This window comes from Streptomyces californicus, from assembly GCF_000717645.1.
Classification (GTDB): domain Bacteria; phylum Actinomycetota; class Actinomycetes; order Streptomycetales; family Streptomycetaceae; genus Streptomyces; species Streptomyces californicus.
The window spans coordinates 1-57,671 of the sequence record NZ_JNZZ01000017.1; the positions used below are offsets into that span (position 1 = coordinate 1).

Below are 57,671 nucleotides of genomic sequence, written 5' to 3' on the forward strand. Positions count from 1 at the left end.
GCCCCGCCGCCCGCGCCCGAGGCCGGACCCGCCGTCACCGTGCGGGCCCAGCCCAGCCCCGGCTACGTCGGCGGCAAGGTCGTGGTGACGTACACCGTGCGCAACGGCAGGAACGCCCTGGCCACCGGCCTCCGGCTGGGCCTCGGCCTGCCTCGCGCCATCCCCGCCGGACCGCTCCCGGCCGGCTGCACCGCGGCAGGCTCCTGCACGCTCCCCGACCTCGCGCCCCGCGCGTCCGCGGTCATCAGCGTCGTCCTGTCACCCGACCGGGCCCTGCGTACGACGATCACCGCGTCACTCACCACCACCGGCACCGACGCCGACCTCCGCGACAACGTCTCCCGCATCCCGCTGCGCATCCTCCAGCCCCGCATCGTCGCGGTGCCCAAGGTCGGCAAGCCCGGCTTCGTCACCTCCGTACGCGGTAAGGACTTCCCGCCCGGCACGCCCGTCACCCTGAGCTGGAAGCCCGGCATCACCGCCGCCGCGGTCCCGACCCGGCCGCTCGGCGACGGCACGTTCATCGCCCAACTGCTCATCCTGGCCAAGGACCGGACCGGGCCGCGCACCATCACCGCCAAGGGCCCCGGGTTCAGCCCCGTGAAGACGGACTTCCTCGTGGTGCTCGGCACCATCACCCCGCCCGACGAGGTGGTCCGCCGATGATCCACGAGGTCGACGAGGGGCTGCGGCTGCTGCTGGCCGAGTCCGGTCTGGAGGACAGCGGCGTCGAGCTGGTCTTCGACGCCCCCACCAAGGACTGGTCCGCCCGCCGCAACGCCCCCACCATCAGCGTCTTCCTGCACGGCATCCGCGAGGACGCGGGCCGGCGGCGCACCGGCACGGCGGAGACCCATGACGAGGAGGGCGTGGTCACCGGGTGGCGCACCCCGCCGCGCTGGTTCGAGCTGACCTACCTCGTCACCGCCTGGACCAACCGCCCTCAGGACGAACACCGCCTGCTCTCCGAGGTGTTGCGCACCCTCGTCCGGGCGGACACCCTGCCCGCCCGGCTGTACACCGGCAGCCTCGCCGAACTCGGCCTGACCGTCGGGCTGGAGGCCGCCGGACCCGGCTCCGGCGGGCCCGCCGCGTCGGACGTCTGGTCCGCGCTCGGCGGTGAGCTGAAGGCCGGGATCGACCTCCGCGTCCTCGCCCCGCTGGCCGGGGAACGGCTCCCGGCCGGCCCGCCCGTCACCGAGGGCCTCGTGATGAAGGCCGCGCCCCACCTGAACGGCGGCGGCGACGACCCCGGCCGCCGACTGCGCTACGACGGGGCCACCGACCCGGGAGGACAGGGCTTCGCCGCGCCCCGGGAACGACGACTGCCACCCGGACGACGCAGGCGGGGGAACACGGCCCGATGACCCTCGCACCACAACAGCTCACCGGACAGCACGACTCGGGAGCGGTCGGGGAGCTCTGGGAACGGCTCGGCCGCGTCGAGCAGCGGATCCGCGAGGCCGTCGCCGCCCGCCGGGCCGTCGACCCGGACCCCGACGACCCCTACCGGGGCCAGTACCTCACCCCCGAGGCCGCCGCCCGCGTCCTGGAGACCCGCAACGCGTTCAGCCCCGTACCGGCGTACGGGGACGGGTCGGCGGCTCACGTGGGGACGCCGCCCTTCTCGGAGGGCGGCCGGCTCTCCGGACTGGCCGAGCGCTTCGGCCTCGCGCCGCTGGACGCCGAACTCCTGCTGGTCGCGCTGGCCCCCGACATCGACACCCGGTTCGAGCGGCTGTACGGCTACCTCAACGACGACCTGACCCGCCGCCGCCCCACCATCGGCCTCGCCCTGGAGCTGTGCGGGCTGCCCGCCGCCGGTTCCGGCCGCTTCCGCTTCGCCCCGTCCGCCCCGCTCGTCGCGGGCGGCCTGTTGGAGATCGCCGACGCCGAACGCCCTCTGCTCTCGCGCATGTTGCGCGTACCCGACCGGGTCGCGGCCCACCTCCTCGGCGACGACGAGACCGACGGGCGGCTGCGCGGAACCGTCCGGGAAGCCGTACCCGCCCCGGACTCCGACGGGCGTCCCGAGGTCTCCCGGATCGCGGCCGTCCTCGGCACCGGCAGCGGGCTGGTGCACCTGCTCGACCGGGGCGGCGATCCGCACGGCCTCGCGGTCGCGGCCCTGGCCGCGTCCGGCCACCGGCCGCTGGCCATCGACATCGCCGCCCTCGCCGCGCACCCCGAACCCGGCCCACTCGTGCGGGCGTTGGCGACAGAGGTGCGCCTCAGCCGGGCCGGAGCGGTCCTCGGCCCGCTCGAAGCGCTCGCCCCGGAACGCCCCGAGGGCGCCCGACTGCTCGGCGACCTCGCCGAGGCGCTCGGCGGCACACCCCTGATCGCGTACGGGAAGAAGAACTGGGACCCCCTGTGGACCGCCGACAGCCCGGTGACCGTCACCGTCCGGCCGCCGGGACCCGAGGCGGCGGCCCGGCAGTGGCGGAACGCGCTCGCCGAAGCGGGCCGCGCGGTCGGCCTGCCCGCCGAACACGCCACCGCCGACGACGCCCTCGTCGCGTCGGCCGCCGCCTACCGGCTCGACGCGGGGCAGCTGCGGCGGGCCGCGACCGTCGCGTCCCGGCTGGCCGCCCTCGGGCCCCGGCCGGTCGCGCCGGACGATCTCCGGGCCGCCGTCCGTGCGCAGAACGGCGCGGGCCTGGAACGGCTCGCCCGCCGCATCGAACCCGGTGTCGGCTGGGACGACCTGGTCCTGCCCCCGGGAACCCGTACCCAGCTCACCGAACTCGCCCTGCGCGCCCGGCACCGCGAGACGGTGCTCGGCCAGTGGCGGATGCGGCCGGGCGGCGGCCGGGGGAGGGGCGTCATCGCCCTGTTCGCCGGCGAGTCCGGCACCGGGAAGACCATGTCCGCCGAGGTGGTCGCCGCCGACCTGGGCATGGAGCTGTACGTGGTGGACCTGTCCACCGTGGTCGACAAGTACATCGGGGAGACCGAGAAGAACCTGGAGCGCGTCTTCGCCGAGGCGTCCGACGTCAACGGCATCCTGCTGTTCGACGAGGCCGACGCGATCTTCGGCAAGCGGTCCCAGGTCAACGACTCCCGCGACAAGCACGCCAACATGGAGTCGGCCTACCTGCTCCAGCGCATGGAGTCCTTCGACGGCATCGCCGTGCTCACCACGAACCTGCGGGCCAATCTCGACGAGGCGTTCACCCGCCGCCTCGACGTGATCGCCGAGTTCCCCATGCCCGACGCCCGCCAGCGCCTGGCGCTGTGGGACCGCTGCCTGGGCCCGGCGATCCCGCGCGACGCCGCGCTCGACCTGGAGTTCTGCGCGGACCGCTTCGAACTGGCCGGGGGGTCGATCCGGGCCTGCGCGGTGACCGCCGCCTACCTCGCGGCCGAGGCGAAGGCCCCGCTGCACATGGACCAGCTCGTCACGGCGGTGCTCCAGGAGTACCGCAAGCTGGGACGGCTGGTGCTGGAGAGCGAGTTCGGCCCGTGGCTGCGCAAGGAGCGCGCCCCGGCCCGTCGCGGCTGACGCGGCGACGGGCCGGGGGCGTGCTCGGGGTGTGCGGTGCGTGACCGGGTACGGCCGAGGTGGTGCACGGTGCATGACCGGGTACGGCCGAGGTGGTGCGCGGTGCGCGACCGGGTATGCCCGAGGCGGTGCGGCGACGGCCGGGGTGCGGGCCGCCGCCGCGTTCCTGACCGGTCACCGCTGGTCCAGCGGCGACCGGGGGGATCGAGGCGTCCGGGGCGGCCGGGAGCCCTCGCGCACGGTGCGAGCGCCCCCCGCCTTCGTTCCGGGCCTGGTCCCGACCCTGGCCCCTGCCCCTGCTACCGCTCGGCTCAGTTGGTGTTGAGCGTCAGCCCGTAGTAGCGCAGGGCGTCGTCGAGCGGCTGGAAGTAGGACGAGCCGCGCGAGTTGACGCCGCCCGTGCACTTCTGGTTGGTCGGACCGCCCGAGGTCATGCCCTGGGCCTGGTTCCCGGAGATGTACGCGCCACCGCTGTCGCCGCCCTCGACGCACACGCTGGAGGTGGCCAGACCGCTGACGACCGTGTCCGGGCCGCCGTTGAGGTCGACGTAGGTGACGGTGTTGTTGTACGAGCCGATCGTGCCGCAGGTCCAGCCCGTGGTGGCGCCGGACTTGCAGATCGCGGCGCCGGACGAGGCGCGGCTGCCGCCCCGGACGGCGACCGGGTTGCTGTTGCCCCAGGTGCCGACGCTGGTGGTGATGGAGTGGCCCGAGTTGATGGTGAGGATGCCCATGTCGACGCTGCGGGTGCCGAGCGCGTAGCGGGTCTTGTAGCCCTGGGCGAAGGCGGCCCCGTCGTAGCGCAAGGTGTTGGTGACGCAGTGCCCGGCGGTCACCAGGTACTGGCGGCCCGCGCTGTCACGGGCGCCGTAGCCCACGGAGCACCACTGGCTGGTGTTGTTGAACGTCATCTTGCTGCCGGGGTAGATGGCGGCCTTGGCCTCCAGCTTCTCCTGGCCGCGCTCGATCCTGACGGCGGCCCCGTGCCGGGCCGCCTTCGCGATGAACGCCTTGGCCGCCGCGCCGCGCTCGTTGTTGACCTTCACCGTCACCGTGTCGGAGGGCAGGTCCACGGCCCAGGCGACCACGCCGGAGGGCGTCTTGTCGGCGGCGGCCCGGTCCAGCTCCGCCTTGATCCTGTCGAGCTCGGCCTGGCCCCGGGCGGGCACCCGCGCTTCGAGACCGGCCTTCTCGATCGCCGCGGCCTCCGCCGTGTCACCGGCGTTGACGGTCAGGTCGCCCGAGGCGTCGAAGAACGCCCCGTCGCCGGCTATGCCGCGCTTCTGCAGGCCGGCGAGGGTGGCCTGCTGGGCGTCCTGCCGGTCCAGCCGCTCCACGGCCGCTTTCTCGCTCACACCGAGCGAGGAGGCCAACGCCTGGACCATCTCGGGCTGGTAGCGCGGGGTCGACGCCGCGTCCTGGGCCTGCGCCATGGTCTGGGTGCTCAGGACTGCGGAGGCCGAGAGCACGACGCCAGCCGCGGCCAGACAGAACTTACGAGAGTTGCGCACGCTGATTCCTTCCGGATGACAGGCGGAAACCGGGAAATGGGGGGTACACCGCCGGAAGGCGCCAACAGCGCCCCGACAGCGTGGGGTTCCCGCCTGACGGAGAGTTCCGAACTCGCCGTGGGCCGAACTATTACGCAGCGGCTGAAGGAACTTCAAGATGCGTGCGGAAGAATGTTTTCCGGGAGTGGCGGAGGCATGGAAAGCGCCTCGCAGTTCCCTGACGAGACGTCAATGAGAGGCACGCGGGCGGGTGTCGGCCCCCGCCGGGCGGCAGGGTGCACGATGACGACTGAACAGCCTCCCACCTGCGTGAACGACGCGTGCTCCACCCCTGCGCGACGCCCCTGAGTACACGCCGCGACGAAGCCGCGGAATTACGGGGAGCGTGTTTTCTCCTGCGTAGGTGGGCGCCCGCATCTCGTTTACTGCGGGGCGCCGAGCACCGGAATACGTATACGTAATCCGGGTCCACCGGATATTGCGGTCCCGGGCCGATTCGTACGGTGGGAGGACCTGTCAGCGGTGGATCGACACGCGGGGGAGAACGGCTCTGTCGGCGCACGTACGCCGCAGCCGCCCCGATAGGGCAGGTAACCGCGACACCGAGGAGATGGCGTCATGGCCGAGCTCTATTTCCAGGTCAATGTCCCCACCCGGAACTCCGTGCAGCCGGAGCGGTGCGGCCTGCACGTCTTCACCGGGGCCGCCGAGACCGGGGCCGATGCCCTGCGCATCGCGCGCGAGGAGTGCGACGCGGCGGTCGCCGCCCAGCGGGCTGGCTTCGACCTCCCGCGCCGCCGTCCGGACGGCTGGGGTGCGCGCGGGGTCCGATCCGGATGGGTGTTCGACTGGAAGGCCGCGACGGTGGCCGTCTGGGAGCACGACCGGGGCTTCCGCACCTGCCGGTCCCCGCTGCCGCTACGGGACGGATGGCGCTGACAGCGCACGGTGCCGACGGCGGCCGAAGGCGGGTGGACCCGGGCGGTACGGCGCGCGGGGCGGCCGGCTCTGTACGGCCGCCCGCACAGGGGCCCGGCCCCCACCCGGCGCGGCTGCCCTCACGACGGCCCGTCCGGCTCCAGCCGGTGCGCGAGATCGCGACGGGAGAGCGCGCCCGTCTTCCGCATGGCGCCGGCGATGTGCTGCTCCACCGTCCGGGGGGAGAGATGCAGGGTCGCGGCGATCTCCCGGTTGGTCAGCCCGGAGGACGCGAGCTGGGCGACCTCCGCCTCCCGGGGCGAGAGCTGGTCGGTGTGCGAGGGCCGTCCCGGCGGCCGGCCCCTCCGGGCGGGCTGCCGGGTGCGGAGCAGGGCCCTGGCCCGGGTCGCGTCCCAGACGGCTCCCAGGTCGGCGAAGACCTGCGCACAGGACTCCAGCTCGGCGACGGCCGAGGCGACGGGTTCCGCCGCCCGATCGCCACCACCGGCCCCGTCCTCCGCCCCCTTCGCCGTCAACGTGTCCGCCGCCAGGACGCAGCGCGCCGCGCCCTCGGCGGCCAGCGCGCGGCTGTACGGCCGGGGCAGCTCCGCGAACGCCGCCGCAGCCTCGCGGTAGGCGTCCGCAGCGGCCGACAGCGCGCCCGGCCGCTCCTCGGCAGGCGCCTCCGCCTCCGCCAGCACCGCCCGGCTCCAGGTCAGCGCGGCCCGGGCGGCGGGCGCGCAGCCGTCCCCCAAGCCCCGGGCGAACTCCCGGACCATGGTGTGCGCCCCCGCCGTGTCACCCGCGCGCGCCAGCGCCTCCACGGCCCACGGCGCGAGCTCGGCGGCCCACGGCCACACACCCTTGTCGGCCACCACCGCCCAGGCGGCCCGCGCCCGGTCCGCCGCGGCCGCCACCTCCTGGCGGGCCAGCAGCAGGCGGACCACCGCGCCGGCCGCCGTCGCCCCCAGGGGGACCGGCAGGTTCTCCGTGCCGAACGTGCCCCGCTGGGACAGCCACGACCTGGCCTCGCCCCAGTCGCCCTGGGCGAGGGCGAGCAGCCCGCGGACGATGTAGGCGTCGGAGGCGATGAACGGCATGTCCGCCGTGGCGGCGACGAACTCCTCGCACCTGCGGGCCAGCCCCGCCCACCGGCCGGTCCACCACGCGTGGAGGAGCCGCGTCCCCGAGGCGCTGTGCTCGGTGTACGGCGCCCCGCTGCGCGCCGCCAGCTCGCGCCCCTCGGCCAGGAGTCCGTCCACCCGCCCGTAGAAGCCGAGCCAGACGGCGGAGTCGGCGGCGTTGCACAGCCCCCGGGCCGCCTGCCGGGCCGAGGCCGGGTCCGTGCTCTGCACGGGCAGCCGCGCCACCAGCTCCCAGGCGTCGGGGTCGGCCCCACTCATCGCGAGGCCGACGTGGTTGGCCAGCACCGCCGTACGCATCGCCTCGTCGCCGCTGTCGTCGGCCGCCGCCACGGCCTTGGCCAGCCACCGCCGGTGCACGTCGAGGGAGGCGCCCGGCCAGTACGGCATGACCAGGGCGGCCATGGCGCGGGCGGCCAGCGGGGAGCGGACCTCGCGCAGTTCGTCGGCGGCGACCTCCAGGACCTGCCAGCCGTCGGTGAACCGGCCCATCTGGTTGCAGAGCATCAGCCCCAGGTCGAGCCGCAGCTCCCCGCGCACGGCGGGCGGAAGGTCCGCGTCCCGCACGATCTGCGCGAGCACCTCCACCGTCTGGTCCGAACGCAGCCCGGTCACGGCGTTGCGGGCCAGCAGTGGGGCCAGCCGGGCGCGGGCCCACGGGGGCAGGCCGGGGGTGGCGAGCGTCCCCTCCAGGAGGGTGATCGCCTGCTGGTACCGGCCGGAGGCGGCCGCCGACTCGGCCGCCTTCTCCACCGCCCTGAGCCACTTCCGGTCCTCGCCGGCCGCCCGGTGGTGCCCGGCCACGGCGGCCCAGGCCACCGGCTGCGACCGGCTGAGCGCGGCGGCGGCCCGGCGGTGCAGGTCCTGGCGTACGGGGCCGGGCACGGTCTCCCGTACGGCCTCGGCCACCACCGGGACGGCGAAGCCGTAACGTCCCTCGGCCGCCTCCGTCAGGGCCGCGCACTCCAGGGCCCGCAGCAGCGCCTCGTTCCCCGGTACGGTGCCGAGCCCCGCCACCGCGATCAGGTCGTCGCGGGCGGCGGGCGCGTCGAGGACGGCGGCGGCCCAGACCAGCGGCCGGTGGGCGGGGGCCAGCGCACAGGTACGGCTCAGCACCAGCTCCGCCGACCGGGCCGGGACCCCGGCGGCGGCCACCTCGGCGGCCGCTCCGGCGAAGGCGGGGCGCCGCTCGCGCAGCAGTGCCAGCAGATCGACGACGGCCCGGGGCACCCCGCCCGTCCGCTCGTACAACGCCCGTGCCGCCTCGTCCGTGGAGGCGCCGTCGCCCAGCACCTCCCCGGCGGCCCGGCGGACGCGCTCCTCGTCCCAGGGGGCGAGCCGCTCGGTGAGGACCGTCAGCCGGTACGGGTGGGCCATCGCCGGAGCGCCCAGCGGCAGACCGGGCAGGCGCAGTTCCTCGGGCCGGTGGGCCACCGCCGCCGCGCAGCCCGGCCCCAACGCCTCCAGCACCCGCCGCAGCCGCCGCAGCTCGTCCTCGTCCGCGCGGTGGACGTCGTCCACCAGCAGCAGGGCCGGCTCCCGCCAGGGCTCTTCCCGCGCCCACGGCCCGCCGTCGCCCCCGCACCGCCACCACACACGGGCCGCCTCCGCCGCCTCGGGCAGTGCGGCCAGGCCGTGCAGCAGGTGGCTCTTGCCCAGCCCCGCCGTGCCCTCGACGAACAGCAGCACCGGATCGGCGTCCCGGTCGGCGAGAGCGCGGGCGAGCGACCGCACGGCGGCACCACCCGACTCGATCACGCCGCCGCCTCGCTCTCCGTCGTCCCGCGGCCCCCGGACACCCACAGTGCCCGCTCGCCGGGCCACCCGCCACCGCCGGACCACGATCGCTCGCACGACGTGGGCGCCGGGCCCGCGGGAGCCCCGCCGGCCTGCGGCGCGCAGCGGAAGCACGCCCGGCCGACCGCCGGAACGACGGGGCGCGGTGCCCCCCGGGCTGGGACCCCGGAGAACGGTGCGCTCGGAACGTCTCCCGCAGACCCGGTCACCGCCGCCCGAAGCTACGCCACCGGGCGCCCCGCAACATCCGAGGGGACGGATTCACGGATACGCAATCAATCCGCGGCCACCCCGGCGCACGGCCGGAGCCGGCCAAGGGCACGGCTCCGAGCGCACCGTGCGAACAGTTCTCAGACCTTGATGACGCGGACACCGGGCCCGCAGAGCATCAGGAGGTCCTCCGGGTCCGACGTCAGGACGGTCACGGGGGCCGGTGAGGTGAGCGCGGTGGCGGCCACGATGGCGTCGAGGGCGTACTTGTGGCCGTGCAGTCCGGCCGCGGCCAGCAGCTTGCTCGCATGGCGGGCGACGGCCTCGGTGGGCGGGACGATGTTCACCCGGGAGACGGCGTAGTCGAATCGGGCCTGGCTGATCCTGGGGTCGCGTGCTTCAACGAGAGTGACAGAGCTGGCGACGACGCGGATGTCTTCGGCCTCGGCTGCCGTCAACCACTCGGTGATCTCGGGTGCGCGACGCACCAGTTGTGACAGGCCCTCGCAGTCCAGGACGAGTGTGCCGCTCACGCGGCGTCCGCAGAGCCGGCCGTCTCACCACGCAGGAGCGCGCGTTTGGCTGCCACTGCCGACTGATCGACCGGGCCGTGCTCGGCTTCCGCGTCCTCGATGAGTTCGCGCAGGCGATCGCGTTCCAGTTGGCGCTGGATCAAGGACTCGACGTAGGCGGACATGCCCCGCTTGCCCGTACGCGCCTTGAGGGCGGCGATGGTGCCTTCGTGGAGCGATACCGATACGGGCCGGACAGGTCCTTCGCCGGGCGCTGGAGAGATGGCCATGGGCCAGAGTTTAACAAGACTCTTGTTATTGGGGGGAGTGTGCGGCTCTCCCCGCTGCCTCACCGGTGGGAACCGCCAGGAACCCCGCGTGTACGAGGGGCTCCCGGCATCTCCCGTGGGAGAAGGACCCCGGTCGGCGCGACAGGACGCGCACACCGGCCGGGGCCCATCCGCCTAGCACTCGATGATGTTCACCGCGAGCCCGCCCCGCGCCGTCTCCTTGTACTTCACGCTCATGTCCGCCCCGGTCTCCTTCATGGTCTTGATGACCTTGTCCAGGGAGACCTTGTGGCTGCCGTCGCCCCGCAGCGCCATCCGCGCCGCCGTGACCGCCTTGACCGCCGCCATGCCGTTGCGCTCGATGCAGGGGATCTGGACGAGGCCGCCGACCGGGTCGCAGGTCAGGCCCAGGTTGTGCTCCATGCCGATCTCGGCGGCGTTCTCCACCTGCTCGGGGGAGCCGCCCAGGACCTCGGCCAGGGCGCCGGCCGCCATCGAGCAGGCCGAGCCGACCTCGCCCTGGCAGCCGACCTCGGCGCCGGAGATCGAGGCGTTCTCCTTGAAGAGGAGGCCGATCGCGCCCGCCGCGAGGAGGAAGCGGACGACGCTGTCCTCCTTCTCCGTCTCGGTGCAGCCGTGGGAGGCGAAGTTCATGTAGTAGTGCAGGACGGCCGGGATGATGCCCGCCGCGCCGTTCGTGGGGGCGGTGACGACGCGGCCGCCCGCCGCGTTCTCCTCGTTGACGGCCATCGCGTAGAGGGTGATCCACTCCATCGCGTGGGCCTGCGGGTCGCCCTCGGCGCGCAGTTGGCGGGCCGAGTTCGCGGCGCGGCGGCGGACCTTGAGACCGCCGGGGAGGATGCCCTCGCGCGACATGCCGCGCGCGACGCACGCCTGCATGACGCGCCAGATGTCCAGCAGCCCGGAGCGGATCTCCGCCTCGGTGCGCCAGGCCAGCTCGTTCTCCAGCATCATCGAGGAGATGGACAGGCCGGTCTCGCGGGAGAGCCGCAGCAGCTCGTCGCCGGTGCGGAAGGGGTGCTTGAGGACCGTGTCGTCCGGGACGATCGGGTTCTCCCCGGCCACCGCGTCCTCGTCGACGACGAAGCCGCCGCCGACCGAGTAGTACGTCTTCTCCAGGAGCGGCGTGCCCTCGGTGTCATACGCGAGGATCGTCATGCCGTTGGCGTGGTACGGGAGCGCCTTGCGGCGGTGCAGGACCAGGTCGTCGTCGAAGGCGAACGGGATCTCGTGCATCCCCAGCAGGTTGATCCGCCCGGTGGAGCGGATCTCCTCGACCCGGCCGTCGGCGGACTCCACGTCCACGGTCCGGGGCGACTCGCCCTCCAGGCCGAGGAGGACCGCCTTGGGCGTGCCGTGCCCGTGGCCGGTCGCGCCGAGGGAACCGTACAGCTCGGCCCGTATCGAGGCGGTGTGGGCGAGCAGCCCCTCGTTCTTCAGGCGGCGCGCGAACATGGCGGCGGCGCGCATCGGCCCCACCGTGTGGGAGCTGGACGGGCCGATGCCGACCGAGAACAGGTCGAAGACCGAGATGGCCACGGGAGGACTCCTTGGGGGGTGGGAAGACGCCGTTGTCTGCCGGGGTGGTGCGGGGACAAGCGGGGGCAAGAGGGATGGCGGGGGACAAGCTTCGGGGCACCGCGCTCACTCGTCCAGTGTGCGCGGCGCCCCGTCGAGATGCGCGGAACCGCAGGCCAGGTGCTACTTCAGGCCGGGGTACAGCGGGAACTTCTCGGCCAGCGCGGCCACGCGGGCCTTGAGGTCGTCCGCGTCGTACGACGGCTTGAGGGCGGACGCGATGATCTCCGCGACCTCCGTGAACTCCTCGGCGCCGAAGCCGCGGGTGGCCAGCGCCGGGGTGCCGATCCGCAGGCCCGAGGTGACCATCGGGGGACGCGGGTCGTTCGGGATGGCGTTCCGGTTGACCGTGATGCCCAGCTCGTGGAGCCGGTCCTCGGCCTGCTGGCCGTCCAGCTCGGAGTTGCGCAGGTCGACCAGGACCAGGTGCACGTCGGTGCCGCCGGAGAGGACGGAGACGCCCACCTCGGTGACGTCCGGCTGGACCAGGCGCTCGGCCAGGATGCGCGCGCCGTCCAGGGTGCGCTGCTGGCGCTCCTTGAACTCCTCGCCCGCCGCGACCTTGAACGAGACCGCCTTCGCCGCGATCACGTGCTCCAGCGGGCCGCCCTGCTGGCCCGGGAAGACCGCCGAGTTGATCTTCTTGGCCAGCTCCTGGGTGGAGAGGATCACGCCACCGCGCGGACCGCCGAGGGTCTTGTGCGTGGTGGTGGTGACGACGTGGGCGTGCGGCACCGGGTTGGGGTGCAGCCCGGCCGCGACCAGGCCCGCGAAGTGCGCCATGTCGACCATCAGGTACGCGCCGACCTCGTCCGCGATACGGCGGAAGGCGGCGAAGTCGAGCTGGCGCGGGTAGGCGGACCAGCCGGCCACGATCAGCTTCGGCTGGGACTCCTTGGCGAGGCGCTCGACCTCCTCCATGTCCACGACACCGGTCTCGTCGACGTGGTACGGGACCACGTTGTAGAGCTTGCCGGAGAAGTTGATCTTCATGCCGTGGGTCAGGTGACCGCCGTGGGCCAGGTTCAGGCCCATGATCGTGTCGCCCGGCTTCAGCAGCGCGAACATCGCGGCGGCGTTCGCCTGGGCGCCCGAGTGCGGCTGCACGTTCGCGGCCTCGGCGCCGAACAGCGCCTTGATCCGGTCGATCGCGATCTGCTCGACGACGTCGACGTGCTCACAACCGCCGTAGTACCGGCGACCCGGGTAGCCCTCGGCGTACTTGTTGGTGAGGACGGAGCCCTGCGCCTCCATGACGGCGACCGGAGCGAAGTTCTCCGAGGCGATCATCTCGAGGGTGGACTGCTGACGGTGGAGCTCGGCGTCGACGGCGGCGGCGACGTCCGGGTCCAGCTCGTGGAGGGAGGAGTTCAGAAGCGACATCAGGGGGTCCCTTAAAGGTCTCAGTTGCCGGAGAACGCGGTGTACTCGTCGGCGGAGAGCAGATCGGCCGGCTCCTCCGCGACGCGCACCTTGAACAGCCAGCCGCCCTCGAAGGGAGCGGAGTTCACCAGCGAGGGGTCGTCCACGACGTCCTGGTTGGCCGCCGTCACCTCACCGGTCACCGGCGAGTACAGGTCGCTGACGGACTTGGTCGACTCCAGCTCCCCGCAGGTCTCACCCGCGGTCACCGTGTCACCGACCTCCGGGAGCTGGGCGTAGACGACGTCACCGAGCGCGTTGGCCGCGTACTCCGTGATGCCGATGGTGGCCACGCCGTCCTCGAGGGCCGACAGCCACTCGTGCTCCTTGCTGTACCGCAGCTGCTGGGGGTTGCTCATGTCCTGAATTCTCCTGTACGCGGGGGAGTGCTGATGAACGGTGGTCTTACGGTGTGAGACGGAGGTACGTCACTTCCGTGACGCCGGGGCGCGGCGCGGCCGGCCCGGGAGCCTCCGGGATATCACTTCTGGCGCTTGTAGAACGGCAGCGCGACGACCTCGTACGGCTCGTGCGTGCCGCGGACGTCCACGCCCACGCCCTCGGTGCCGGGGGCGGCGAAGGCCGCGTCCACGTACGCCATGGCGATCGGCTTGCCCAGGGTCGGGGAGGGGGCGCCGGAGGTGACCTCGCCGATCACCTTGCCGTCCGCGACCACGGAGAAACCGGCGCGCGGGACGCGGCGGCCCTCGGCGACCAGGCCGACCAGCTTGCGCGGCGGGGCGGTCTCGGCGCGCTCGGCGGCGGCCAGCAGCGCCTCACGGCCGACGAAGTCGCCCTCCTTCTCGAACTTGACGACCCGGCCCAGGCCCGCGTCGAACGGGGTGAGCGCCGTCGTCAGCTCGTGCCCGTACAGCGGCATGCCCGCCTCCAGGCGCAGCGTGTCCCGGCAGGACAGGCCGCAGGGGATCAGCCCGTGCGGGGCTCCGGCGTCGGTCAGCGCCCGCCACAGCTGCTCGGCGTGCTCGGGGGCGACGAAGAGCTCGAAGCCGTCCTCGCCGGTGTAGCCGGTACGGGCGATGAGCGCCGGGACCCCGGCGACCGTGCCGGGCAGGCCCGCGTAGTACTTCAGCCCGTCCAGGTCGGCGTCGGTGACGGCCTTCATGATGGCGGGCGACTCGGGGCCCTGGACCGCGAGCAGCGCGTAGGCGTCCCGGTCGTCGCGCACCTCGGCGTCGAAGCCGCCGACGCGGGCGGTCAGCGCGTCCAGCACGATCTGGGCGTTGCCCGCGTTGGCGACCACCATGTACTCGGTCTCGCCCAGGCGGTAGACGATCAGGTCGTCCACGATCCCGCCGTCCTCCTGGACGATCATCGTGTAGCGGGCCCGGCCGTTGCCGACGGTGGCGATGTTGCCCACCAGCGCGTAGCTCAGGAACGCGGCGGCCTCGGGGCCGGTCACGGTGATCTCGCCCATGTGGGAGAGGTCGAAGAGGCCGGCCCGGGTGCGGACGGCGTTGTGCTCGTCGCGCTCGCTCGCGTACCGCAGGGGCATGTCCCAGCCCGCGAAGTCGGTCATGGTGGCGCCGAGCGAGCGGTGCAGCGCGTCGAGGGCGGTGAGACGGGGGGCGGTGCTCATGGGCGATGGCTCCAGGGCATGACGACGTCAGGACGGAAAATCCTCCCCATCTGTCATCGGAACCTGAGAGGTTCGCCGACAGCCCCCGGGCGGGGCGTGCCCCGGAGGGCGCCCTTGTTCAGGGGGCTCGGCTTGCACCTTGGGTGGGGCCGCCGGAACGGCCCGCTTTTCAGATCTGCCTCATCCGCGCGGTACGGGGCCTGAGAGATTCAAGGGAGGGTCTTGCTCCTTCGGCGCCCGGCTCACAGTGTGGCCGGAACTCTCCCGCGCGGATTCGAACGGCCGGTATGCAGTTGGCGCGGCCATCATCGCACGCATTCCGGCGGAGCGGGAGGGCGGACCTCGACAGCCGCCCGGGCGGCGAGGACGGTTGTGCGACCTTGCCCATTCTTTACACTTCAGGAACAGGTGTGGACGGCCCGACGGCAGGGGGATGGGCGATGACGTTGCAGCGGTCGGCACCGGTCACGGGAGCGCCGCACGAAGCGGTGCCCGCACAGCCCGGCGCACCGGCCCGGGAGGTGCTGACCGAGCGCGCCCCGGTGGTACGCGATCTGCGCGGGCGCGCCGATACGGGCCCCGGCACGCTCCACTTCGCCGCCGGGGACCTCGTGGTGGTCTCCGGGCTCCCCGGGGGCGGCAAGTCCACCCTGATCCGGCGCACGGTGACCGGCCACGCCGTCGACTCCCAGGACACTCGCGACCGCTGGACGGCGGCCCTGCCCCCCTTACTCCCGTACGCCGTCTACCGCCCCCTGGTCCGGGCCGCCCACTACCTCGGGCTCCGGACCCTCCTGCGCTCCGGCGCCTCCGTCGTCGTCCACGACTGCGGTACGCAGAGCTGGGTACGCCGGTGGCTCGCCCGGCACGCCGCGCGCCGGGGCCGCGCGCTGCACCTGGTCCTCCTCGACGTGGCCCCCCGGACCGCCCGCCAGGGGCAGCGCGAACGCGGCCGGGGCGTCTCCGGCTACGCCTTCGCCCGCCACCGCCGCGCGGTCGCCCGGCTGCTCCGCGACACCGAGCGGGGCCGCCCGCCCGCCGGCTGCGCCACGGCGGTGCTGCTGGACCGCGAAGCCGCGGACGCGCTGCACCGGATCTCCTTCGGCGAGGCAACCGACCACTCCGGCTCCACCGACACCACCGGCTCCACCGACCTCCCCGGTCTCCTCGGCCCCGCCGGCCCCGCCAGCCTCACCGGCCTCACCGGGCCGACCAGCCCTGCTGGCCCCATCGGCACCACCAGCCCCACCGGCTCCACCGGGGAAGGACCCCCTCCCGCCCGCGCCGGATAGGGTTCTGGCCGAGCGAACAGCGAGAGAGGCCGCCGCGCGCGGCCGACGCGGTGGAGAGAGGGCACAGAGGCAGTGGACATTCCGGCACCCGCACCGGCGCACCCCCCGCAGGGGTGGCCCGCCAACGAGTTCGAAGAGGTGCTCTCCGCCTCGCTCGGCGTCCCGGACGCGGGCGGCCGCCTCGTCGAAGTGCTCGGCCGCAGCTCCGTCTGGGTGCCGCTGCCCAACGGCGGCAGCCCCGCCAGCGCCGACCTCGACCTGCCGATGATGGAGATCGACGGCGCGGCGTTCGTCCCCGTCTTCAGCTCCGAGGCGCAGTTCCTCAGCTGCGTCGGGGGCCACATGTCGTACACCGTCGCGCCCGCCCGCGACTTCGCCCGGGGCCTGCCCCCGCAGGTCGGCATCGCCGTGAACCCCGGCGGCGCCGTCGGCATACCGCTGCCGCCCCCCGCCGTCGCCGAACTGTGCCGGGCCGGCCGTACCGCCCTGGACGGGCCCGCCACCGGCGGCCGGGTCCGGCTGTTCGAGCCGGACTGGCAGCACGACCCGCTCGACTTCCTCACCGCCGTGTCGGAGGAGTTCGACGCCACCGGGGCGGTCGCCACCGCCCGCCGGACCCTGGCCAGCATCGAGGGCGGCGAACCGGTCCTCTTCGTCGGCGTCGAGTTCGCCGCCCGGGACGACGTGGCCCAAGGCGTCCCCATGGACGCCATCGGCCGGGCGCTCGGCCGGGTCCGGGTTCCCTGGCCGGTCAACCTGGTCCTGCTCGACGTCGCCCAGGACCTCGTCGGCGACTGGATACGGGAGAAGGTCCGGCCGTTCTACCGGCGCGAGGACCGCTGACGCACCCGGGCCGAGGACCGCTGACGCACCCGGACCGGAGACCGCTGACGCACCCGGGCCGAGGACCGCTGACGTACCCGGGCCGAGGGCGCCCGACCCACCGGGGACCGGCGGCGAAACGACCGCCGGCTCGTCCGCGCGAGGACCGCCGATCCACCCGCGGGACCGGCCGAACCGCCCGCCCCGGCTCGCCCGACCACCGGCGTCCGCCCCCTGATCCACCCGCACCGGGGCTCACGGCCCACCCGGCGGGGCGCTCCCGGAGGCCGAATGTTGCCGGACCGTGGCGTCAAGCCGGTGCCCCGGGCGGCGCATAAGCTGGTTTGATGGCCAAGCCGCTTCCGTGGGCCCGGAGCGGCGTGAAACCGATGGAACGACGAGGGGCGGAACCCAGAGTGAGTGCGTCGGGCACTGCGGCGGCGGGGCAGGTCGAGCACATGCTGCGCCAGGTGACCCCCGGCCGGTACGACAGTTACGAGGCGCTGCTCGCCGCCCTCGCCGACGGCCGGATCTGGATGCTGCTCTGGAACGGCACGGCCGGTTCGCCGGACGCCCAGTACGGCAACATGGAGATCGACGGCCTGGGGTACGCCCCCTGCGTCACCTCCGCCCAGGAGCTCTCCGCCAGCGGCTGGAACCGCGCCCACGAACTGGTCACCGGCCGTGACATCGCCCGCGCCCTGTTCCCCGACCGCTGGGGTATCTGGCTCAACCCGCACGCTCCCGGCGGCGGCGTCGGCATCCCCTGGCTCGACCTCCGGCGCATCGCCACGGGACTGGACCGGCTGCCCGCCGGGCCGCTCCGGCTCTCCGACCCCGCGATCGAACTCCCGCAGTTCTACGCCCTGCTCAGCCAGAACGCCCACCGCACCCCCGCCGTCCGCTCGCTGCGCCGCGCCTGGGTGCACCCCGCCGTCGGCGTCCCGTACCTCGCGATCGGCCTCGACCTCTACGACACCGGCCGTGACGCGGTCGAGTCGGTGCGGGCGATGATGCGTCAGTCGGTCGCCGCGGTCCCCGAGGGGCTGCCGGTCTCCACCGTCGCCCTGTCCGACGAGTACGACCCGGTCGGCATGTGGCTGCGCGCCAACGCCCGTCCGTTCTACGACCGCGAGGCCCACGGACCGGCCGTCCCGCCCCCCGCCGTTCCCGGCTACGGATACCCGCCCCAGCACCGCTGAGCCCGCAGGTCCCGGCCCGCCCGTCCGGCAGCACCGCCCGTCCGGCAGCACCGTCCGTCCGGCAGCCCCGCGCGCCGCCCTTGGTCACCCTCCGTCCAACACCCCTCCATGTCCGGCTTGTTAACTTCCCGCGTGAGGATGTCCCGGATCTGGACGGTTTGTTAACTGTCCGGGTCTCGACTAGGTCTCACCGCTATCCGGACTGTTCTCTTGCGGTGGGCACCGTCTGTAGTGTGCGGCCATCAACCTCACCACATGGCGAACCAGGGGTGGACCCATGCGCATATACAAGTCCCGGGCCGTCCGGGCGATCACGACAGCGGTCGCTGTCGGACTGGTCGCCACGGGCTGTTCCAGCGATCGGGACGGGGGTGACGCCAAGGGGGGCGACAAGGACACCTTCGTCTTCGCCGGAGCCGGTGACCCCGGTTCCCTCGACCCGGCCCTCGCGAGCGACGGCGAGACGTTCCGCGTCACCCGCCAGGCGTTCGAGGCGCTCCTGGAGCACGAGCCCGGCGGCAGCAAGCTCGTCGGCGGTCTCGCCGAGAAGTGGTCGAGCGACGAGGCCGGCAAGGTCTGGACGTTCAACCTCCGCCAGAACGTCAAGTTCCACGACGGCGAGGCGTTCAACGCCGCCGCGGTCTGCGCGAACTACGACCACTGGTTCAACTGGAAGGGCACGTACCAGTCCAGCGCGGTCTCCTACTACTGGCAGACCATCATGGGCGGGTTCGCGAAGAACGAGGACGCCGAGGCGCCCAAGCCCAACTACAAGTCCTGCACCGCCAAGGACGAGAACACCGCCGTCATCGAGGTGAACGAGCCCTCGGCGAACCTGCCGGGCGGATTCTCCCTCCAGGCGCTGGCGATCCACTCGCCGAAGGCCCTCAAGGAGTACGAGAAGCAGGACGCGAGCGCCAAGGGCGACGCGATCACGTACCCCAAGTACAGCCAGGAGGCCGGCACGGTCGCCGGTACCGGCCCGTACAAGATCACGAAGTGGAACAAGGGGAACAAGGAAGTCTCCCTGACGCGCTTCGACGACTACTGGGGTGCCAAGGCCAAGGTGAAGAACCTGGTCTTCCGCACCATCTCCACCGAGGAGACCCGCCGCCAGGCGCTCCAGGCGGGTGACATCGACGGCTACGACCTGGTCGCGCCGGCCGATGTGACGACGCTGGAGAAGGAGGGTTACGAGGTCCCGACCCGTGACGTCTTCAACATCTTCTACCTCGGCATGAGCCAGTCGGCCAACCCGGCGCTGAAGAAGCCCGAGGTCCGTCAGGCGATCACGCACGCCATCGACCGCGAGAACCTGGTCAAGACCCAGCTGCCCGAGGGCGGCAAGGCCGCGACCCAGTTCATGCCCGACACGGTCGCCGGCTACTCGGACAAGGTGAAGACCTACCCGTTCGACACCGCCAAGGCGAAGGACCTCCTCAAGCAGGCCGGCGAGGAGAAGCTCTCCATCGACTTCTGCTACCCGACCGAGGTCACCCGCCCGTACATGCCCGCTCCGCAGGACATGTTCGAGCTGATGAAGGCCGACCTGGAGAAGGCCGGCATCACCGTCAAGCCGAAGGCCATGAAGTGGGCCCCGGACTACCTGGACGCCACCGAGGCGGGCTCCTGCGCCCTGCACATGCTCGGCTGGACCGGTGACTTCAACGACGGCTACAACTTCATCGGCACCTGGTTCGCCGGACCGGACAAGCAGTGGGGCTTCAAGGACCAGAAGGTCTTCGACGCCGTGAACGCCGCCTCCGAGGTCACGGACCCGGCCGGCCGCACCGCCGCGTACCAGAAGGCCAACGAGGCCATCATGGAGTACGTCCCGGGCGTGCCGATCTCCTCGTCGCCCCCGGCCATCGCGTTCGCCAAGAACGTCAACCCGCCGAAGGTCTCCCCGCTGACGCAGGAGAACTTCGCCGAGGTCTCCTTCAAGTAATCGCACACCAGCGGGTCCGCCCGGCCACAGCAACCAGGTGGCCGGGCGGACCCGCATCGACGCACGTGAGAAAGGGGCATGCGGGGTGCTGCGACTCGTCGTCAGAAGACTTCTCCAGCTCATTCCCACCCTGCTCGGCCTGTCGGTCCTGCTGTTCCTCTGGCTGAACCGACTGCCCGGCGGACCCGCCTCAGCGATCCTGGGCGAGCGGGCCACCGAAGCCGAAGTGGCGAGAATCAACCGTGCACTCGGGCTCGACGAGCCGGTGCACGTCCAGTACTGGCGCTTCCTCAAGCGCATCTTCGAACTCGACCTCGGCACCTCCACCCAGACCGGCCAGCCGGTGTGGGACGAGTTCGCCCTCCGCTTCCCGGCCACCGTGGAGCTCAGCGTCGCCGCCATCCTGATCGCCGTGGCCGTCGGCATTCCGATGGGCTATCTGGCAGCCAAGCGGCGCGGCGGCTGGCTCGACGTCGCCTCGGTCTCCGGATCGCTGCTCGGCATCTGCATCCCGGTCTTCTTCCTGGCCATGCTGCTGCGCGGGATCTTCTCCGTGGAGCTGGGCTGGTTCCCCAGCCAGGGACGGCTCACCACCGGCATCAACGCCACCGACGTCACCGGATTCGCCGTCCTGGACGGGGTGTTGACCGGAGAGTTCGACGCCAGCTGGGACGCGATCATGCACCTGGTCCTGCCGGCCGTCGCCCTCGCCTCCATCCCGCTCGCCGTCATCGTCCGGATGACCCGCGCCAGCGTCCTGGAAGTGCTCGGCGAGGACTACATCCGCACCGCCGAGTCCAAGGGCCTCGACAAGGGCACCGTGCGCGGCCGGCACGTGCTGCGCAACGCCCTGCTGCCCGTGATCACCGCCGTCGGCCTGCTGACCGGAAGCCTGCTCTCCGGCGCGGTCCTCACCGAGTCCGTCTTCGACTTCGGCGGCATCGGCTCCTTCATCCGTACCGCGATCGACGGTCGCGACTACCCGGTCCTCGTCGGGTTCATTCTCTTCATCGCGATGGTGTACGTGCTGATCAACCTGCTGGTCGACCTCGCGTACAGCATCATCGACCCGAGAGTGCGGGTGCACTGACGTGACGATCCTGACCAACAAAGCAGACAAGGTCGACCGCCTCGCGCAGTTGACCCAGAGCACCGAGAGCGTCAGCGGCAGCAGCCTGTGGCGCGAGGCGTTCCGGCGCATGCGCTCCAGCAAGATGGCGATCATCGGCGCGGCCATCATCGCCGCGTTCGTCCTCGTCGCCGTCGTCGGGCCGATGCTCGCCCCGCACGGCGCCACCGCGCAGAACTGGCGCAGCGAAGTCTTCCCCAACCAGGGCAAGTTCGTCGGCATGCGCGGCGAGAACTGGTTCGGCCTGGACCACCTGGGCCGCGACATGTTCTCCCGCTGGCTCGTCGGCGCCCGGCAGACGCTGCTCGTCGGCGTGGTCTCCATGCTCATCGGGCTGGTCGTCGGCGCGCTCGTCGGTGTGCTCTCCGGCGCGGCCGCCACGCTCGGCGGCAAGGCCGGGCAGCGCGTCGACACCGTGATCATGCGCTTCACCGACATCATGCTGTCGCTGCCCTCGCTGCTGCTCGCGGTCTCCATCGCCGCCGTGCTCGGCCAGTCGCTGACCACCGTGATGATCGCCGTGGGTGTCGTCCAGATCCCCATCTTCGCCCGCCTGCTGCGCGGTTCGATGCTGGTCCAGGGCGGCGCGGACTACGTGCTCGCCGCGAAGGCGGTCGGCATCCGGCGCAAGCGGATCGTGCTCACGCAGATCCTGCCGAACTCGCTGAGCCCCGTGATCGTCCAGGCCACGCTGAGCCTGGCGACCGCGATCATCGAGGCCGCCGCCCTGTCGTACCTGGGCCTCGGCAACCCCGACCCGGCCGTTCCGGAGTGGGGCGTGATGCTCTCCCAGGCGCAGCGCTTCTTCGACAACGAGCCGATGATGGCCGCCTACCCGGCCATCGGGATCATCATCACCGCCCTCGGCTTCACCCTGCTCGGCGAGGCCATGCGCGAAGCCCTCGACCCGAAGTTGCGAGGCTGAAGTCCCATGTCACTGCTCTCCGTTGAGGAACTCAGCGTCACCTTCACCGCCCGCGGCCGCAAGGACGCCACGGCCGTGGACGGCGTCTCCTTCACCGTCGACCAGGGCCAGGTCGTGGGCCTGGTCGGCGAGTCGGGCTGCGGCAAGTCCGTCACCTCGCTCGCCCTGATGGGGCTGCTGCCCCGCAAGGGCGTACGGATCGGCGGCCGTGCCGAGTTCGACGGCCGGGACCTGCTGACCCTGAGCGAGCGGAAGCTGCGCGACATGCGCGGCAGCCAGCTCGCGATGATCTTCCAGGACCCGCTCTCCTCGCTGAACCCGGTCGTCCCGATCGGCATCCAGGTCACCGAGATCCTCCAGCGCCACCGCGGCCTCAAGGGCGAGAAGGCCCGCAAGGAAGCCGCGTCCCTGCTCGACCGGGTCGGCATCCCCGACCCGACGCGGCGGCTCAAGGAGTATCCGCACCAGCTCTCCGGCGGTATGCGCCAGCGCGCGCTGATCGCCATGGCGGTCGCCTGCGCCCCCCGGCTGCTGATCGCCGACGAGCCGACGACGGCACTCGACGTGACCATCCAGGCGCAGATCCTGGAGCTCCTGAAGGAGCTGGTCGACCAGGAGGGCACCGCCCTGCTGATGATCACGCACGACCTCGGCGTCGTCGCCGGCCTCTGCGACGAGGTCAACGTCCTCTACGCCGGCCGGGCGGTGGAGTCGGCGGGCCGCCGCGAGCTGTTCGCGCACCCCACCCACCCGTACGCGCACGGGCTGCTCGGCTCCATCCCGCGCCTGGACGCCCCGCGCGGCGAGCCGTTGAACCCGATCCGCGGGTCCATCAACGACAAGATCGCCTGGGCCGACGGCTGCGCGTTCGCACCCCGGTGCGACCACTACACGATGGAGTGCCTCACCGGCACCCCCGAACTGACCGAACCACGCGCGGCCGGACACCAGGTGCGCTGCGTCAACCCGGTCCTGCCCACGGCGGAGGTCCCGGCATGAGCCTTCTCGAACTGGACGACGTCAAAGTCCACTTCCCGGTCAAGAAGGGCCTCTTCTTCGACCGTACGGTGGGCCACGTCTACGCGGTCGACGGCGTCTCGCTGTCCATCGAGGCCGGTCAGACGTACGGCCTGGTCGGCGAGTCGGGCTGCGGCAAGACGACGCTCGGCCGGGCGGTCCTGCGGCTGAACGACATCACCGACGGCGGGGTCGTCTTCGACGGCACCGACCTGGCGAAGCTGCCGGGCGAGGAGATGCGGGCGTTCCGCCGCCGTCTCCAGATGGTCTTCCAGGACCCGCTGGGCAGCCTCAACCCCCGGCAGAACATCGAGTCGATCCTGTCCGAGGGCATGGCCGCCCACGGCATCGGCAAGGACCAGGCGGAGCGCCGGGAGAAGATCAAGGCGATCCTCGCCAAGGTCGGCCTCCCGTCCAACGCCCTCTCCCGCTACCCGCACGAGTTCTCCGGCGGCCAGCGCCAGCGCATCGGCATCGCCCGCGCGCTGGTCCTGGAGCCGGACGTGATCATCTGCGACGAGCCGGTCTCGGCGCTGGACGTCTCGGTCCAGGCGCAGGTGATCAACCTGCTGGAGGAGCTCCAGGAGTCCCTCGGCCTCACCTATCTGGTCATCGCGCACGACCTCGCCGTCGTCCGGCACATCTCGGACGTCATCGGGGTGATGTACCTCGGCGGGCTCGTCGAGGAGGCCCCGAGCGACGCGCTGTACGCGAAGCCCCGGCACCCGTACACCAAGGCCCTGATGTCGGCCGTCCCGGTGCCGGACCCCGAGGTCGAGGACCGCCGCGAGCGCATCCTGCTCCACGGCGACCTGCCCTCTCCGGCCAACCCGCCGGCGGGCTGCCGCTTCCACACGCGCTGCCCGTGGGTGCAGGAGACCAAGTGCGCCACGGAGCGTCCGCCGCTCCTGGACACCGGCGGCGGGCACAAGGTGGCCTGCCACTTCACGGCCGAGATCGAGGCCGGGACGGTGAAGCAGACCCTGGCCACCGGCATCGAGGCGGTCATCGCCACCGAGGCGGTGGCGGCCGAAGCGGTGGAGACCTCCGAGGGCGAGGCGCCCGAGGACGGCTCCGGGACCGGGGCGAAGGAGCCCGCGACCGTACCGGCCCAGGAGCCCGCGACCGTACCGGCCCAGGCCGGCCCGGAAGCCGACGCGAAGGAGACCGGGAAGAAGGCTCCGGACGCCACGGAGAAGGCGGAGGGCGGCCCCACGGCGTAAGGAGCGTCCCGGCCCGTCACAATTGGCCGGTGCTCACCGAACTGTTCACGCCCTCCGTCCAGCATGCGCTCGACCTCGTCGGGATCTTCGTCTTCGCGATCTCGGGCGCCCTGCTCGCCGTCCGCAAGAACTTCGATGTCTTCGGCATCGCGGTCCTCGCGGAGGTGACAGCGCTGGGCGGAGGGCTGTTCCGCGACGTGATGATCGGCGCGATCCCGCCCGCCGCCTTCACCGACCTCGGCTACTTCATCACCCCGCTCTTCGCCGCCGGCCTGGTCTTCTTCCTCCACCCGCACGTGGAGCGCATCCAGGTCGGCGTCAACGTCTTCGACGCGGCGGGGCTCGGCCTGTTCTGCGTGACCGGCACGGTCAAGGCGTACGAGTACGGCCTCGGGCTCACCTCGTCGGCGGCGCTCGGTCTGGCCACGGCGGTCGGCGGCGGTGTGCTGCGCGACGTCCTGGCCAACGAGGTGCCCTCGCTGCTGCGTTGGGACCGCGACCTGTACGCGGTGCCCGCGATCGTCGGCGCGACCACGGTCGTCCTGTGCATCCGCTTCGACACCCTCAACGCCGTGACCAGCGGTCTGGCGGTGATCGCCGCGTTCGTCCTGCGGCTGCTGGCGCTGCGCTTCCACTGGCGGGCGCCGCGCGCCTACAACCGCTCGTCGGCGCGGGCCGAGGAGGGCTCGGCGGCCACGTAGGGAGGGCGGGCCTCCGGCTCGGCCGGGTTATGCGGGTCACAAAAAGCTACCGCTCAGTAGGGCGATGGATGTACCGTGCATGCCATGGCACAGGCAGCGACTGAGGCAGTGACCGGAGCGGCGCGGACCGCCCCGGCGACCATCGGCGACAGCGAGTTCGACCGGGACACCGCGGTCACCCTCCGCGAGGAGGGCGTCTACGACGCCGAACTCTCCGCCGGCTGGACGATCATCCACGCCGTCAACGGCGGCTACCTGCTCGCCCTGATCGGCCGGGCGCTCGGCGAGGCCCTGCCGCACCCCGACCCGTTCTCGGTCTCCGCGCACTACCTCACCGCCTCCGTCCCCGGCCCCGCCGTCATCCGCACCGAGGTCGTCCGCACCGGCCGCACGCTCTCCACCGGGCAGGCGTCCCTCCTCCAGTACGACGAGAACGGCGACGAGGTCGAGCGGATCCGCGTCCTCGCCACCTACGGCGACCTGGACGCGCTCCCCGACGACGTCCGCACCACCGCCCTGCCGCCCGCCATGCCCGGCCGGGACCACTGCCTCGGCCCGAGCGACAGCGCACCGGAGATCCCCGGCAGCTCCGCCATCACCGAGCGGCTCGACATCAAGCTCGACCCGGCCACCGTCGGCTGGGCGATCGGCGCGCCCTCCGGCAAGGGCGAGATGCGCGGCTGGTTCGGCCTGGCCGACGGCCGCGACCCGGACGCCCTGTCGCTGCTGCTCACCGTGGACGCCCTGCCGCCGACCTCGTTCGAGCTGGGCCTGACCGGCTGGACCCCCACCGTCGAGCTGACCACCCACATCCGCTGCCGCCCCGCGCCGGGCCCGCTGCGCGTCGCGATCACCACCCGCAACCTCGCGGGCGGCTTCCTGGAGGAGGACGCCGAGGTGTGGGACAGCGCCGACCGCCTGGTCGCCCAGTCCCGCCAGCTCGCCAAGGCCCCGCGCACCGCCTGAGCGCGGGCGCGCCCGCGAACCCGCCATCCGCCGGCCGTGACCACGCGGACGCGGCCGCGAACCCGCCACCGCGCGACCACGCGGACGCGCGCCGCGAGCACGGCGTCCCGCGACCGAGCGGCCGCGAGCGCTGGGCCCGCGGCCCCCGTCATCATGGTCCGGTGAAAGCCGACCGGCTGCTCGCCGTCCTCCTGCTGCTCCAGACCCGGGGCACCGTCCCCGCCTCCGAGCTGGCCGAGCGCCTCGACGTCTCCGTACGCACCGTCTACCGGGACATCGAGGCGCTCTCGGCCGCCGGGGTGCCCGTCTACGCCGAACGCGGCCGGTACGGCGGCATCGCCCTGCTCCCCGGTTACCGCACCGACGTCACCGGCCTCACCGCCGACGAGGCACGCGCCCTCTTCGTGTTCACCGCCGACGACGCGCACGCCGCGCTCGGCCTGGACGCCGCGCTGGGCTCCGCCCTGCGCAAGGTCATGGCCGCCCTGCCCGCCCCGCACCGCCCGGCCGCCGAACAGACCAGCCGCCGCGTCCTGGTGGACCCGGCCCGCTGGATGAGCGGCCCCCGGGCCGCCGTGGACGTCGCCGAACTCCACGACGCCGTCCTCGCCGACGTACGGCTGCGCCTGCGCTACCGGCACAGCGGGCAGGACGAACCGCGCCAGTACACCGTCGACCCTTACGGCCTCGTCGTGAAGGCCGGCGTCTGGTACCTGGTCGCGGACCTCGACGGCGACCCGCGCCTCTTCCGCGCCGACCGGATCCACACGGCCGAACCCGCCGATGACCCCGTACGGCGGCGCGCGGGCGCGGAGTTGGCGGACGTGTGGGAGGCGTTGCGCGCCGGGGTGGAGCGGCGCCCGTCTGCCGTACGGCTGCGGGTGCGGGTGCACCGCCCGCGCCTGGAACTGTTCCGGCGGCTGAACGCGGGCGCGCTGACCGGGGAGCCGCGCCCGGACGAGCCCCGGCCGGGGGAGCGGCCCGGGGAGTGGCTGCTGGCGGAGCTGGCCGTGTCGGAGGTCGCCTGGGCGCGGTCCCTCCTGGCGTTCGGGCCGACCGTGGAGGTCCTCGACCCGCCGGAAGCCCGCACACTGCTGGCCGAGGTCGCCGCCGAGGTCGTCGGCCTGTACGGGGGCGAGGGAGCGGCGGGCCCCCAGGGCCCGTAACGCTTCCGCGTCGCCGGGGGCGCGCACACGTGCGGCCGTCGCCGGAGGGGCGGGCGCGCCGCCGTCACCTCACCCTTGCGGCCGTCGCCGGAAGGGCGGACGCGCCACCGTCACCTCACCCCTCGTCCAGCCAGTGCGCCCGGCCGATGGTGACCAGCCGCAGCCGCCGCCGGGCCACCCGGACGACCTCCGCCTCGCCCTGCGGCCCGGCCTCCAGCAGGGCCGACGTGGTGATCACCATGTGGTCCACGTAGAGGCCGCCGAGCATCAGCAGATCCTCCTCGCTCCACCCGGCGGACTGCGGCTCCTGGCCGAGCGCGCACGCCACCTCCTGCGCGAACCGCAGCAGTTGGGCGGCGATGGCCTCGCGCACCGGGTCCACCCCGCCGTGCTGTTCGCGGGAGATGAACCGGAAGTGGGCGGGCTGCGCGCCGACATGACGGGCTATCACCGCCACGCTGCGGTCCAGCCGCTCCTCGCTGTCGCCGGTCTCCGCGAGCACCTCGCCGACGAGCCCGTGCAGGCTGCCCAGCGCCTCCTCCACCAGGGCGACGCCGAGCGCGGCGACGTCCTCGAAGTGCCGGTAGAAGGCGGTCGGGGTGAGCCCGGCGGCCCGGGTGACCTCCCGCAGCCCCAGGCTGCTCAGGCTCTGGTGCTCCAGCAGGAGGAGCGCGGCGTCCAGCAGTGCCTGGCGCGTCCTGAGCTTCTGGGTCTGGCGAACGCCGACGGAAGTGTGACTCATGCCATTCAGTAAACAACCGTTCTCCGATTCCGGGGAAGGGTGCGGGGTTTAGACTTTCCAGTCAGTGAACACTCGTACTCCGAACGGCTTTCGTCGTCGCACAGAGAGGTTCCGCCGTGTTCGTTCTCGTCGCCGCGCTGCTCCTGCTGGGGATTCTCCTCGGGGCGGTCGCCCACGTCCCGCTTCCGCTGTCCCTGGCCGCAGCGGCCGTCATCGGCTGCTGGCTGCTGATCTTCGCCGTGCGTGAGCGCGCCTCGCGCCGCCTCCGCTGACCCGCCGGACTCGCGGCCCCGCACCCGCCGAGCCTGACGTATCCCGTCCCGATCCGAAGGAGCTCGCACCATGACCCTCACCGACTTCGCCCGCCGCACGACCGAGACCCCCGCCGCTCCCGCCACCGGCCCCCGGGCCCGTGCGGCCACCGGCGCCTCCGCCGCCGAGACCGCGGCTCCCGCGCCGGACGCCCGTACGGAGACGGAGGCGGGCACGGAGACGGACGCTCCCGCCGCCCGGCCCGCAGGCCGCGAGGCGGACGGTCTCGCCGTCGCCTCGTTCGTCCTCGGCCTCGTCGGGTTGCTGGTCTTCAACCTGGTGCTCGGGCCCATGGCGATCGTGATGGCGCTGCTGGCCCTCGTGCGCCGCACCCGCCGTCCGGCCCGCGCCTACCTCGGCCTCGCCCTGGGCGTCGCCGACCTCGCCGTGCTCGCGGTCCTGGTCACCGCCAACGGCACGGTCGCCTGGAACCTCGGCGGCTGACGCCCCGTACACCCCTCGTGAGCCGCCGCTCCACCCGTTCCGGATCGGGCTCCGGACCGGGGCCGTACGCCCGTGCGCCGCACCGCACGCGGGTGTGCGCGGGGTCGGAGCGTGACGCGCCCGGCATGCGCCCCGGCCCGGGCTCGTAGAATCGGCCCCACCATGGCATACCTCGACCACGCCGCGACCACGCCGATGCTTCCCGAAGCGATCGAGGCGATGACCGCCCAGCTCTCCGTCACCGGCAACGCCTCCTCGCTGCACGCCGCCGGACGCCGGGCCCGCCGTACCGTCGAGGAGTCCAGAGAAACCCTCGCCGACTCCCTCGGCGCCCGCCCCAGCGAAGTGGTGTTCACCGCCGGCGGCACGGAGGCCGACAACCTCGCCGTGAAGGGCCTCTACTGGTCCCGCCGCGACGCCGACCCCCGCCGCACCCGCGTCCTCACCGGCCCGGTCGAGCACCACGCCGTCCTGGACGCCGTCGACTGGCTGGCCGACCACGAGGGCGCGACGGTCGAGCACCTCCCGGTCGACCGGTACGGCCGGGTTTACCCGGAGGATCTGCGCGAGGCGATCCTGCGCAACCCCGACGACGTCGCGATGATCACCGTCATGTGGGCCAACAACGAGATCGGCACCATCATGCCGGTACGCGAACTGGCCGCGGTGGCAGCCGAGTTCGGGATCCCCATGCACGCCGACGCGGTCCAGGCGTTCGGGCAGCTGGAGGTCGACTTCGCCCGCTCGGGACTGGCCGCGATGACGGTCAGCGGACACAAGATCGGCGGCCCCTTCGGGATCGGCGCGCTGCTGCTGGGCCGCGACCACACCCCCGTTCCCGTACTGCACGGCGGCGGCCAGGAACGCCATGTGCGCTCCGGCACCCTGGACGCGCCCGCCATCGCCTCCTTCGCCGTCGCCGGGCGGCTGGCCGCCGAGCGGCGCGAGGAGTTCGCCCGGCGCGTCGGCGCGCTCCGCGACGACCTCGTGACCGCCGTGCGCCGCGCCGTGCCGGACGCCGTGCTCGGCGGCGACCCGGACCCGGCCGGCCGGCTCCCCGCCAACGCCCACTTCAGCTTCCCGGGATGCGAGGGCGACTCCCTGCTCCTCCTGCTGGACGCCCAGGGCATCGCCTGCTCCACCGGCTCCGCCTGCACCGCCGGGATCGCCCAGCCCAGCCATGTGCTGCTCGCCACCGGCACCGACCCGGACCTCGCCCGGGGCACCCTGCGCTTCTCGCTCGGCCACACCTCGACCGAGGAGGACGTGAAGGCGCTCGCCGAGGCGATCGGCCCCGCGGTCGAACGGGCGCGGACGGCCGGACTCAGCTGACGCGGACCGTCACCCGGAGGCGTTACGCCTTCGCCGACGGTGAGGCCGAGGGCGACGCGGTGGCCGGGGCCGTCGCGGCCCGCCGCACCAGCTCCATGTACCGGTCCCAGTCCCAGTGCGGCCCCGGGTCGGTGTGGTCGGTGCCCGGCACCTCCACATGCCCGATGATGTGCTCCCGGTCGACGGGTATGCCGTGCCGCGCGCAGATCGACGCCGTGAGCCGCGCCGAGGCCGCGTACATCTCCTTGGTGAGGTCCTTCGGCCGGTCCACGAACCCCTCGTGCTCGATGCCGACCGCGCGCTCGTTGTAGGAGCGGTTGCCCGCCTGGTACGCCACGTCCAGCTCGCGGATCATCTGCACCACCCGCCCGTCCTGGCCCACGATGTAGTGCGTCGCGGCCTGGTGGGCGGGGTCCTGGAACACCTTCACCGCGCTGGCGAAGCTGCCCTGGGTGACATGGATGATCACCCGGTCGACGGGGAAGTCGTCCGGGCGGTCCGCCCGCCGCCAGTTCGCCTCGGAGGCGGGGACCCAGGTCGCCCCCGGGTAGTCCAGCTCGCCCGGCTTCCGGGGCTTCTCCACGCCCGGCACCTGCCACCACAGCCGCTTCACCGTGTCCCGCGCGAGCACGGCGGCGGTGCCGGCGGCCGCCACGGCGCCGCCGCCGATCAGCAGCGCGCGCCGGCTCACGCCGCCGGACTTCTTCCGCGACGACGAAGACGACGAACCGGACGGCCTGCGCGACGCCCCGGAGCTCCCGTTGTTCCCCATGTGATCGTCAACGCGTATCCGCGAGCGTTCGGTTCCCGGCGACCCGTACCCTGGAGGGGCTATGACTCAGACTTCCCAGCGCCCCCTGCGTGTCCTGGCCGCGATGTCGGGCGGCGTGGACTCCGCCGTCGCCGCGGCCCGCGCCGTCGAGGCGGGCCACGACGTGACCGGTGTCCACCTCGCCCTGTCCGCCAACCCCCAGTCCTTCCGGACCGGGGCGCGCGGCTGTTGCACCATCGAGGACTCCCGGGACGCCCGCCGCGCGGCCGACGTCATCGGCATCCCGTTCTACGTCTGGGACCTGGCGGAACGCTTCCGCGAGGACGTCGTGGAGGACTTCGTCGCGGAGTACGAGGCCGGGCGCACCCCCAACCCCTGCCTGCGCTGCAACGAGAAGATCAAGTTCGCCGCGCTGCTCGACAAGGCCCTCGCCCTCGGCTTCGACGCCGTGTGCACCGGCCACTACGCCACGGTGGTGCTCACCGAGGACGGCGGCCGCGAGCTGCACCGCGCCTCCGACATGGCCAAGGACCAGAGCTATGTGCTGGGCGTCCTGGACGAGAAGCAGCTCGCCCACGCCATGTTCCCGCTCGGCGACACCCTCACCACCAAGGACGAGATCCGCGCCGAGGCCGAGCGCCGGGGCCTGGCCGTCGCCAAGAAGCCCGACAGCCACGACATCTGCTTCATCGCGGACGGCGACACCCAGGGCTTCCTGGCCAACCGCCTGGGCGGCCCGGCCGAGGGCGACATCGTGGACGAGGCCGGTACGAAGGTGGGCACCCACGAGGGCGCGTTCGGCTTCACCATCGGCCAGCGCAAGGGCCTCAAGATCGGCCACCCCGCCCCCGACGGCAAGCCGCGCTACGTCCTCGACATCTCCCCGGTGAACAACACCGTCACGGTCGGCCCCGTCGAGGCCCTGGACGTGACGTCCCTGACCGCCATCAAGCCCCGCTGGTGCGGAACGCCTCCGTCCGGCCCGGGGACGTACACCGCGCAGCTCCGCGCCCACGGCGGCGAGAGCGAGGTGACGGCCGAGCTGGTGGACGGCTCCGAGCTGCACGTCACCTTCACCGAGCCGGTACGGGGCGTCGCCCCCGGCCAGGCGGTCGTCCTCTATGACGGCACGCGCGTGGTCGGCTCGGCCACGATCGCGAAGACGGTGCGCCGGGAGCGGGTGGCGGCGGGCGGCTGAGCCGACGCCCCGGACGACCGCGACGGGCCGTCCCGTACCCGCGACCGAGCGCCCGGGTCGGCCCGTACCCGCGAAAAGTCGCCGGGCCGGCTCGCTCGCGCACGGGCCGCCCACGCACGGGCCGGGCCACCCGCGTATGCACGGGCCGGGGGAGCACGTCACGAGTCCCGCCCGCGTACGTCCCGTCCGGGGAAGCGCCCCTACGACGCCCGCCCGTACGCGTACACGTCCCTCGCGAAGAACTCCGCCAGCACCGGCGCGAGCACCTGCGGCGCTACCTCGCGCATCTGGCCCGTCAGGGTGCGGTGCCGGCCGCGCGGCAGGGCGTCCGCCAGTGCCCGGGTCGCCGCGCGCGCCGGCGCGGTGCTGAAGCCGCCGCAGACCACCAGCGTGCGGGCGGCGACGGCGGCGAACCGCTCCACCGGGACCGACCCGTCGCCCAGCAGCGCGTCGTCGTACGCCAGCGTGTGCGCCAGCGCCTCCAGCTCCGCCCACCTCGGCGTCCCCCGCAGCCGGGCGGCCGTCTCGTCCGCGACGCCCGTCATGGCCAGGAACAGCTCCACCGCCCCGCTCCGGTCCCCGGCGTCCAGCAGCCGGTGCAGCCGGGCCGTGCAGCGGGCCTTGAACAGCAGCCCGGAGGCGCCCGGCGTGTAGGGCGGCTCGTAGACGGCGCACAGGTCCACCGGGAGCCCGGCTGCCACCGCCTCCAGGGCCAGCGCCCCGCCGGACGCCATCCCGAAGACGGACGCGTCCGCCCCGGCCGCGCCGACGACGGCGGCCAGATCCTCGACCTCCCGCTCGACCGCCCAGCGCCCGCTGTCGCCGCTGGCGCCCCGGCCCCGGCGGTCGTACGTCAGCACGGTGAACCGCGGCGCGAGCAGGGCGGCCAGCGGCGCGTCGGTCGCGGCGGCGCCGAGCGCGCCTCCCACCAGCACCAGCGGCGGCCCCTCGCCCTGGCGGCGGTAGGCGATCGGCGTCCCGTCGGCGGAGAGAATCCTGTCCATGGGAGAGGAGACCGGGGCGGCCCCCGAAACTCATCGCTCCGCCCCGGAAAAACTTCGCGGCGGGGGAGACGGGGTCAGTCGGCCACCGTCTCCGTGGCGTAGAAGCAGAAGTGGTCCTTGATCGCGGCGACTTCGGGCTTCGGGTCCGGGTAGGCCCAGACGAGGTCGTCGGCCCCGGGGCGCGACCAGTAGGAGGCGTCCCCCTTGAACGGGCAGTGGGTGGAGGTGTCAGACCGGGAGAGCAGATCGGTGCGGACGTCCTCGGGCGGCAGGTAGTAGCGGACCGGACAGCCGGTCTCGCGGAGCACGAGCGGGCGGCGGCTCTCGGCCAGCACCTGTCCGTCGTGCACCGCCCGGACGTGCTCGGTGCCCTGCTCGACGGTGATGCGGTGTCCTCGGGTGGCAGTCATGCCTGTATCAGCGGCGTACGGCCCCGGAATCTTCCCCGTACGCCGGACCTTCCCCGCGACGGCGGAGCGTGCGGGGCGGGTCGTACGGTGGCTCCATGAACATCTGCGTCTTCCTCTCCGCCGCCGACCTCGACGACCGCTACACCGTGCCCGCCCGTGAATTCGCCGAACTGCTCGGCCGGGGCGGCCACACCCTGGTCTGGGGCGGGTCGGAGAGCGGGCTGATGAAGGTCGTCGCGGACGGCGTCCAGGCGGCCGGCGGGCGGCTCGTGGGCGTATCGGTCGACTTCCTCGCCGCGAAGGCCCGCGAGAACGCCGACGAGATGGTCATCGCCCGCGACCTCGCCGAGCGCAAGGCGCTGCTCCTGGAGAAGTCCGACGCGATCGTGATCATGGTCGGCGGGACCGGGACGCTCGACGAGGCCACCGAGATCCTGGAGCTCAAGAAGCACGGCAAGCACACCAAGCCGGTCGTCCTGCTCAACACGGCGGGCTTCTACGACGGTCTGCGCCAGCAGTTCCAGCGCATGGAGGACGAGGGCTTCCTGCCGCTGCCCCTGACCGACCTGGTCTTCTTCGCCAAGGACGGCGTCGGCGCCCTCGCCTACCTGGAGGAGTCCGCCGGTCTGCAGTAGGCGGCCGGACCCCCGCACCCTCCACCCGGAGGAGTCCGCGGGAGGGGCCCGCCCCGGCCCGCCGGACACGTCCTAGGATCGCCCCATGCCTACCCACCTCATCACCGGCGCCGGTTCCGGCATCGGGGCCGCCGTCACCCGCCGCCTCCTGGAGCGCGGCGACGACCTCGTCCTGCTCGCCCGCGACGCCGGCCGCGCCAAGGAGCTCGCCGAGCGCCACCCGGGCGTACGCACCCTCGTCGGCGACCTCGGCAACCCCGACCGGCTGTCCTGGGCGTTCGGCCAGCAGACGGTGCCCGAGCGGATCGACAGCCTGCTGCACATCGCGGGCGTCGTCGAGCTGGGCGAGGTCGGGGAGCTGACCCCCAAGGCATGGCACTTCCAGATCGACGCCAACCTGATCGCCCCCGCCGAGCTCACCCGCCTCCTGCTCCCGCAGCTCCGCGTCGCCCGGGGCCACGTCCTCTTCGTGAACTCCGGAGCCGGGCTCAACGCCCACGCCGGGTGGAGCGCGTACGCCGCGAGCAAGCACGGCCTCAAGGCGCTCGCCGACTCTCTGCGCCACGAGGAGCACGGCAACGGCGTACGCGTCACCAGCGTCTACCCGGGCCGCACCGCCAGCCCCATGCAGGCCAAGGTGCACCAGCAGGAGGGCAAGGAGTACGACGCGGAGCGCTGGATCGACCCCGAGTCGGTGGCCACCACGATCCTGATGGCGCTCGACCTGCCGCGCGACGCCGAGGTCAACGACCTCACGGTCCGCCCCGGCCGCTGAACCACCGGCGGGCGGTCCGGCCGCCGACGCCCCGCGTACGCGCGGGGCGGGCCGGGGACCGTAGGCTTCCCGCGTGAGCGAGAAGAACGAGTTCAGCGGGTGTGCGGCGACCGGCATCGGATCGATGCCCGGCGGAGACGCGAGGGAGGCGGCCAAGACCGTCACCGGCTCCTTCGCCGACGGCCGGGGCATGCCGCACCTGGCGGAGCTGCCCGCGCGCGGGCCCGGCACCGACATGATCGGCAGGACCGTGGGCCTGCTCGTCGACCTGTACGGGCACGTCGAGCCCAGCGGCTGGCGGATCAGCGACCGGCCCGGCCGCGACACCCGGCGCGCCCGTTCCTGGCTGGGGGAGGACCTGGACGCCCTGGAGGAGTTCACCCAGGGGTACGAGGGACTGCTCAAGGTCCAGGCGGTCGGCCCGTGGGCCCTGGCCGCCGCCCTCGAACTGCGCGGCGGCGAGGCCATGCTGGCCGACCCCGGCGCCTGCCGGGACCTCGCCGACTCCCTGGCCGAGGGGCTCCGCGCCCACCTCGCCGACGTCCGCCGCCGGGTGCCCGGCGCGACGGTCGCCCTCCAGCTCGACGAGCCCTCCCTGACCGCCGTCCTGCGCGGCCGCGTCCGCTCCGCCAGCGGCTACCGCACCTACCGGGCCGTCGACCGCCAGGTCGTCGAGGGCGCGCTGCGCGACGTCCTCGCCGCGGCGGGCGGGGACGGGCCGACGCTCGTCCACTCCTGCGCCCCCGAGGTGCCGTTCGCCCTGCTGCGCAGGGCCGGCGCGGACGGGATCGCGTTCGACTTCTCTCTGCTCACGGAGCGTGAGGAGGAGGCGATCGGGGAAGCCGTCGAGGGCGGTACGCACCTCTTCCTGGGCGTGGTGCCCTCCACCGACGCGGCAACGACGGCATTGTCGGACCCGGGCGGTAGCGTCATGGGGGTCAGGACGTTGTGGAGCAGGCTGGGGCTGTCTCCGGGGACTCTCGCCGAGTCCGTCGCGATCACCCCCTCGTGCGGTCTCGCGGGCGCGTCGCCCGCGTACGCCCGCACCGCGCTCGCCCACAGCGCCCGAGCGGCGAAGTCGCTCGCGGACAACCCTGAGTGACGGGGACGACGGGCAAACGGGAGGACGGCACGATGGCCGGCGAAGAGCGGGTGGAGCAGGACAGTTCGGTACCGGCGGAGGCGCGGGAGAAGCACGCGCTGCTGGCCGAGCAGATCGAGGAGCACCGCTTCCGGTACTACGTGAAGGACCAGACGGTCGTCAGCGACGGCGAGTTCGACCGGCTGCTCCGCTCGCTGGAGGCCCTGGAGGAGGAGCACCCGGCGCTGCGCACCCCGGACTCGCCGACCCAGAAGGTCGCCGGGCCCTACCGCACGGAGTTCACCTCCGTGGAGCACCGCGAGCGGATGCTCTCCCTGGACAACGCCTTCGACGACGAGGAGCTGGCCGCCTGGGCCGACCGGGTGGCCAGGGAGGCCGGCACGCCCGACCACCACTTCCTGTGCGAGCTGAAGATCGACGGCCTCGCGGTCAACCTCACGTACGAGAACGGCCGCCTCACCCGGGCGGCCACCCGAGGCGACGGCCGTACCGGCGAGGACATCACCCCCAACGTCCGGACGATCGCCGAGATCCCGCACCGCCTGAAGGGCGAGGACATCCCGGCGCTGGTCGAGATCCGCGGCGAGGTCTTCTTCCCCATGGAGGACTTCGAGGAGCTGAACGCCCGGCTGGTCGCGGCCGACGACAAGCCCTTCGCCAACCCGCGCAACGCGGCGGCCGGATCGCTGCGGCAGAAGGACCCGAAGGTCACCGCCACCCGCCCGCTGCACATGGTGGTGCACGGCATCGGCGCCCACGAGGGCCTGAGCATCGACCGGCTCTCGCAGGCGTACGACCTGCTGCACGCCTGGGGCCTGCCCACCGCCCGGCACAACAAGGTGGTCGACTCCCTCGCGGGCGTACGGGAGTTCATCGCGTACTTCGGCGAGCACCGGCACTCCGTGGAGCACGAGATCGACGGCGTCGTCGTCAAGCTGGACGAGATCCCGCTCCAGGGCCGGCTGGGCTCCACCTCGCGCGCCCCGCGCTGGGCCATCGCCTGGAAGTACGCCCCCGAGGAGGTCAACACCAAGCTCGTCAACATCCGCGTCGGCGTCGGCCGCACCGGCCGCGTCACCCCGTACGCCCAGGTCGAGCCGGTCGAAGTGGCCGGTTCCGAGGTCGAGTTCGCCACCCTGCACAACCAGAACGTGGTCAGGGCCAAGGGCGTCCTGATCGGCGACACCGTGGTCATCCGCAAGGCGGGCGACGTCATCCCGGAGATCCTCGGGCCCGTCGTCGACCTGCGCGACGGCACCGAGAAGGCGTTCGAGATGCCGACGCACTGCCCCGAGTGCGGGACGGAGCTGCGCCCGATGAAGGAGGGCGACATCGACCTCCGCTGCCCCAACGCCCGCACCTGCCCTGCCCAGTTGCGCGAGCGGGTCTTCTACCTGGCCGGTCGCAAGAGCCTCGACATCGACCACTTCGGCTATGTGGCGGCCGCCGCCCTGACCCGCCCGCTGGAGCCCGCCGAGCCGGTCCTCAAGGACGAGAGCGACCTCTTCTCCCTCACCGTCGAGCAGTTGCTGCCGATCCGGGCGTACGTGCTGGACCAGGACAGCGGGCTGCCCAAGCGCGACCCGAAGACCGGCGAGGAGAAGATCGCCACCGTCTTCGCCAACCAGCAGGGCGAGCCGAAGAAGAACGCCGTGGCCATGCTGGAGGGCATCGCCGCCGCCAAGGAGGCCCCGCTCGCCCGCGTCCTCACCGGGCTCTCCATCCGCCATGTCGGACCGGTCGCCGCCCAGGAGCTGGCCCGTCAGTTCCGTTCCATCGACCGGATCGACGAGGCGAGCGAGCAGGAGCTGGCCGACGCCGACGGGGTCGGGCCGATCATCGCCGCCTCCGTCAAGCAGTGGTTCGCCGAGGACTGGCACCGCGAGATCCTGCGCAAGTGGCGCGAGGCCGGGGTGCGGATGGCCGACGAGGGCTCCGACGAGGACGAGGGGCCCCGCCCCCTCGAAGGGCTCACCGTCGTCGTCACGGGCACCCTGGCCGGCCACACCCGCGACGGCGCCAAGGCGGCGCTCCAGACCCTCGGCGCCAAGGTCACCGGATCGGTGTCGAAGAAGACCGCGTTCGTGGTCGTCGGCGACAACCCCGGCTCCAAGTACGACAAGGCGATGCAGCTCAAGGTCCCCGTGCTCGACGAGGACGGCTTCGCGATCCTGCTCGAACACGGGCCCGAGCGCGCTCAGGAGGCGGCGCTGCCCGTCCCGGAAGCCGCGCCCGAGCCCGCCCCGGACGGGGACGGGAAGAGCGGCGGCGAGAACAGCGCGGAAGACAGCGGGGAGTAGTCGCCCCTCCCGCTGTTCGGGCAGATGTTCGCTTCGCCGGGCCCGCTCGTTCGGGCGGGTGTTCGTCCGCTGTTCGCCGGATCGCAACGCCATCGAGACGCTCTCCCGGCGTGGCGCCGCTCCCCTGGGGAAAGAAACGGGGCAGAGGGGTGAAGAAAGGTCGCCCGCCGCTCGAACGGCCCCGCCGCGCCACCCGTTCGGGTCAATAGCAGATGGTGACGGGTGGTCGGTTCGCATTCGGGCAAGACCTGTAGAGCGGTGCCCCTGGAAGCCTTTCGCGGCCTACTGTTGACACGTACGCCCGCCGCGCACGGCCCTCGGGCCGGGCCATGGAGCCATGGGTGCGGGCGCCACCGGATGACATCGGCACCGCCGGCTGTGAGAGGGACGGAATGAAACCGACCGAGAGCGCCGCCCCGGTGTCGCGGCTGCGAGGTTTCGCCGGCCTCACGCCCCCCGTGGGAGCGGTCATCGTGGCGATCGCCGCACTCCTGCTGGCGGTCGGCTCGTACCGGACGGTCCAGCGGGGCGACGCGCTCTTCCCGGACGGGGCGGTCGGCTGGTCGTTCGCCGTCCTCACCGGCATCATCGTCGGCCACTTGGTCGCCCTCGGCCGCGACCGGTGGTGGGGCGGCACCGGCTCCGGCGCCGCCCTCACCCTCGCCGTGCTCCTGCTGTACGGCTGGCTCCCGGCCGTCCTGGTCAGCCTCGCCGTCGTGGTCCTCGTCGGAACCGCCCGCCGGCACCGCTGGTGGCAGGGGCTGCTGCACGGCGGGGTCGACATGCTCGGCATCGCCGCGGCCGCCCTCGTCCTGGCCGCGTTCGGCGAGGTCCCCACCGTCGAGGAGCCCTGGCGGCCGCTCGACTGGGGCGTCGCGGCCGTCCCGGAGCTGCTCCTGACCGCCTCCACGTACCTGCTCGTCACCCGGGTCCTCCTCTGGTACGCCCAGGCCCCGCACAACGGCGGACTGCCCACCATCGCCCGCACCGCGATGCTCCGTCAGGGACTCGTCGCCGTGGCGCTCCTCGGACTGGCCCCGCTGATCTGCGCCGTCGCGATGTCGATGCCCGTCCTGCTGCCGCTGTTCGCGGTGCCCCTCATCGCCCTGGACTCCACCCTCTGGATCGCCCGCGCCCGCGCCGAGGAGCAGCTGCGCGACCCGCTGACCGGACTGCCCAACCGCCAGTGGCTGCTGGAGCGGACCTGGTCGGCGCTGGAGGACGCGGAGTCCATCGGCACCCGCTCGGCGCTGGTCCTCATCGACCTCGACCGCTTCCGCGCCGTCAACGACACCCTCGGGCACCTGGCCGGCGACCGGCTGCTGCTCCAGATAGCGGAGCGCCTGCGGCTCGCCCTGCCGCGCGGCGCGGAGGCGGCCCGGCTCGGCGGCGACGAGTTCGCGGTGCTGCTCCCGCACACCGACTCCACCACCAGCGCCCAGCAGGTCGCCCGCCATCTGGTCGCCGAGCTGTCCTCGCCGCTCGATCTCGACGGGCTGACCCTCGTCCTGGAGGCCAGCGCCGGGGTCGCCGTCTACCCGGACCACTCCCTGGACGCCGAGGGGCTGCTGCGCCGGGCGGACGTCGCGATGTACCAGGCCAAGCGGGACCGCACGGGCGTGGAGGTCTACGAGTCCAAGCGGGACAGCAACACCCCCGACCGGCTCGGACTCCTCGGGGATCTGCGCCGGGCGCTGGACGCGGGCGAGGTCGAACTGCACTACCAGCCCAAGGTCCGCTTCGACGGACAGGTCGCCGGGCTGGAGGCACTGGTGCGCTGGGTGCACCCGGAGCGCGGGCGGGTCCCCCCGGACGAGTTCATCGCCATCGCGGAGTCCTCCGGGCTGATGCCGCACCTCACCGAGTACGTCCTGGAGACGGCGCTCGCCCAGGTCGCCCGCTGGCGGGCGCAGGGCCTGTGCGTGCCCGTCGCGGTCAACGTCTCCCCACGCGACGTGCACACCCCCGGCTTCGCGGGGAGCGTCGCCGCCCGCCTCGCCCGTCACGGCGTGCCCGCGGGAGCGCTCCAACTGGAGATCACCGAGCACGTCCTGCTGGAGGACCCGCAGCGTGCCGCCGACACCCTGGCCGGTCTGACGGCGCACGGCGTCAAGATGTCCCTCGACGACTTCGGCACCGGCTACTCCTCCCTCGTCCACCTGCGCCGGCTCCCGGTCAGCGAGCTGAAGATCGACCGCTCCTTCGTGGCCCGCCTGGCGGTCGACCACGAGGACGCCGAGATCGTCCGCTGCACCATCGACCTGGCCCACTCGCTCGGCCTGGTCGTCGTCGCCGAGGGCGTCGAGGACGACGAGACGTGGGAGCGGCTGCGGAACCTGCGGTGCGACGCGGTGCAGGGCTGGCTGGTGGCGGCTGCGATGCCGCCGCTGGAGACGACGGCCTGGCTGCGGGCGCGCGGCGAGCACGGCTGGCGGCGGCCCGCCGAGCTGAAGGCGCAGGCCGCGGCCGCCACCGGCTCGACGACCGGCTCCCTGAACGCCTCGCTCAACGGCGCGGTGAACGGCGCCGTCAACGGCTCGGCGAACCGCGCGGCGAACGGCCAGGCGGAGACCGACACCCCCTGATGACCCCAGGGGGCGCGGCGCGTGGAGGGGTAGCCCGATCGGGGTGGGGTACCCGGCCCTGACGTACCCCATAGGATTGGGGGTCGGTGGCACATTTCCACCTGCCGCGCGACGCCTGGCACGCACGCTCGCCGCGTTGCCGAAACGCCCACGTGGCTCCGCCACGAGGGCGCTCCGGCGCCTTGCGATCGCACGCATCATCCGCCGCGCGGCCCGTCCTTCGGACGGACGGTGGAAATGTGCCACCCACCCCCAGCCACAACCACACACCAACCCCTGAGGATCGCTGCATGCCTGGCATCACGCGCGAGGAGGTCGCCCACCTCGCCCGGCTGGCGCGTCTGGAGCTGAAGGGCGAAGAGCTCGATCACTTCGCCGGTCAGCTCGACGACATCATCGGCGCGGTCGCCCGCGTCTCCGAGGTCGCCGACCAAGACGTACCGCCGACCTCCCACCCGCTGCCGCTGACCAACGTCATGCGCGCGGATGAGGTCCGTCCGTCGCTCACCCCCGCGCAGGCGCTCTCCGGCGCCCCGGCCCAGGAGCAGCAGCGTTTCAAGGTGCCGCAGATCCTGGGGGAGGACTAACCGTCATGACGGACATCATCAAGCTCACCGCGGCCGAGATCGCCGCGAAGATCGCCTCCGGCGAGCTGACCGCCGTCGAGGTCGCCGAGGCCCACCTGGCCCGGATCGACGCCGTCGACGAGAAGGTCCACGCCTTCCTCCACATCGACCGTGAGGGCGCGCTCGCGCAGGCCCGCGCCGTGGACGCCAAGCGCGAGGCGGGCGAGAAGCTCGGCCCGCTGGCCGGCGTCCCGCTCGCCCTCAAGGACATCTTCACCACGAAGGACATGCCGACCACCGTCGGCTCCAAGATCCTCGAAGGCTGGGTCCCGCCGTACGACGCGACGCTCACGCGGAAGCTGCGCGCCGCCGACGTCGTCATCCTCGGCAAGACCAACATGGACGAGTTCGCCATGGGGTCCTCCACCGAGAACAGCGCCTACGGCCCCACCGGCAACCCCTGGGACCTCACCCGCATCCCCGGCGGCTCCGGCGGCGGCTCCTCCGCCGCCCTCGCCTCCTACGAGGCCCCGCTCGCCATCGGCACGGACACCGGCGGCTCGATCCGCCAGCCCGCCGCCGTCACCGGCACCGTCGGCGTCAAGCCCACCTACGGCGGCGTCTCCCGCTACGGCATGGTCGCCTTCTCGTCCTCCCTCGACCAGGGCGGGCCCTGCGCCCGCACGGTCCTGGACGCGGCGCTGCTCCACGAGGCCATCGCCGGGCACGACCCGATGGACTCCACCTCCATCGACGCCCCGGTCCCGCCGGTCGTCGAGGCCGCCCGCAACGGCTCCGTCGAGGGCATGCGCGTCGGCGTCGTCAAGCAGTTCCGCGGCGAGGGCTACCAGGCCGGCGTCCTGAAGCGGTTCGACGAGTCGGTCGAGCTACTGAAGTCGCTGGGTGCCACGATCGTCGAGCTGGACTGCCCGTCCTTCGACCTGGCGCTCTCCGCGTACTACCTGATCGCCCCGTCCGAGTGCTCCTCCAACCTGGCCCGCTTCGACGCCATGCGCTACGGGCTTCGGGTCGGCGACGACGGCACCCGCTCGGCCGAGGACGTCACCGCGCTCACCCGCGAGGCCGGCTTCGGCGACGAGGTGAAGCGCCGCGTCATCCTGGGCACGTACGCGCTCAGCTCCGGCTACTACGACGCGTACTACGGCTCCGCCCAGAAGGTCCGCACCCTCATCACCCAGGACTTCGAGAAGGCCTTCGAGCAGGTCGACGTGATCGTCTCCCCGACGACCCCGACCACCGCCTTCCCGATCGGCGAGCGCGCCGACGACCCGATGGCGATGTACCTCGCGGACCTGTGCACCATCCCCACCAACCTGGCCGGCAACTCCGCCATGTCGCTGCCCTGCGGCCTGGCCCCGGAGGACGGCCTGCCGGTCGGACTGCAGATCATCGCCCCCGCCATGAAGGACGACCGGCTCTACAAGGTCGGATCCGCCGTCGAGGCCGCCTTCGTGGAAAAGTGGGGGCACCCGCTGCTTGAGGAGGCTCCGTCGCTGTGAGTGCCATGGCAAAGAAGGCCAGTAACTTCAAGAAGTCCAAGACCGGGCTGTACGTCTCGCTCGGCAGTACCGCGTTCGGCGCGATCAGCATCGCCAAGCAGGCGAAGCTCGCCCGCCAGGACAACGACGTGCTGCGGCTCGTCGACGCGGCCGTCTCCGCGGCCGCCATCGTCACCGGACTCGCGATCCTCTATCGCGAACTGAAGCGTCTCGGCGACGAAGACGTTCTGCTGGGCTGAGAGGGAAAGTTTCACCGTGACTGTCACCGACCTGGTGTCGTACGAGGACGCGCTCGCGTCCTACGACCCCGTCATGGGCCTTGAGGTCCATGTCGAGCTCGGCACCAAGACCAAGATGTTCTGCGGCTGCTCCACCGAGCTGAAGCAGGACGCCAACTCCCAGACCTGCCCGGTTTGCCTCGGACTGCCCGGCGCGCTGCCGGTCGTCAACGAGATCGGCGTGGAGTCGGCCATCAAGATCGGTCTCGCGCTCCACTGCGAGATCGCCGAATGGTGCCGCTTCGCCCGGAAGAACTACTTCTATCCGGACATGCCGAAGAACTTCCAGACCTCCCAGTACGACGAGCCGATCGCCTTCAACGGCTATCTGGACGTCCAGCTGGAGGACGGGGAGATCTTCCGGGTGGAGATCGAGCGCGCCCACATGGAGGAGGACACCGGCAAGTCGACGCACGTCGGCGGCGCCACCGGCCGTATCCACGGCGCGTCCCACTCCCTGCTCGACTACAACCGGGCCGGCATCCCGCTCATCGAGATCGTCACCAAGCCGATCGAGGGGGCCGGAGCCCGCGCCCCCGAGGTCGCCAAGGCGTACGTCGCCGAGCTGCGCGAGCTGATCAAGGCCCTCGGGGTCTCCGAGGCGCGCATGGAGATGGGCCAGATGCGCTGCGACGTCAACCTGTCGCTGCGCCCCAACGGCACCGAGAAGTTCGGCACCCGCTCCGAGACGAAGAACGTGAACTCGCTGCGCTCCGTCGAGCGGGCCGCGCGCTTCGAGATCCAGCGCCACGCCGCCGTGCTGTCCTCGGGCGGCACGATCGTGCAGGAGACCCGGCACTTCCACGAGGAGGACGGCTCCACCACGGCCGGCCGCATCAAGGACAACGCCGAGGACTACCGCTACTTCCCCGAGCCGGACCTGGTCCCCGTCGCGCCCGCGCGCGCGTGGGTCGAGGAGCTGCGCAAGGGCCTCCCCGAGCTGCCCCGGGTCCGCCGGGCGCGGCTCAAGGAGGAGTGGGGCGTCTCCGACCACGACATGCAGTCCATCCTCAACGCGGGCGCGGTCGACCTGATCGTCGCCACCATCGAGGCGGGCGCCCCTGCGGACCAGGCCCGCAAGTGGTGGATGGGCGAGCTGGCCCGCAACGCCAACGAGACCGGCCGCGGTCTGGACGAGCTGCCGATCACCCCGGCGCAGGTCGCCCGGGTGGCCGCGCTCGTCGCCGCGGGCGACCTCAACGACAAGCTGGCCCGCCAGGTCATCGAGGGCGTCCTCGCGGGCGAGGGCGACCCGGACACCGTCGTCGAGAAGCGCGGCCTGAAGGTCGTCTCGGACGAGGGCGCGCTGTCCACGGCCGTGGACGAGGCCATCGCGGGCAACGCGGCCATCGCGGACAAGATCCGCGGCGGCAAGGTCGCGGCGGCGGGCGCGCTCGTCGGCGCGGTCATGAAGGCCACCCGCGGCCAGGCCGACGCCGCGCGCGTGCGCGAGCTGATCCTGGAGAAGCTCGGCGTCGAGGGCTGACGCCCCGATCGTCCCGGAGGGGCGGTGCACCCGTACGGCGGGCGCACCGCCCCTCCACCCATCCTGAGAGACCGTCCTGAACACCGTCGCCGCCGAGCTCGTCTCCTTCGCCCTGCTCCTGGGCGTCCTCGCCTTCGCCGTGCTGCGCCCCCGGGGGCTGCCGGAGGCGACCGTCGCCGTGCCCGCCGCCGTGCTCGTGGTGGCCCTGGGGGCGGTGTCCTGGCCCGAGGCCCGGGGACAGGTCGAGGAGCTGCTGCCCGTCGTCGGGTTCCTCGCCGCCATCCTCGTACTGGCCCAGCTCTGCGCCGACGAGGGGCTGTTCCGGGCCGCCGGCGACCTGGTGGCCCGCGCCTGCCGGGGACAGACCCGGCCGCTGCTCGGCGGCGTCTTCGCCGTCGCCTCGATCGTCACCGCCGTCCTCAGCCTGGACGCCACCGTCGTCCTGCTCACCCCGGTCGTCCTCGCCACCGCCGCCCGGGTCGGCGCACGCCCCCGCCCGTACGTCTACGCCTGCGCGCACCTGGCCAACTCCGCCTCCCTGCTGCTCCCCGTCTCCAACCTCACCAACCTCCTGGCGTTCACCGCGAGCGGCCTCTCCTTCACCCGCTTCGCCGCGCTGATGGCGCTGCCGTGGCTCGCCGCCGTCGCCCTCGAGTACGCCGTCTTCCGCCGCGCGTTCCGCGCCGACCTGGCCGCCGGGGCGCACGCGCCGGATCCCGGGGCGGAGCGCACGCCCGTCCCCGTCTTCACCCTCGTCGTCCTGGCGCTGACCCTGGCCGGGTTCGTCGTCACCTCGTTCGCGGGGGCCGAACCGCTGTGGGCGGCGCTGGCGGGGGCCCTGGTGCTCGCCGTACGGGCGCTCGCCAAGCGGGAGACCACGCCGCTCGCCGTGGTCCGCTCGGCCAACCCGCTGTTCTGCCTCTTCGTCCTCGCGCTCGGCGTCGTCGTCAAGGCCGTCGTCGACAACGGGCTCGGCGACGGGATCGCCGCCCTGCTGCCCGACGGCCACACCCTGCCCGCCCTGCTCGGCGTCGCCGTCGTCGCGGCGCTGCTCGCCAACCTGATCAACAACCTGCCCGCGATCCTCGCCCTGCTGCCGATCGTCGCGGCCGCCGGACCCGGACCGCTGCTCGCCGCCCTGATCGGGGTCAACATCGGGCCCAACCTCACCTACGTCGGATCGCTGGCGACCCTCCTGTGGCGGCGCATCCTGCACACCCACGGCGACACCCCCGAACTGGGCCACTTCACCCGGCTCGGTCTCGCGACCGTCCCGGTGACGCTCCTGGCCTCCACCCTCGCGCTCTGGGCGTCGCTGCACCTCATCGGGGTGTGAGGCGGGCCGCACCGGGGTGCGGGGGAGAGGTTGGACTTATCGTCCGACCTCTTGGACGTTCACCACCGGGCCGTACGGAGTCCTTCCCGAGGCCACCTGACGTGACTAGCTTCCCGGCTGTAACCACCGGAACCAGGAGGCTCCTTTGACCACGGACATGTCACGGCGACGGCTCTTCGCGCTGGGCGGCGGCGCACTCGGCGCCGCTGCGGCCGGATCGTTCCTGCCGCCCTCGCTCCAGGCCGCCATCGCCGCGCAGCCCGCCCACGCGGGGTCCGGCGGACTGGGGTCGATCAAGCACGTGGTGATCCTCATGCAGGAGAACCGTTCTTTCGACCACTACTTCGGCACCCTGCGCGGCGTACGCGGCTTCGGCGACCGCAACGCCGTCGAGCTGCCCACCGGCGGCACGGTGTTCGAGCAGCCCGACGCGGCCGGCTCCACCGTGCTGCCCTTCCCGGTGCGCGAGGCCGCCGCGGAGCAGAAGAAGGACCTCCAGTACATCGGCGCCCTCGACCACTCCTGGAACGGCGGGGCGAAAGCCTGGGGCGGCGGCTGGATGAACGGCTGGATCAGCGCCAAGACCGCCGCCACCATGGCGTACTACGACCGCCGCGACATCCCGCTCCACTACGAGCTCGCCGACACGTTCACCGTCTGCGACGCCTACCACTCCTCCATCCACACCTCCACCAGCCCCAACCGCAACCACCTCTGGAGCGGAAAGACCGGCTTCGAGCCGAACGGGAAGCGGGCCGTCGGCAACGACGCCTACAACGAGGGCACCCACCCCGGCTACGACTGGTCCACCTACGCCGAGCGGCTGGAGAAGGCGGGCCGCAGCTGGCGGACGTACACCGAGTGGGAGAACTTCACCGACAACCAGATCGAGTTCTACGCCACCTTCAAGGCCGTCGCCCGCAAGGCCCTGGCCAAGACCGGCGGCCACACCTTCATGGAGTCCTTCTACGCCAAGGTCCGCGGCGCCTCCGAGACCGAGCGCACCCGGCTCCTCGGGCTGCTGGACGAGGGCGTCGCCACGCTCACGAAGCGGGAGCGCAGCCTCTTCGAGCGGGGGCTGCGCCGGGTCCCGACCGGCACCCTGGCCGACGAGTTCGCCAAGGACGTGGCCGCCGGGACGCTCCCGGAGGTCTCCTACCTGGTCCCCTCGGCGATCGACTCCGAGCACCCGAGCGTCTCCTCGCCGGTGCACAGCGCCACGATCGTCTACAAGATCCTCGACGCGCTCGGCAAGCATCCCGACGTCTGGCGGCACACCGCCGTGCTGATCAACTACGACGAGAACGACGGCTTCTTCGACCACGTCCCGCCGCCCGTCGCACCCCCCGAGGTGACCGAGGAGCAGTGGGAGGGCCGCCCGACCGGGCTCGGCATCCGGGTGCCGATGCTGGTCGTCTCGCCGTGGACCGTCGGCGGGTACGTCTGCTCCGAGGTCTTCGACCACACCTCCGTCATCCGCTTCCTGGAGCGCTGGACCGGCGTGAAGGAGCCCAACATCGGGGAGTGGCGGCGCCGCGTCACCGGCGACCTCACCTCCGCCTTCGACTTCACCCGGGCCCGCCGGCAGCCCGCCGTCGAGCGGCCCGGCGCGATCCCGCCGCTCAGCGGACGCTGGCAGCCCAAGCCGCCCGCCGTCCAGCACCTGCCCGAGCAGGAGCCCGGCGTACGCCCGGCGCGCCCGCTGCCGTACCAGCCGGACGCGGAGGCCCGCAGGGCGCACGGCGGGCTCCGCGTGGAGCTGGACAACACCGGCCGGTCCTCGGCGCACTTCGCGCTGTACCCGTACGCCGGCGAGTTCCCGGCCCCGCAGCACCGGGACGTCCGGGGCCGCGCGCACTGGACCGTGCCGGTGACCGGGGACGCGTACCGCTTCACGGTCACCGGGCCGAACGGCTTCCGGCGCGAGTTCGCCGGGCCGGCCGACGGGGGAGCGGAGGTCACCAGCCGCATCGACCACCGCGACCGCGACATCCACCTCACCCTGCGCAACACCGGCCGCCGGCCCCTGACCTTCCTGGTGCGGCCGCTGGGCTATGTGGACGAGGACGACGTACGCGACTGGACCCGCCGTGTCACGGTCAAGCCGGGACGCAGCCGGTCGCTGGTGCACTCGGCGGCCGACGCCCACGGCTGGTACGACCTCGACGTCACCGCCGAGGGCGAGGACGGCTTCCGGCGGCGGCTGATGGGCCACATCGAGAACGGCCGAGCGAGCGTCTCCGGCTGACCCGGTCCGGCCGGCCGCAGGGTCTGATCCGTCCCGTGTAAAGGGCGGATCAGGCCCTGTGACCATGGCCACGAAACGGACAAAGGATCATCTAGTGCTGTCAGAGTGGCGTTCTCAGGTCATGAGACGTTTACGGGCAGATCGCGTTATCTGTGGGTAAAGGTCCACGAACCCGCAGGGAGCTCGTCCGTTGGCTGCCATCGCCCGCTGGTGCATCAGGCACCGTCTCGTCGCCGTTCTCATCTGGCTGGCCGCGCTCGGCGGGACCTCTGCTGCGGCCGGGTTCGCGGGCTCCGCGTACTCCAACGACTACGAGGTCCCCGGCACCGAGTCCGGCCGGGCCACCGAACTCCTCGCGCGCGGCTTCACCGACCTCGGCGGCGACACCGACACCGTGGTCTGGCACACCGCCGGATCCACCGTCCGCGCCGCCGACGTCGAACAGACCATGACCCGCACGCTCCACGCGATCGACGAACTGCCGGGCGTCGGCGCGGTCACCGGCCCGTACGGGGGAACGGGCCCCGGCCAGATCAGCGAGGACGGCCGCACCGCCTACGCCACGGTCACCTTCGACCGCCCCGCCGACGAGATCCCCGTCTCCCAGGCCCGGGCCGTCGTCGACACCGCGAAGGCGGCCGAGAGCGACGGGCTCCAGGTCGAACTGGGCGGCACCGCCGTCGCCCTCACCGAAGCCCCCTCCGTCCATTTCGCGGAGGGCGTCGGCGTCCTCGTCGCCGCCGTGGTCCTCTTCCTCGCCTTCGGCTCGCTCGCCGCCAGCCTGCTGCCCATCGCCACCGCCCTGGTCTCCGTGGGCACGGCCTACGCGGGCATCGTGCTGCTCGGCCATCTGATGACCGTCGCCGACTTCGCGCCCATGCTCGGCATGCTCATCGGGCTCGGCGTGGGCATCGACTACGCGCTGTTCATCGTCACCCGGCACCGCAGAGGGCTCAAACGCGGCATGTCCGTGCCCGAAGCCGCCCAGAACGCCGTGGCGACCACCGGCCGCGCCGTCGTCTTCGCCGGTGCCACCGTCTGCATCGCCCTGCTCGGCATGCTCATCCTGCGGCTCGGCTTCCTCAACGGCGTCGCCATCGCCGCCTCGCTCACCGTCGTCCTCACCGTGCTCGCCTCGGTCACCCTGCTGCCCGCGCTGCTCTCCCTCATCGGCATGCGGGCGCTCAGCCGCCGGGAACGCCGCCAGCTCGCCGAACACGGCCCCCGCCCGGAACTCCCCACCGGCTTCGCCGCCCGCTGGTCCGCCTTCGTCGAACGCCACCCCAAGCTGCTCGGCGCCGTCGCGGCCGTCGTCATGGCCGTCCTCGCCCTCCCCGCCCTCGGCCTCCACCTCGGCACCTCCGACCAGGGCAACAACCCGGCCACCGCCACCACCCGGCAGGCGTACGACCTCCTCGCGGACGGCTTCGGGCCGGGCGTCAACGGCCCGCTCACCATCGCCGCCCAGCTCGACGGCGCGGACGACCGGCTGGCCCTGGACGCGCTGCCCGGGACGCTGCGGACCACCGAGGGCGTGGCCTCCGTCAGCCCGGTCACGTACAACGGCCCCGGCGACACGGCCTTCCTCACCGTCGTCCCCGACTCCTCGCCGCAGTCGCAGGACACCAGCGAGCTGGTCGACCGCATCCGGGGCGACGTCCTGCCGCCGGTCACGGCCGACACCTCGCTGGAGGCCCACGTCGGCGGGGTGACGGCGAGCTACGACGACTTCGCCGAGATCATCGTCGGGAAGCTGCCCCTGTTCGTCGGGGTCGTCATCGGACTCGGCTGCCTGCTGCTCCTCCTGGCCTTCCGCTCCATCGGCATCCCACTCAAGGCCGCCGTGATGAACGTGGCCGCCGTCGCCTCCTCCTTCGGCGTCGTCGTCGCGGTCTTCCAGTGGGGCTGGGGCAGCGAACTGCTCGGCCTCGGCAGCGCCGGACCCATCGAACCCTTCCTCCCCGTGATCATGGTCTCCGTCCTCTTCGGCCTCTCGATGGACTACCAGGTCTTCCTGGTCGGCCGGATGTACGAGGAGTGGCTGGAGACGGGCGACAACCGGAGGGCCGTCCGGGTCGGGCTCGCGGAGACCGGCCGGGTCATCAACTCGGCCGCCGTGATCATGATCTCCGTCTTCCTCGCCTTCGTGCTCAGCGGCGACCGGGTCATCGCCATGTTCGGCATCGCGCTGGCCACCGCCGTCGCCCTGGACGCCTTCGTCCTGCGCACCCTGCTGGTGCCCGCCCTGATGCACATGCTCGGCGGGGCCAACTGGTGGCTGCCGGGCTGGCTGGAGAAGCGGCTGCCCCGGATCTCCATCGAGCCGCCCGACTGCGTACCGCTCCGTGCGAGGATCCCGGGGACGCGCGCCACGGAAGGTGCCGCGCGGACGGAGGAGGAGCACGATGTTCGCCATATCCCTGGGTGACGACAAGGCGGAGCTGCGACCGCTGGAGGTCTGGCAGGACGAGGAGTTCCTCGCCCACATGGACCGGGCCCGCGAGCTGGTCGACCCCTGGATCCCCTTCGCCTCCTTCGCCACCGACCGGGAATCGGCCCGCGCCCTGCTCCGGCGGTACGCGGAGAAGCAGGCGGCGGACACCGGACGGCTGTACGGCATCTGGCTGGAGGGCACCCTCGTCGGCGGCGTCCTCTTCCGGATCTTCGACACGGCGTCCGGCAACTGCGAGATCGGCGTCTGGCTGGAGCCCGCCGCCCAGGGCCGGGGCCTGATCACCCGGGCCGCCGAGCGGCTGATCGACTGGGCGGTGTACGAACGCGGCATGCACCGCGTGGAGTGGGACGCCTCGGCGGCGAACACCAGGTCGATCGCGGTGGCGAAGCGGCTCGGGATGACCCGTGACGGGGTGATCCGGCAGAACTACCTCTACCAGGGCGTCCGCCACGACTCCGAGATCTGGTCCGTCCTCGCCCCGGAGTGGAAGGCCCGCACGGGCCGCTGACCCGCGCGCCGGGGTGTCGTAGGGCCTGTCTGACCATTCCCGTCTGCCTCACGACGCCATGCGCGCACTCTCGCCGCACCGGCCCCAGACCCGAGTACGTCCAGTACGAGGGCCTGGAGCCGGCACGCCGAGAGCACCCTAAGGCCCCCGCCCCCGCGAAGATGCGGAACTCGCCCGATGCGCCGCACCCTCCCCGCGGACGACAGTGGAACCGCAGCGGACACAGGGCCCGGCCGACCGGCCGGAACCGCCCCACCGGTCCGCTGCCACGGTCGCCGTCAGGGAGCACCTCATGTACGAGTACGAGATCTACCGCACCGCCTCCGCCGAGCTGATCCGCCGGGCCGACGCCGAGCGCGAGCTGGGCCGGGCCCGTCTCGCCCGCCGGGCCGCCCGCCGCATCGGACGCCATGACCCGAGGGGTCGGGTGAGGGAGGACGACCGCGCCCGCTTCGCCCCGGCCGCCTGACGGTGAGCCGGTCCGGGACAGACCGCGTGTCCGGCCCCGGCCCCGCCGACGCCCCTTCCGTACGGGGCGCGGCGGGGCCGGGGCCGTCGGGGGCGGCGGCGTCCGTACCGGGGCCGTCCGGGCCGGGGCAGTCGGGGCCGGTGACGGCCGGGCTGGGACCGTCCGGTGCGGTGGCGTCCGGTCCGGTGGCGTCGGGAGTGGCGCGGACCGGGCCCGGAGCGCCCGGAGCGGTCGGCGAGGCCATGATCACCGTCCGCGAAAAAGCTCCCGCACCCTCGTACACCTATGCGATGCTCGGCGGCGTGGAGACCAGGTCAGTCAGCCCCGTTTTCGTCGGCCGAGGCGAGGAGCTCGCCCTGCTCACCGAGGCACTCGGGCGGGCCGCGTCCGGTGAGCCGCAGGCGCTGCTGATCGGCGGCGAGGCGGGTGTCGGCAAGACCCGGCTGGTCGAGCAGTTCGTCACGACCGCCGAGCGGCGCGACGCCGTCGTCGCGGTCGGATCGTGCGTCGAGATCGGGGCCGACGGACTGCCGTTCGCCCCTTTCCCGGCCGCCCTGCGCGCCCTGGGCCGGGCCCTGCCCGAGGAGATGGCCGCCGCCTGCGCCGGGCAGGAGGGCGAGCTGGCCCGCCTCCTGCCCGAGCTGGGCGAGGCCCACCGCGACGCCACCGACGAACACAGCACGGCCCGCCTCTTCGAACTCACCGCCCGTCTGCTGGAAAGGGTCTCCGCCGACCGGGCGGTCGTCCTCGTCCTGGAGGACCTGCACTGGGCGGACGCCTCGACCCGGCACCTGCTCGCCTACCTCTTCCGCACCCTCGCCGCGGGCCGCCTGATGGTCGTCGGCACCTACCGCGCCGACGACCTCCACCGCCGCCACCCGCTGCGCCCCCTCCTCGCCGAACTGGACCGGCTGCGCACCGTCGCCCGCCTCGAACTCGACCGGTTCAGCCACGACGAGGTCGGCCGCCAGCTCACCGGCATCCTCGCCGAGACCCCCGAGCCCGCGCTCGTCGACGAGATCTTCGAACGGTCCGACGGCAACGCCTTCTTCGTCGAGGAACTGGCCCGCTCCCTGGAGTGCTGCGGCGACAGCTCCGGGCTGACCGAATCCCTCCGCGACCTGCTGCTCGTCCGCGTGGAGGCGCTGCCCGAACACGCCCAGCGGATCGCCCGCATCGTCGCCGAGGGCGGCTCCTTTGTCGAGCACGAACTGCTGGCCGCCGTCGCCGGACTGGGCGAGGTCGAACTCGACGAGGCCCTGCGCGCGGCCGTGGGCGCCCACCTCCTGCGCCCCGCACCCGACAACGACGCCTACCGCTTCCGCCACTCCCTCGTCCGCGAGGCCGTCAGCGACGACCTGCTGCCCGGCGAGCGCACCCGCGTCAACCGCCGGTACGCCGAAGCCCTGGAGGCGGACCCCGCCCTCGTCCGCGACGACGAGCGGGCCACCCGCCTCGCCAGCTACTGGTACGCCGCCCACGACGCCGCCAAGGCCCTGCCCGCCGTCCTCCGCGCCGCCGTCGAGGCCCGCCGCCGGTACGCCTACTCCGAGCAACTGCGGCTCCTGGAGCGGGCGATGGAGCTGTGGGACGACGTGCCCGACGCGGTACGCGCCTCCCTGCGCCCCCTCGACTACGCGGAGGTCTACCCGGGCTACGGCTGCGACCCCGACAACACCCCGCTGCGCTACCTGGACGTGATGGCCGAGGCCACCGTCGCCGCCCACTTCGGCGGCGACCGCACACGCGCCCTGGCCATTACCAAGAAGGCCATGCGGGTCCTGGCCGCCGAGGCCGACCCGCTGCGCGAGGCGTGGTTCCTGGTGCAGCGCAGCCGGCTGGTGCAGGCGCTCGACAAGGGCGACGGCTGGGCGGAGCTGGCCACCGCGCTGGAGCTGGTGCGCGGGCTGCCCCCGTCCCCCGTGCAGGCCGACGTCCTGACCAACGTGGCCAGTTGGAAGGCGCTGCGCCGGCCGGGCCCCGAGGCGCTCGCGGACAGCGACCGCGCGGTGGAGTACGCCCGGCTCGTCGGCGACGAGTACATCGAACTGCACGCCCGCCTCACCCGGGGCTGGCTCACCGCGGACGCCGGCGGCGTCGACGACGGCCTCGCCGAGATGTACGCCGTCCGGGAGCGCGCGGAGAAGCTGCACCTGATGAACCTGCTCGGCCGGGTCAGCGTCAACCTGCCCTCCTCGCTGGAGGCGATGGGCCGTTCGCTGGAGGCCGTCGCCGCCGCCGACCACGGCATCGAGATCTGCCACAGCCACGGCCTGGCCGACTCGGGCGCCTGGGTGTACGCCAACCAGGCCCAGTCCCTGTTCTCCCTCGGGCACTGGGACCAGAGCGAGGCCGCCGCCGCGTCGGCCACCCGGCTGGCGCTCGGCCAGAAGGGGAAGGGGGTGGCCGCCCTCCGCCACACCGAACTCGCCGTGGAACGAGGAAACCTGGCCGAGGCGGAAGACCTGCTCGCCCTGGTCCGCAAGCACTTCGGGCACCGCGACCCGCAGCACCAGCATCTGATCGACCCGGTCCGCCACGGCATGGTGCTGGCCGCGTCGCAGGGCCGGCTCGCCGAGGCCCGGACCGCTTTCGAGGAGCTGGCCGAACCCGGATTTCCGCTCGGCACCCAGCGCTACGCCCTGCCGCTGCTCCGGACCGCCGCCATGATCGAGGCCGACGCGCGCGGGCTGCCCGCCGCCGAAGCGGACCGTCCGGCACTGCTCGCCCTGATCCGCCGGTGCGTGAAGGTCCTCCCGGCGCTCGTGCCCGTGTGGGCAGCCTACGGGGTGTTCATCGAGGCCGAGCTGGCCCGCGCCGAGGGCGTCGACACGCCCGCGCACTGGGCGCGGGCCGCCGAGGCGTTCGACCCGCTGAGCCGCCCGTACCAACTGGCGCAGATCCACCGCCGCTGGGCCGAGTCCCTGCTGATCGCCCCCGGCGGCCGGACCACCGCCACGGTCCTGCTGCACCGCGCGTCAAAGACCGCCCGGAGACTCGGCGCCCGCCCGCTGGCCGAGGCGGTCGACCAGCTCGCGGCCCGCGCCCGCATCACGCTCGACGGCTCCGGCACGGCGCCCGGCGCCGACGGCGGGACCCACCCGGCCGTCCTCACCGGCGTGCCGGCCGGAACCGGCCCCGGGCAGCCGCGGCCGGACGAGGAGGACCCGGCGATCGCTGCCGTCGCCTCCTTCGGGCTGACCCCGCGCGAGCAGGACGTGCACCGGCTGGTCGCGGCGGGACACACGAACCGCCGGATCGCGGAGGAACTGTTCATCTCGCCGAAGACCGCGAGCGTGCACGTCTCCAACATCCTGGCCAAGCTGGGTGTCTCCACCCGGGGCGAGGCGGCCGCCCTCGCCCACCGCCTGCGGCTCTACCCGGCGGCGTAGGAACCGCCGGGCCCCGGGCCCCACCCGGAGCCCGGGGGTCGCCCCGCCCGGCACAGGGATCCGGCGGGCCCGGTCGGCCCCGATGGACCCGGCCGGCCGCCGGACCGTGCCTTCCAGGGCAGCCCTCGGAGCCATGCGGTCCCGGCCGCCGTACACGCCCAGGGCCCCGGGGGACCCGGTCGGCCCCGGTGGTGTGAGGCCCGGTGGACCCGGTCGGCCCGCTACTCCTCCGAGTCCTCCTCGGCCCGGCGCTCCGGGCCGCTCACGGGCTTCCCGGGGCGGGGCCGGTCGAGCGCGGCGTCCTGCTCGGGCACGGCCTGCCCCGCACCGCGCTCCCCGGGCCCGGAACCGCACTCCCCGGCCCGCGCGTCGCCCTCGGGGGCCCGCGCGTCGCCGACCGGGCCGTTCGCCGCCGGTGGGCCGGCGTCCTGCCCAAAGGCGCCGTCGCGCGCCGGGACCCGGACGGTGACCTTGCCGGAAGTGAGGTCTATCGGCCCCCGGTCCGGATCGCCGACGCCGAGATCCACCCGGCTCAGCTCCAGCCGCCGCCGCTCGTCCGAGGTGTGCTTGCGCCCCGGAGCGAACAGCTCCTCGAAGAAATTGAACACCGGCCGTGCTCCCTCCGACATGCCGCGCGGGCGGCCGGGCTACTCCACCTCCACCCGGAGGACCCTGTCGCCCCCGGACTTCGGCGTGCCCCGTCCGTCCGTGTTGCTGGTGACCAGCCACAGGCGGTCGCTCCCCGCACTCACCACGGTGCGCAGGCGGCCGTGCTCCTCCTCCAGGAACGCCTGGGGCTCCGCATAAGGTTCCTTCGCGCTGTCACCGGAGAGCGGAATCCGCCACAGCCGCTCGCCGCGCAGCCCGGCCATCCAGATCGAGCCCTTCGCGTACGCGATACCGCTGGGCGACGCCTCCGAGGTCTTCCACTGGGCCACCGGGTCGATGAAACCGGCCTCGCCCTTCTTGCCCTCGACCTCGGGCCAGCCGTAGTTCCCGCCGGGCTCGATCAGGTTCAGCTCGTCCCAGGTGTCCTGCCCGAACTCGGCGGCCCACAGCCGCTTGTCCTTGTCCCAGGCGAGCCCCTGCACATTGCGGTGGCCGTACGAGTACACCACCGAGTCCGCCTCCGGATTGCCGTGCACCGGCTCGCCGTCGGGGGTCATCCGCAGGATCTTGCCCGCGAGCGACTCCTTGTCCTGGGCCAGCCCGGTGTCCCCGGTCTCACCCGTCCCCGCGTACAGCATCTTGTCCGGGCCGAAGGCGATCCGGCCGCCGTTGTGGACGCTGCCCTTCGGAATGCCGCGCAGCACGGTGTCGGGGGCCCCGAGCTGCCGGCCCGCCGGGCGCTTCTCGTCGTAGCTCATCCGGACGATCCGGTTGTCGGACGCGGTGGTGAAGTACGCGTACACCAGCGGGTCCGCGCCGAACGTCGAGGAGACGGCGAGCCCGAGCAGCCCGCCCTCGCCGGACGCCGACACCCCGGGCACCGACCCCAGCAGCGTCTGCTTCCCGCTCTCGCCGTCGATCCGGTGGACCGTGCCCTCGTCGCGCGAGGAGACCAGCAGATCGCCGCCGGGCAGCGCGGCCAGCCCCCAGGGCGACTTCAGCTTCTCCGTCAGCGTCGAGACGACCTCGGCCGACCCCTGGGCGGGCGGCGGCTCGGCCGACCGGCTCGGGGACGCCGGGGGAGCGGAACTCCCCGAGGCGGTCGGGGACGCCGGCTGCCCGGACGAGCCCCCGCCCCCGTCGCCGGAACACGCGGCGGTCAGCAGCAGGGCGGCCGACGCCAGCGCGGCCACCGCCCCTCTGCGCACGGCCGGGGGCTGCACAGGTCCGAACAGAGCACCACGCACGGAATCGATCCTTTCGACGGTTGCCCGACTACCCGCTCCCACACCGTGTACAGACGCTCACCCGGCCCAGGAGTTCCCGATCCGCCCATTCTCCCGCCGCCCGGACCGCGCCGCCCGGTGCGACGCCGATCGCGGCGGCGGCACCCGTACGCCGGTGGCCCGCCCGACGCACGCGTACAGCGGGAAACGGCACCGCGCCCGCGCGGCGCACCCCTCAGTCCCACGACTCCCGCGCGGCCGGAAGCGCGTCGATCTCCGCCAGGTCCCGGTCCTCCAGGACCACGCGGTCCGCCCCGGCGTTCTCCACCGCCCACCGCTCCCGCTTCGCCCCCGGCACCGGCACCACGTGCGGCCCCTGACGCAGCACCCAGGCCAGCGCCACCTGGGCCACGGTCGCCCCGCGGCGCTCCGCGACCCGCCGCAGACCGGCCACCACCGGCTGGTTCGCCGCCATCACCTCCGCCGTGAACCGGGGGTGCCGCGCCCGCAGGTCCTCCGGCTCGAAGCCCTGCCCCGGCTTCAGCGTCCCGGTCAGGTACCCGCTGCCCAGCGGCATCGCCGCCAGCAGCCCCACCCCGCGCGCCACGCACCACGGCAGCAGCTCCGCCAGCGCCTGCCGCGACCACACCGACAGCTCCGCCTCGACGGCGCTGACCGGGAAGATCTGCTGGATCCGCTCCAACTGCCGGATCGTTCCCTCATACAGGTCCGCCGTCGACCGGCGCGAGGCTCGCGCCCCCACCGCGCACAACCCCAGCGACCGCACCTTGCCCGCCGAGACCAGCTCCGCCATCGCGCCCCAGGTCTCCTCCACCGGCACCTCGGGGTCGGCCCGGTGGAGCTGGTACAGATCGATCACATCGGTCTGGAGCCTTCTGAGCGAGGCGTCGCAGGCCCGACGGACGTACCCCGGCCTGCCGTTGGCCACGATGTGCCCGTCGCCCACCAGCAGCCCGCACTTCGTGGAGACGAACGCCTCCTCGCGGCGGCCCTTCAACGCCCGCCCCACCAGCAGCTCATTGGTGAACGGGCCGTACATGTCGGCGGTGTCG

General features: G+C 73.1%; 47 protein-coding genes, 2 pseudogenes and 1 riboswitch (1 of these 50 running past the window's edge). Of the genes and pseudogenes, 34 read left to right on the forward strand and 15 right to left on the reverse strand.

The window, feature by feature from the left end; all coding sequences use genetic code 11:
• The 3 genes and pseudogenes from IF19_RS0122375 to IF19_RS0122385 all read left to right on the forward strand — a co-directional run.
• Nucleotides 1-666, forward strand: a pseudogene (locus tag IF19_RS0122375) (hypothetical protein); the annotation flags it as partial.
• A complete protein-coding gene (locus IF19_RS0122380) occupies nt 663-1,367 on the forward strand; it encodes a Pvc16 family protein (RefSeq protein WP_030117230.1) in 705 nt (234 codons plus the stop codon). The pseudogene IF19_RS0122375 and the gene IF19_RS0122380, both read left to right, overlap by 4 nt.
• Nucleotides 1,364-3,505: an ATP-binding protein gene (locus IF19_RS0122385; RefSeq protein ID WP_030277872.1), complete on the forward strand. Its 2,142-nt coding sequence runs from the start codon at nt 1,364-1,366 to the stop codon at nt 3,503-3,505. Before IF19_RS0122380 ends, IF19_RS0122385 begins: the two co-directional genes overlap by 4 nt.
• A gap of 311 nt (nt 3,506-3,816) precedes the next feature.
• Here the strand turns inward: IF19_RS0122385 and IF19_RS0122390 are convergent, their stop codons facing one another.
• Nucleotides 3,817-5,016: a S1 family peptidase gene (locus IF19_RS0122390; RefSeq protein ID WP_030117227.1), complete on the reverse strand. Its 1,200-nt coding sequence runs from the start codon at nt 5,014-5,016 to the stop codon at nt 3,817-3,819.
• Between the two features lie 618 nt (nt 5,017-5,634).
• Here IF19_RS0122390 and IF19_RS0122395 point away from each other — a divergent pair.
• Nucleotides 5,635-5,955: a hypothetical protein gene (locus tag IF19_RS0122395; protein ID WP_030117226.1), complete on the forward strand. Its 321-nt coding sequence runs from the start codon at nt 5,635-5,637 to the stop codon at nt 5,953-5,955.
• A 119-nt stretch (nt 5,956-6,074) separates the two neighbouring features.
• Here IF19_RS0122395 and IF19_RS0122400 read toward each other — a convergent pair whose 3' ends face one another.
• From IF19_RS0122400 to gcvT, 7 genes are all read right to left on the reverse strand, one after another.
• The gene (locus IF19_RS0122400) at nt 6,075-8,834 is read right to left on the reverse strand and encodes a helix-turn-helix transcriptional regulator (protein WP_030290077.1); all 2,760 of its coding nucleotides are present in this window, start codon (nt 8,832-8,834) and stop codon (nt 6,075-6,077) included.
• 389 nt (nt 8,835-9,223) lie between these two features.
• Nucleotides 9,224-9,616 (reverse strand): type II toxin-antitoxin system VapC family toxin, encoded by a 393-nt coding sequence (locus IF19_RS0122405; RefSeq protein WP_030117221.1) that lies wholly within the window; start codon nt 9,614-9,616, stop codon nt 9,224-9,226.
• Nucleotides 9,613-9,885 carry a hypothetical protein gene (locus IF19_RS0122410; protein WP_030117220.1) on the reverse strand — a complete coding sequence of 91 codons (273 nt, stop codon included), beginning with the start codon at nt 9,883-9,885 and terminating at the stop codon, nt 9,613-9,615. The genes IF19_RS0122405 and IF19_RS0122410 overlap by 4 nt, the downstream gene beginning before the upstream one ends.
• A gap of 174 nt (nt 9,886-10,059) precedes the next feature.
• On the reverse strand, nt 10,060-11,445 hold the full coding sequence (locus IF19_RS0122415; RefSeq protein WP_030117219.1) for an L-serine ammonia-lyase: 1,386 nt from the start codon (nt 11,443-11,445) through the stop codon (nt 10,060-10,062).
• Between the two features lie 162 nt (nt 11,446-11,607).
• Nucleotides 11,608-12,867 carry a serine hydroxymethyltransferase gene (gene glyA, locus IF19_RS0122420; protein ID WP_030117218.1) on the reverse strand — a complete coding sequence of 420 codons (1,260 nt, stop codon included), beginning with the start codon at nt 12,865-12,867 and terminating at the stop codon, nt 11,608-11,610.
• Between the two features lie 20 nt (nt 12,868-12,887).
• Nucleotides 12,888-13,265: a glycine cleavage system protein GcvH gene (gene gcvH / locus IF19_RS0122425; RefSeq protein ID WP_010060008.1), complete on the reverse strand. Its 378-nt coding sequence runs from the start codon at nt 13,263-13,265 to the stop codon at nt 12,888-12,890.
• 122 nt (nt 13,266-13,387) lie between these two features.
• A complete protein-coding gene (gene gcvT, locus IF19_RS0122430) occupies nt 13,388-14,503 on the reverse strand; it encodes a glycine cleavage system aminomethyltransferase GcvT (protein WP_030117217.1) in 1,116 nt (371 codons plus the stop codon).
• Nucleotides 14,504-14,682: 179 nt separating this feature from the next.
• A riboswitch (glycine riboswitch) is annotated at nt 14,683-14,780 on the reverse strand.
• Nucleotides 14,781-14,943: 163 nt separating this feature from the next.
• Here gcvT and IF19_RS0122435 point away from each other — a divergent pair.
• The 11 genes and pseudogenes from IF19_RS0122435 to IF19_RS0122485 all read left to right on the forward strand — a co-directional run.
• Nucleotides 14,944-15,612, forward strand: a pseudogene (locus IF19_RS0122435) (AAA family ATPase); the annotation flags it as partial.
• A gap of 255 nt (nt 15,613-15,867) precedes the next feature.
• Nucleotides 15,868-16,638: an enhanced serine sensitivity protein SseB gene (locus IF19_RS0122440; protein ID WP_030290080.1), complete on the forward strand. Its 771-nt coding sequence runs from the start codon at nt 15,868-15,870 to the stop codon at nt 16,636-16,638.
• A gap of 395 nt (nt 16,639-17,033) precedes the next feature.
• The gene (locus tag IF19_RS0122445; protein ID WP_030117213.1) at nt 17,034-17,819 is read left to right on the forward strand and encodes an enhanced serine sensitivity protein SseB C-terminal domain-containing protein; all 786 of its coding nucleotides are present in this window, start codon (nt 17,034-17,036) and stop codon (nt 17,817-17,819) included.
• A gap of 277 nt (nt 17,820-18,096) precedes the next feature.
• On the forward strand, nt 18,097-19,767 hold the full coding sequence (locus IF19_RS0122450; protein WP_030117212.1) for an ABC transporter substrate-binding protein: 1,671 nt from the start codon (nt 18,097-18,099) through the stop codon (nt 19,765-19,767).
• An 85-nt stretch (nt 19,768-19,852) separates the two neighbouring features.
• Nucleotides 19,853-20,857 (forward strand): ABC transporter permease, encoded by a 1,005-nt coding sequence (locus tag IF19_RS0122455; RefSeq protein WP_006127747.1) that lies wholly within the window; start codon nt 19,853-19,855, stop codon nt 20,855-20,857.
• A 1-nt stretch (nt 20,858) separates the two neighbouring features.
• Entirely contained in the window at nt 20,859-21,821 is a 963-nt protein-coding gene (locus tag IF19_RS0122460; protein ID WP_030117211.1) for an ABC transporter permease, read from the forward strand.
• Nucleotides 21,822-21,827: 6 nt separating this feature from the next.
• Nucleotides 21,828-22,820, forward strand: coding sequence for an ABC transporter ATP-binding protein (locus tag IF19_RS0122465; protein WP_030117210.1), 993 nt, complete (start codon nt 21,828-21,830; stop codon nt 22,818-22,820).
• The gene (locus IF19_RS0122470; protein ID WP_030117209.1) at nt 22,817-24,061 is read left to right on the forward strand and encodes an ABC transporter ATP-binding protein; all 1,245 of its coding nucleotides are present in this window, start codon (nt 22,817-22,819) and stop codon (nt 24,059-24,061) included. The genes IF19_RS0122465 and IF19_RS0122470 overlap by 4 nt, the downstream gene beginning before the upstream one ends.
• Before the next feature lie 29 nt (nt 24,062-24,090).
• Nucleotides 24,091-24,762 carry a trimeric intracellular cation channel family protein gene (locus IF19_RS0122475; protein ID WP_030117208.1) on the forward strand — a complete coding sequence of 224 codons (672 nt, stop codon included), beginning with the start codon at nt 24,091-24,093 and terminating at the stop codon, nt 24,760-24,762.
• An 84-nt stretch (nt 24,763-24,846) separates the two neighbouring features.
• On the forward strand, nt 24,847-25,728 hold the full coding sequence (locus IF19_RS0122480) for a thioesterase family protein (protein WP_030117207.1): 882 nt from the start codon (nt 24,847-24,849) through the stop codon (nt 25,726-25,728).
• Between the two features lie 161 nt (nt 25,729-25,889).
• Nucleotides 25,890-26,894, forward strand: a complete 1,005-nt coding sequence (locus IF19_RS0122485) for a helix-turn-helix transcriptional regulator (protein WP_030122175.1) — start codon at nt 25,890-25,892, stop codon at nt 26,892-26,894.
• Nucleotides 26,895-27,009: 115 nt separating this feature from the next.
• Here the strand turns inward: IF19_RS0122485 and IF19_RS0122490 are convergent, their stop codons facing one another.
• Nucleotides 27,010-27,636 carry a TetR family transcriptional regulator gene (locus IF19_RS0122490; RefSeq protein ID WP_030117204.1) on the reverse strand — a complete coding sequence of 209 codons (627 nt, stop codon included), beginning with the start codon at nt 27,634-27,636 and terminating at the stop codon, nt 27,010-27,012.
• A gap of 116 nt (nt 27,637-27,752) precedes the next feature.
• Here IF19_RS0122490 and IF19_RS1000000137775 point away from each other — a divergent pair, with 116 nt between their 5' ends.
• From IF19_RS1000000137775 to IF19_RS0122505, 3 genes are all read left to right on the forward strand, one after another.
• Nucleotides 27,753-27,908 (forward strand): hypothetical protein, encoded by a 156-nt coding sequence (locus tag IF19_RS1000000137775; RefSeq protein WP_030117203.1) that lies wholly within the window; start codon nt 27,753-27,755, stop codon nt 27,906-27,908.
• Nucleotides 27,909-27,978: 70 nt separating this feature from the next.
• The gene (locus tag IF19_RS0122500; protein WP_030117202.1) at nt 27,979-28,392 is read left to right on the forward strand and encodes a DUF4190 domain-containing protein; all 414 of its coding nucleotides are present in this window, start codon (nt 27,979-27,981) and stop codon (nt 28,390-28,392) included.
• A 162-nt stretch (nt 28,393-28,554) separates the two neighbouring features.
• Nucleotides 28,555-29,724 carry a cysteine desulfurase family protein gene (locus IF19_RS0122505; protein WP_030117201.1) on the forward strand — a complete coding sequence of 390 codons (1,170 nt, stop codon included), beginning with the start codon at nt 28,555-28,557 and terminating at the stop codon, nt 29,722-29,724.
• A 22-nt stretch (nt 29,725-29,746) separates the two neighbouring features.
• Here IF19_RS0122505 and IF19_RS0122510 read toward each other — a convergent pair whose 3' ends face one another.
• On the reverse strand, nt 29,747-30,496 hold the full coding sequence (locus IF19_RS0122510; RefSeq protein WP_030198022.1) for an N-acetylmuramoyl-L-alanine amidase: 750 nt from the start codon (nt 30,494-30,496) through the stop codon (nt 29,747-29,749).
• Between the two features lie 61 nt (nt 30,497-30,557).
• Here IF19_RS0122510 and mnmA point away from each other — a divergent pair, with 61 nt between their 5' ends.
• On the forward strand, nt 30,558-31,694 hold the full coding sequence (gene mnmA, locus IF19_RS0122515) for a tRNA 2-thiouridine(34) synthase MnmA (RefSeq protein ID WP_030117199.1): 1,137 nt from the start codon (nt 30,558-30,560) through the stop codon (nt 31,692-31,694).
• A gap of 200 nt (nt 31,695-31,894) precedes the next feature.
• Here the strand turns inward: mnmA and IF19_RS0122520 are convergent, their stop codons facing one another.
• Both IF19_RS0122520 and IF19_RS0122525 read right to left on the reverse strand, forming a co-directional pair.
• Nucleotides 31,895-32,698, reverse strand: a complete 804-nt coding sequence (locus tag IF19_RS0122520; RefSeq protein ID WP_030117198.1) for an alpha/beta fold hydrolase — start codon at nt 32,696-32,698, stop codon at nt 31,895-31,897.
• Nucleotides 32,699-32,772: 74 nt separating this feature from the next.
• Nucleotides 32,773-33,108, reverse strand: a complete 336-nt coding sequence (locus tag IF19_RS0122525) for a DUF427 domain-containing protein (RefSeq protein ID WP_030117197.1) — start codon at nt 33,106-33,108, stop codon at nt 32,773-32,775.
• Nucleotides 33,109-33,203: 95 nt separating this feature from the next.
• On the opposite strand from IF19_RS0122525, the gene IF19_RS0122530 reads away from it, so the two are divergent.
• The 15 genes from IF19_RS0122530 to IF19_RS0122600 all read left to right on the forward strand — a co-directional run bounded on the left by IF19_RS0122530 (nt 33,204) and on the right by IF19_RS0122600 (nt 54,763).
• Entirely contained in the window at nt 33,204-33,743 is a 540-nt protein-coding gene (locus tag IF19_RS0122530) for an LOG family protein (RefSeq protein WP_030117196.1), read from the forward strand.
• Nucleotides 33,744-33,828: 85 nt separating this feature from the next.
• A complete protein-coding gene (locus IF19_RS0122535) occupies nt 33,829-34,518 on the forward strand; it encodes an SDR family oxidoreductase (RefSeq protein WP_030117195.1) in 690 nt (229 codons plus the stop codon).
• Between the two features lie 73 nt (nt 34,519-34,591).
• Complete coding sequence (locus IF19_RS0122540; protein ID WP_030277868.1) at nt 34,592-35,620, forward strand: methionine synthase; 1,029 nt, start codon at nt 34,592-34,594, stop codon at nt 35,618-35,620.
• Nucleotides 35,621-35,652: 32 nt separating this feature from the next.
• Nucleotides 35,653-37,920, forward strand: a complete 2,268-nt coding sequence (gene ligA, locus IF19_RS0122545; RefSeq protein ID WP_030117192.1) for an NAD-dependent DNA ligase LigA — start codon at nt 35,653-35,655, stop codon at nt 37,918-37,920.
• Between the two features lie 392 nt (nt 37,921-38,312).
• Nucleotides 38,313-40,505, forward strand: a complete 2,193-nt coding sequence (locus IF19_RS0122550; RefSeq protein ID WP_030299272.1) for a putative bifunctional diguanylate cyclase/phosphodiesterase — start codon at nt 38,313-38,315, stop codon at nt 40,503-40,505.
• Between the two features lie 290 nt (nt 40,506-40,795).
• Nucleotides 40,796-41,092: an Asp-tRNA(Asn)/Glu-tRNA(Gln) amidotransferase subunit GatC gene (gene gatC / locus IF19_RS0122555; RefSeq protein ID WP_003966094.1), complete on the forward strand. Its 297-nt coding sequence runs from the start codon at nt 40,796-40,798 to the stop codon at nt 41,090-41,092.
• Nucleotides 41,093-41,097: 5 nt separating this feature from the next.
• Nucleotides 41,098-42,591, forward strand: coding sequence for an Asp-tRNA(Asn)/Glu-tRNA(Gln) amidotransferase subunit GatA (gatA, locus tag IF19_RS0122560; RefSeq protein ID WP_030277864.1), 1,494 nt, complete (start codon nt 41,098-41,100; stop codon nt 42,589-42,591).
• Nucleotides 42,592-42,596: 5 nt separating this feature from the next.
• Nucleotides 42,597-42,830 carry a hypothetical protein gene (locus tag IF19_RS0122565; RefSeq protein WP_030117188.1) on the forward strand — a complete coding sequence of 78 codons (234 nt, stop codon included), beginning with the start codon at nt 42,597-42,599 and terminating at the stop codon, nt 42,828-42,830.
• Nucleotides 42,831-42,846: 16 nt separating this feature from the next.
• Entirely contained in the window at nt 42,847-44,355 is a 1,509-nt protein-coding gene (gene gatB / locus IF19_RS0122570; RefSeq protein ID WP_030117187.1) for an Asp-tRNA(Asn)/Glu-tRNA(Gln) amidotransferase subunit GatB, read from the forward strand.
• A gap of 76 nt (nt 44,356-44,431) precedes the next feature.
• A complete protein-coding gene (locus IF19_RS0122575) occupies nt 44,432-45,691 on the forward strand; it encodes an SLC13 family permease (RefSeq protein WP_032748587.1) in 1,260 nt (419 codons plus the stop codon).
• 145 nt (nt 45,692-45,836) lie between these two features.
• Complete coding sequence (locus IF19_RS0122580) at nt 45,837-47,939, forward strand: phosphocholine-specific phospholipase C (protein WP_030117184.1); 2,103 nt, start codon at nt 45,837-45,839, stop codon at nt 47,937-47,939.
• 190 nt (nt 47,940-48,129) lie between these two features.
• On the forward strand, nt 48,130-50,367 hold the full coding sequence (locus tag IF19_RS0122585; protein ID WP_030117183.1) for an MMPL family transporter: 2,238 nt from the start codon (nt 48,130-48,132) through the stop codon (nt 50,365-50,367).
• Nucleotides 50,345-50,902: a GNAT family N-acetyltransferase gene (locus tag IF19_RS0122590; protein WP_030117182.1), complete on the forward strand. Its 558-nt coding sequence runs from the start codon at nt 50,345-50,347 to the stop codon at nt 50,900-50,902. Before IF19_RS0122585 ends, IF19_RS0122590 begins: the two co-directional genes overlap by 23 nt.
• Before the next feature lie 292 nt (nt 50,903-51,194).
• Nucleotides 51,195-51,371 (forward strand): hypothetical protein, encoded by a 177-nt coding sequence (locus tag IF19_RS1000000137780; protein ID WP_167345088.1) that lies wholly within the window; start codon nt 51,195-51,197, stop codon nt 51,369-51,371.
• Between the two features lie 242 nt (nt 51,372-51,613).
• Complete coding sequence (locus IF19_RS0122600) at nt 51,614-54,763, forward strand: helix-turn-helix transcriptional regulator (protein ID WP_030121058.1); 3,150 nt, start codon at nt 51,614-51,616, stop codon at nt 54,761-54,763.
• Nucleotides 54,764-54,984: 221 nt separating this feature from the next.
• Here the strand turns inward: IF19_RS0122600 and IF19_RS0122605 are convergent, their stop codons facing one another.
• The 3 genes from IF19_RS0122605 to IF19_RS0122615 form a co-directional block, all read right to left on the reverse strand.
• Nucleotides 54,985-55,371: a DUF6191 domain-containing protein gene (locus tag IF19_RS0122605; protein ID WP_030121059.1), complete on the reverse strand. Its 387-nt coding sequence runs from the start codon at nt 55,369-55,371 to the stop codon at nt 54,985-54,987.
• 39 nt (nt 55,372-55,410) lie between these two features.
• Nucleotides 55,411-56,619 carry a PQQ-dependent sugar dehydrogenase gene (locus tag IF19_RS0122610; protein ID WP_030117178.1) on the reverse strand — a complete coding sequence of 403 codons (1,209 nt, stop codon included), beginning with the start codon at nt 56,617-56,619 and terminating at the stop codon, nt 55,411-55,413.
• Nucleotides 56,620-56,833: 214 nt separating this feature from the next.
• On the reverse strand, nt 56,834-57,671 hold the 3' portion of the coding sequence (locus IF19_RS0122615; RefSeq protein WP_030198060.1) for an aldo/keto reductase. It continues 119 nt past the right edge of the window; 838 of the gene's 957 nt are visible here — the last part of the coding sequence; the start codon falls outside the window, past its right edge — the gene reads right to left on this strand; its stop codon occupies nt 56,834-56,836.

Excerpts from the sequence above, each read along its gene's own strand:
- ligA (WP_030117192.1), top strand. The coding sequence starts at position 35,653 with ATGGCCGGCGAAGAGCGGGTGGAGCAGGACAGTTCGGTACCGGCGGAG.
- IF19_RS0122470 (WP_030117209.1), top strand. The coding sequence starts at position 22,817 with ATGAGCCTTCTCGAACTGGACGACGTCAAAGTCCACTTCCCGGTCAAG.
- IF19_RS0122525 (WP_030117197.1), bottom strand. The coding sequence starts at position 33,108 with ATGACTGCCACCCGAGGACACCGCATCACCGTCGAGCAGGGCACCGAG.
- IF19_RS0122380 (WP_030117230.1), top strand. The coding sequence starts at position 663 with ATGATCCACGAGGTCGACGAGGGGCTGCGGCTGCTGCTGGCCGAGTCC.
- IF19_RS0122505 (WP_030117201.1), top strand. The coding sequence starts at position 28,555 with ATGGCATACCTCGACCACGCCGCGACCACGCCGATGCTTCCCGAAGCG.
- IF19_RS1000000137780 (WP_167345088.1), top strand. The coding sequence starts at position 51,195 with ATGTACGAGTACGAGATCTACCGCACCGCCTCCGCCGAGCTGATCCGC.
- gatC (WP_003966094.1), top strand. The coding sequence starts at position 40,796 with ATGCCTGGCATCACGCGCGAGGAGGTCGCCCACCTCGCCCGGCTGGCG.
- IF19_RS0122490 (WP_030117204.1), bottom strand. The coding sequence starts at position 27,636 with ATGAGTCACACTTCCGTCGGCGTTCGCCAGACCCAGAAGCTCAGGACG.
- IF19_RS0122410 (WP_030117220.1), bottom strand. The coding sequence starts at position 9,885 with ATGGCCATCTCTCCAGCGCCCGGCGAAGGACCTGTCCGGCCCGTATCG.
- IF19_RS0122450 (WP_030117212.1), top strand. The coding sequence starts at position 18,097 with ATGCGCATATACAAGTCCCGGGCCGTCCGGGCGATCACGACAGCGGTC.
- IF19_RS0122600 (WP_030121058.1), top strand. The coding sequence starts at position 51,614 with ATGATCACCGTCCGCGAAAAAGCTCCCGCACCCTCGTACACCTATGCG.
- IF19_RS0122480 (WP_030117207.1), top strand. The coding sequence starts at position 24,847 with ATGGCACAGGCAGCGACTGAGGCAGTGACCGGAGCGGCGCGGACCGCC.
- IF19_RS0122530 (WP_030117196.1), top strand. The coding sequence starts at position 33,204 with ATGAACATCTGCGTCTTCCTCTCCGCCGCCGACCTCGACGACCGCTAC.
- IF19_RS0122395 (WP_030117226.1), top strand. The coding sequence starts at position 5,635 with ATGGCCGAGCTCTATTTCCAGGTCAATGTCCCCACCCGGAACTCCGTG.
- IF19_RS0122510 (WP_030198022.1), bottom strand. The coding sequence starts at position 30,496 with ATGGGGAACAACGGGAGCTCCGGGGCGTCGCGCAGGCCGTCCGGTTCG.
- IF19_RS0122520 (WP_030117198.1), bottom strand. The coding sequence starts at position 32,698 with ATGGACAGGATTCTCTCCGCCGACGGGACGCCGATCGCCTACCGCCGC.
- IF19_RS0122500 (WP_030117202.1), top strand. The coding sequence starts at position 27,979 with ATGACCCTCACCGACTTCGCCCGCCGCACGACCGAGACCCCCGCCGCT.
- IF19_RS0122385 (WP_030277872.1), top strand. The coding sequence starts at position 1,364 with ATGACCCTCGCACCACAACAGCTCACCGGACAGCACGACTCGGGAGCG.
- IF19_RS0122590 (WP_030117182.1), top strand. The coding sequence starts at position 50,345 with ATGTTCGCCATATCCCTGGGTGACGACAAGGCGGAGCTGCGACCGCTG.
- IF19_RS0122465 (WP_030117210.1), top strand. The coding sequence starts at position 21,828 with ATGTCACTGCTCTCCGTTGAGGAACTCAGCGTCACCTTCACCGCCCGC.
- mnmA (WP_030117199.1), top strand. The coding sequence starts at position 30,558 with ATGACTCAGACTTCCCAGCGCCCCCTGCGTGTCCTGGCCGCGATGTCG.
- gcvT (WP_030117217.1), bottom strand. The coding sequence starts at position 14,503 with ATGAGCACCGCCCCCCGTCTCACCGCCCTCGACGCGCTGCACCGCTCG.
- glyA (WP_030117218.1), bottom strand. The coding sequence starts at position 12,867 with ATGTCGCTTCTGAACTCCTCCCTCCACGAGCTGGACCCGGACGTCGCC.
- gatA (WP_030277864.1), top strand. The coding sequence starts at position 41,098 with ATGACGGACATCATCAAGCTCACCGCGGCCGAGATCGCCGCGAAGATC.
- IF19_RS0122535 (WP_030117195.1), top strand. The coding sequence starts at position 33,829 with ATGCCTACCCACCTCATCACCGGCGCCGGTTCCGGCATCGGGGCCGCC.
- IF19_RS0122550 (WP_030299272.1), top strand. The coding sequence starts at position 38,313 with ATGAAACCGACCGAGAGCGCCGCCCCGGTGTCGCGGCTGCGAGGTTTC.
- gcvH (WP_010060008.1), bottom strand. The coding sequence starts at position 13,265 with ATGAGCAACCCCCAGCAGCTGCGGTACAGCAAGGAGCACGAGTGGCTG.
- IF19_RS0122565 (WP_030117188.1), top strand. The coding sequence starts at position 42,597 with ATGGCAAAGAAGGCCAGTAACTTCAAGAAGTCCAAGACCGGGCTGTAC.